51 protein-coding genes and 1 pseudogene (2 of these 52 running past the window's edge) are annotated in these 57047 nt (G+C 63.2%); 26 read left to right on the plus strand and 26 right to left on the minus strand.

What is annotated here, in order from left to right; all coding sequences use genetic code 11:
* From AC6JA3_RS02980 to AC6JA3_RS03000, 5 genes are all read right to left on the minus strand, one after another.
* Positions 1-1966: the 5' portion of an HAD-IC family P-type ATPase gene (locus tag AC6JA3_RS02980; RefSeq protein ID WP_347782543.1), read on the minus strand. 479 nt of this gene lie to the left of the window's left edge; the window shows 1966 of its 2445 coding nt (coding positions 1-1966); it begins with the start codon at positions 1964-1966; the stop codon falls past the left edge of the window.
* Positions 1967-2268: 302 nt separating this feature from the next.
* Entirely contained in the window at positions 2269-3282 is a 1014-nt protein-coding gene (locus AC6JA3_RS02985; RefSeq protein ID WP_223943832.1) for a hydroxyacid dehydrogenase, read from the minus strand.
* Positions 3279-4223, minus strand: coding sequence for a carbohydrate ABC transporter permease (locus tag AC6JA3_RS02990; protein ID WP_223943831.1), 945 nt, complete (start codon positions 4221-4223; stop codon positions 3279-3281). The genes AC6JA3_RS02985 and AC6JA3_RS02990 overlap by 4 nt, the downstream gene beginning before the upstream one ends.
* Positions 4220-5152 (minus strand): carbohydrate ABC transporter permease, encoded by a 933-nt coding sequence (locus AC6JA3_RS02995; RefSeq protein ID WP_497919893.1) that lies wholly within the window; start codon positions 5150-5152, stop codon positions 4220-4222. The genes AC6JA3_RS02990 and AC6JA3_RS02995 overlap by 4 nt, the downstream gene beginning before the upstream one ends.
* 100 nt (positions 5153-5252) lie before the next feature.
* Positions 5253-6566, minus strand: a complete 1314-nt coding sequence (locus tag AC6JA3_RS03000) for an ABC transporter substrate-binding protein (RefSeq protein WP_223943830.1) — start codon at positions 6564-6566, stop codon at positions 5253-5255.
* Between the two features lie 290 nt (positions 6567-6856).
* On the opposite strand from AC6JA3_RS03000, the gene AC6JA3_RS03005 reads away from it, so the two are divergent.
* The 4 genes and pseudogenes from AC6JA3_RS03005 (at position 6857) to AC6JA3_RS03020 (ending at position 11337) form a co-directional block, all read left to right on the plus strand.
* On the plus strand, positions 6857-8878 hold the full coding sequence (locus AC6JA3_RS03005) for an NHL repeat-containing protein (protein ID WP_223943829.1): 2022 nt from the start codon (positions 6857-6859) through the stop codon (positions 8876-8878).
* A 116-nt stretch (positions 8879-8994) separates the two neighbouring features.
* A complete protein-coding gene (locus tag AC6JA3_RS03010; RefSeq protein ID WP_223943828.1) occupies positions 8995-10074 on the plus strand; it encodes a substrate-binding domain-containing protein in 1080 nt (359 codons plus the stop codon).
* Positions 10075-10118: 44 nt separating this feature from the next.
* A pseudogene (locus tag AC6JA3_RS03015) lies at positions 10119-10460 on the plus strand (DUF1016 N-terminal domain-containing protein); the annotation flags it as partial.
* Positions 10461-10728: 268 nt separating this feature from the next.
* On the plus strand, positions 10729-11337 hold the full coding sequence (locus tag AC6JA3_RS03020; protein ID WP_026543408.1) for a dihydrofolate reductase family protein: 609 nt from the start codon (positions 10729-10731) through the stop codon (positions 11335-11337).
* A 96-nt stretch (positions 11338-11433) separates the two neighbouring features.
* On the opposite strand, the gene AC6JA3_RS03025 is transcribed toward AC6JA3_RS03020, so the two are convergent.
* The 8 genes from AC6JA3_RS03025 to AC6JA3_RS03060 are packed head-to-tail and all read right to left on the minus strand — an operon-like array spanning position 11434 to position 19625.
* A complete protein-coding gene (locus AC6JA3_RS03025; RefSeq protein WP_223943826.1) occupies positions 11434-12282 on the minus strand; it encodes a CPBP family intramembrane glutamic endopeptidase in 849 nt (282 codons plus the stop codon).
* A gap of 42 nt (positions 12283-12324) precedes the next feature.
* Entirely contained in the window at positions 12325-13116 is a 792-nt protein-coding gene (locus tag AC6JA3_RS03030; RefSeq protein WP_223943825.1) for a glucosamine-6-phosphate deaminase, read from the minus strand.
* A 34-nt stretch (positions 13117-13150) separates the two neighbouring features.
* Complete coding sequence (locus AC6JA3_RS03035; protein ID WP_223943824.1) at positions 13151-14071, minus strand: Gfo/Idh/MocA family protein; 921 nt, start codon at positions 14069-14071, stop codon at positions 13151-13153.
* Positions 14068-14955 carry a carbohydrate ABC transporter permease gene (locus AC6JA3_RS03040; protein ID WP_223943823.1) on the minus strand — a complete coding sequence of 296 codons (888 nt, stop codon included), beginning with the start codon at positions 14953-14955 and terminating at the stop codon, positions 14068-14070. Before AC6JA3_RS03040 ends, AC6JA3_RS03035 begins: the two co-directional genes overlap by 4 nt.
* On the minus strand, positions 14952-15908 hold the full coding sequence (locus AC6JA3_RS03045) for a carbohydrate ABC transporter permease (RefSeq protein ID WP_026543413.1): 957 nt from the start codon (positions 15906-15908) through the stop codon (positions 14952-14954). The genes AC6JA3_RS03040 and AC6JA3_RS03045 overlap by 4 nt, the downstream gene beginning before the upstream one ends.
* 29 nt (positions 15909-15937) lie before the next feature.
* A complete protein-coding gene (locus AC6JA3_RS03050) occupies positions 15938-17224 on the minus strand; it encodes an extracellular solute-binding protein (RefSeq protein WP_347782544.1) in 1287 nt (428 codons plus the stop codon).
* A gap of 5 nt (positions 17225-17229) precedes the next feature.
* Complete coding sequence (locus AC6JA3_RS03055; RefSeq protein WP_347782545.1) at positions 17230-18576, minus strand: sulfatase family protein; 1347 nt, start codon at positions 18574-18576, stop codon at positions 17230-17232.
* A 2-nt stretch (positions 18577-18578) separates the two neighbouring features.
* Complete coding sequence (locus tag AC6JA3_RS03060; protein ID WP_347782546.1) at positions 18579-19625, minus strand: hydroxyacid dehydrogenase; 1047 nt, start codon at positions 19623-19625, stop codon at positions 18579-18581.
* Between the two features lie 133 nt (positions 19626-19758).
* Here AC6JA3_RS03060 and AC6JA3_RS03065 point away from each other — a divergent pair, with 133 nt between their 5' ends.
* Positions 19759-20895: an ROK family protein gene (locus AC6JA3_RS03065; protein ID WP_026543417.1), complete on the plus strand. Its 1137-nt coding sequence runs from the start codon at positions 19759-19761 to the stop codon at positions 20893-20895.
* 63 nt (positions 20896-20958) lie between these two features.
* Here AC6JA3_RS03065 and AC6JA3_RS03070 read toward each other — a convergent pair whose 3' ends face one another.
* Together AC6JA3_RS03070 and AC6JA3_RS03075 are read right to left on the minus strand one after the other, a co-directional pair.
* Positions 20959-22974, minus strand: coding sequence for an esterase-like activity of phytase family protein (locus AC6JA3_RS03070; protein ID WP_026543418.1), 2016 nt, complete (start codon positions 22972-22974; stop codon positions 20959-20961).
* 169 nt (positions 22975-23143) lie between these two features.
* Complete coding sequence (locus AC6JA3_RS03075) at positions 23144-24076, minus strand: NAD-dependent epimerase/dehydratase family protein (protein WP_026543419.1); 933 nt, start codon at positions 24074-24076, stop codon at positions 23144-23146.
* A 139-nt stretch (positions 24077-24215) separates the two neighbouring features.
* Between AC6JA3_RS03075 and AC6JA3_RS03080 the strand changes: the two genes are divergently transcribed.
* The 9 genes from AC6JA3_RS03080 (at position 24216) to AC6JA3_RS03120 (ending at position 32337) form a co-directional block, all read left to right on the plus strand.
* Positions 24216-24959 (plus strand): TetR/AcrR family transcriptional regulator, encoded by a 744-nt coding sequence (locus AC6JA3_RS03080; RefSeq protein WP_026543420.1) that lies wholly within the window; start codon positions 24216-24218, stop codon positions 24957-24959.
* A 17-nt stretch (positions 24960-24976) separates the two neighbouring features.
* Entirely contained in the window at positions 24977-25768 is a 792-nt protein-coding gene (locus tag AC6JA3_RS03085) for an oxygenase MpaB family protein (RefSeq protein ID WP_026543421.1), read from the plus strand.
* On the plus strand, positions 25761-26654 hold the full coding sequence (locus AC6JA3_RS03090) for a DUF817 domain-containing protein (protein ID WP_026543422.1): 894 nt from the start codon (positions 25761-25763) through the stop codon (positions 26652-26654). Before AC6JA3_RS03085 ends, AC6JA3_RS03090 begins: the two co-directional genes overlap by 8 nt.
* Positions 26655-26792: 138 nt before the next feature.
* Positions 26793-27599, plus strand: coding sequence for a RelA/SpoT-related domain-containing protein (locus AC6JA3_RS03095; protein WP_051421719.1), 807 nt, complete (start codon positions 26793-26795; stop codon positions 27597-27599).
* A gap of 3 nt (positions 27600-27602) precedes the next feature.
* Positions 27603-27833 carry a hypothetical protein gene (locus AC6JA3_RS03100; RefSeq protein WP_026543423.1) on the plus strand — a complete coding sequence of 77 codons (231 nt, stop codon included), beginning with the start codon at positions 27603-27605 and terminating at the stop codon, positions 27831-27833.
* A gap of 339 nt (positions 27834-28172) precedes the next feature.
* A complete protein-coding gene (gene dnaK, locus AC6JA3_RS03105; RefSeq protein WP_026543424.1) occupies positions 28173-30044 on the plus strand; it encodes a molecular chaperone DnaK in 1872 nt (623 codons plus the stop codon).
* 2 nt (positions 30045-30046) lie between these two features.
* Positions 30047-30706, plus strand: a complete 660-nt coding sequence (locus tag AC6JA3_RS03110; protein ID WP_026543425.1) for a nucleotide exchange factor GrpE — start codon at positions 30047-30049, stop codon at positions 30704-30706.
* Between the two features lie 211 nt (positions 30707-30917).
* On the plus strand, positions 30918-31898 hold the full coding sequence (locus tag AC6JA3_RS03115) for a DnaJ C-terminal domain-containing protein (protein WP_026543426.1): 981 nt from the start codon (positions 30918-30920) through the stop codon (positions 31896-31898).
* A 10-nt stretch (positions 31899-31908) separates the two neighbouring features.
* On the plus strand, positions 31909-32337 hold the full coding sequence (locus tag AC6JA3_RS03120) for a heat shock protein transcriptional repressor HspR (RefSeq protein WP_026543427.1): 429 nt from the start codon (positions 31909-31911) through the stop codon (positions 32335-32337).
* An 8-nt stretch (positions 32338-32345) separates the two neighbouring features.
* Here the strand turns inward: AC6JA3_RS03120 and AC6JA3_RS03125 are convergent, their stop codons facing one another.
* From AC6JA3_RS03125 to AC6JA3_RS03135, 3 genes are all read right to left on the minus strand, one after another.
* A complete protein-coding gene (locus AC6JA3_RS03125) occupies positions 32346-32807 on the minus strand; it encodes a hypothetical protein (protein WP_223943809.1) in 462 nt (153 codons plus the stop codon).
* Between the two features lie 181 nt (positions 32808-32988).
* The gene (locus AC6JA3_RS03130; RefSeq protein ID WP_026543429.1) at positions 32989-33690 is read right to left on the minus strand and encodes a hypothetical protein; all 702 of its coding nucleotides are present in this window, start codon (positions 33688-33690) and stop codon (positions 32989-32991) included.
* Positions 33691-33695: 5 nt separating this feature from the next.
* Positions 33696-35369, minus strand: coding sequence for a hypothetical protein (locus AC6JA3_RS03135; protein ID WP_051421721.1), 1674 nt, complete (start codon positions 35367-35369; stop codon positions 33696-33698).
* 192 nt (positions 35370-35561) lie between these two features.
* Here AC6JA3_RS03135 and AC6JA3_RS03140 point away from each other — a divergent pair, with 192 nt between their 5' ends.
* The 7 genes from AC6JA3_RS03140 (at position 35562) to AC6JA3_RS03170 (ending at position 41005) form a co-directional block, all read left to right on the plus strand.
* A complete protein-coding gene (locus AC6JA3_RS03140; RefSeq protein WP_051421722.1) occupies positions 35562-36329 on the plus strand; it encodes an IclR family transcriptional regulator in 768 nt (255 codons plus the stop codon).
* A gap of 25 nt (positions 36330-36354) precedes the next feature.
* Positions 36355-37335 (plus strand): dipeptidase, encoded by a 981-nt coding sequence (locus AC6JA3_RS03145; protein WP_202900216.1) that lies wholly within the window; start codon positions 36355-36357, stop codon positions 37333-37335.
* Entirely contained in the window at positions 37332-38267 is a 936-nt protein-coding gene (locus AC6JA3_RS03150; protein WP_051421723.1) for an amino acid ABC transporter permease, read from the plus strand. The genes AC6JA3_RS03145 and AC6JA3_RS03150 overlap by 4 nt, the downstream gene beginning before the upstream one ends.
* A complete protein-coding gene (locus tag AC6JA3_RS03155; RefSeq protein WP_026543432.1) occupies positions 38264-39031 on the plus strand; it encodes an amino acid ABC transporter ATP-binding protein in 768 nt (255 codons plus the stop codon). The genes AC6JA3_RS03150 and AC6JA3_RS03155 overlap by 4 nt, the downstream gene beginning before the upstream one ends.
* A gap of 41 nt (positions 39032-39072) precedes the next feature.
* Positions 39073-39975, plus strand: coding sequence for an ABC transporter substrate-binding protein (locus AC6JA3_RS03160; RefSeq protein ID WP_347782547.1), 903 nt, complete (start codon positions 39073-39075; stop codon positions 39973-39975).
* Entirely contained in the window at positions 39975-40376 is a 402-nt protein-coding gene (locus AC6JA3_RS03165) for a RidA family protein (protein ID WP_497919894.1), read from the plus strand. The genes AC6JA3_RS03160 and AC6JA3_RS03165 overlap by 1 nt, the downstream gene beginning before the upstream one ends.
* Positions 40377-40702: 326 nt before the next feature.
* The gene (locus tag AC6JA3_RS03170; protein ID WP_026543435.1) at positions 40703-41005 is read left to right on the plus strand and encodes a DUF3040 domain-containing protein; all 303 of its coding nucleotides are present in this window, start codon (positions 40703-40705) and stop codon (positions 41003-41005) included.
* Between the two features lie 46 nt (positions 41006-41051).
* On the opposite strand, the gene AC6JA3_RS03175 is transcribed toward AC6JA3_RS03170, so the two are convergent.
* Complete coding sequence (locus AC6JA3_RS03175) at positions 41052-41477, minus strand: hypothetical protein (protein ID WP_026543436.1); 426 nt, start codon at positions 41475-41477, stop codon at positions 41052-41054.
* An 86-nt stretch (positions 41478-41563) separates the two neighbouring features.
* Positions 41564-42214, minus strand: a complete 651-nt coding sequence (locus AC6JA3_RS03180; protein WP_026543437.1) for a CG0192-related protein — start codon at positions 42212-42214, stop codon at positions 41564-41566.
* 106 nt (positions 42215-42320) lie between these two features.
* On the opposite strand from AC6JA3_RS03180, the gene AC6JA3_RS03185 reads away from it, so the two are divergent.
* Positions 42321-42662 carry a hypothetical protein gene (locus AC6JA3_RS03185; protein ID WP_026543438.1) on the plus strand — a complete coding sequence of 114 codons (342 nt, stop codon included), beginning with the start codon at positions 42321-42323 and terminating at the stop codon, positions 42660-42662.
* A 300-nt stretch (positions 42663-42962) separates the two neighbouring features.
* On the opposite strand, the gene AC6JA3_RS03190 is transcribed toward AC6JA3_RS03185, so the two are convergent.
* From AC6JA3_RS03190 to AC6JA3_RS03215, 6 genes are all read right to left on the minus strand, one after another.
* Positions 42963-44780 (minus strand): glycoside hydrolase family 35 protein, encoded by a 1818-nt coding sequence (locus AC6JA3_RS03190; protein ID WP_026543439.1) that lies wholly within the window; start codon positions 44778-44780, stop codon positions 42963-42965.
* Between the two features lie 17 nt (positions 44781-44797).
* Entirely contained in the window at positions 44798-45496 is a 699-nt protein-coding gene (locus AC6JA3_RS03195) for a DUF624 domain-containing protein (RefSeq protein WP_238325014.1), read from the minus strand.
* A gap of 5 nt (positions 45497-45501) precedes the next feature.
* Positions 45502-46443, minus strand: a complete 942-nt coding sequence (locus AC6JA3_RS03200; protein WP_026543440.1) for a carbohydrate ABC transporter permease — start codon at positions 46441-46443, stop codon at positions 45502-45504.
* Positions 46443-47369, minus strand: coding sequence for a carbohydrate ABC transporter permease (locus tag AC6JA3_RS03205; protein WP_026543441.1), 927 nt, complete (start codon positions 47367-47369; stop codon positions 46443-46445). Before AC6JA3_RS03205 ends, AC6JA3_RS03200 begins: the two co-directional genes overlap by 1 nt.
* A 115-nt stretch (positions 47370-47484) precedes the next feature.
* Positions 47485-48765, minus strand: a complete 1281-nt coding sequence (locus tag AC6JA3_RS03210) for an ABC transporter substrate-binding protein (protein ID WP_026543442.1) — start codon at positions 48763-48765, stop codon at positions 47485-47487.
* A 71-nt stretch (positions 48766-48836) separates the two neighbouring features.
* On the minus strand, positions 48837-49850 hold the full coding sequence (locus tag AC6JA3_RS03215; RefSeq protein ID WP_026543443.1) for a hydroxyacid dehydrogenase: 1014 nt from the start codon (positions 49848-49850) through the stop codon (positions 48837-48839).
* 229 nt (positions 49851-50079) lie between these two features.
* Here AC6JA3_RS03215 and AC6JA3_RS03220 point away from each other — a divergent pair, with 229 nt between their 5' ends.
* The 4 genes from AC6JA3_RS03220 to AC6JA3_RS03235 form a co-directional block, all read left to right on the plus strand.
* Positions 50080-52014 carry a heparinase II/III family protein gene (locus AC6JA3_RS03220; protein WP_347782548.1) on the plus strand — a complete coding sequence of 645 codons (1935 nt, stop codon included), beginning with the start codon at positions 50080-50082 and terminating at the stop codon, positions 52012-52014.
* Positions 52011-53159 (plus strand): LacI family DNA-binding transcriptional regulator, encoded by a 1149-nt coding sequence (locus AC6JA3_RS03225; RefSeq protein WP_026543444.1) that lies wholly within the window; start codon positions 52011-52013, stop codon positions 53157-53159. Before AC6JA3_RS03220 ends, AC6JA3_RS03225 begins: the two co-directional genes overlap by 4 nt.
* Complete coding sequence (locus AC6JA3_RS03230) at positions 53159-55156, plus strand: DUF2264 domain-containing protein (protein WP_347782549.1); 1998 nt, start codon at positions 53159-53161, stop codon at positions 55154-55156. The genes AC6JA3_RS03225 and AC6JA3_RS03230 overlap by 1 nt, the downstream gene beginning before the upstream one ends.
* Positions 55157-56339: 1183 nt before the next feature.
* Positions 56340-57047, plus strand: the 5' portion of a protein-coding gene (locus AC6JA3_RS03235; RefSeq protein WP_497919896.1) for a GNAT family N-acetyltransferase. It continues 93 nt past the right edge of the window; only the first 708 of its 801 coding nucleotides appear in the window; the start codon lies at positions 56340-56342; the stop codon falls past the right edge of the window.

Raw genomic sequence — 57047 nt, forward strand, 5'->3', positions numbered from 1 at the left:
TGCCGATGGTCAAACCGTCAGTGACGGACAGTTGCCGCGGAAGGAAAGGAAATGGCAGCAGGAGGATGCCGAAGGCGATGGCCAGGAACGTGGCATAAGCGGTCTTGGTCAGGAACAGCATGGAGACGCGCTCGATGTTGGCGATGACCTGTCGGCCCTCGGCCACCACTGAGGGCAGGTGGGAGAACTTGCCGTCCAGGAGCACCAGCCGGGCCACGGCCTTGGTGGCTGCCGCCCCGGAGTTCATCGCCACACCTATATCGGCTTCTTTGATGGCCAAGGCATCGTTGACGCCGTCGCCGGTCATGGCCACTGTGCGGCCGGCGGACTTGAGAACCACCACGATCCTCTTCTTCTGGTCCGGGGTGACGCGTCCAAAGACCACGTGGTTGTTGATGACCTCCAGCAGTTCCTGGTCGTCGTCGGGCAGTTCCCGGGCATCGAAGCCATAGGGCGCCTCCAGCCCGACTTCCCGGGCTATTGCGGCAACGGTCTGCGGGTTGTCACCGGAAATGATCCGGACGTCCACGTCCTGCGCCGCGAAGTAGGTGAGTGTTTCGGCGGCGTCGGGGCGGATGTTCTCCTTGAACGTCAGTAGGGCAACCGGGACCGCGTCTGTTGGTACGGTCTCGTCATCGGTGGGCGTGCCGTGGGCCAGCACCAGTGTGCGCCGGCCGGTGGCAGCCAGCTCTACGGCCCGGGCGGCAAGCTGCTGCCGCACAGGATCGGTGGAACTCTGCCCCGGGAACACCATTTCGGGGCCGCCCAGGATCCACATTCCGTCGTCGAAAACAACCGCGCTCCACTTACGCGCCGAAGAAAACGGCACGCGGTCTGCCGGCGGCTCTGCGGGAGGCTCGGTGAAATGACCGGCAAGGCTCCGGGCCGTGGCATTGGCATCGTTCTGCACGCCGTACCAAGAAAGCACAGCCTCCCAGCCCAGGCGGTGCGTCAAAGGATGGGCGGCGTCGAAAACGATGTCGCCCTGGGTGAGGGTGCCGGTCTTATCGAGGCAGATGATATCCACGCGCGCCAGCCCCTCGACCGCCGGAAGCTCCTGCACGAGGACCTGTTGCCGGGCCAGCTTTACCGCCCCGACGGCGAAGGTGATGCTGGTCATCAGTACCAGTCCCAAAGGAACCATGGCGACGACGGCGGCAATGGTCGCCGTCGCAGCGTCCCGCCACGCTCCACTCGCCGAAGCTTCGGCCCACCCGCCCTGGGCAATCATCTGGGCATTCAGGACCAGCAACGCCACCGGACCCACGAACCAAGTGACCCATTTCAGGACCCGGTCGATCGAGGACCGCAGTTCTGAAGCCACCAGGGAGAAGCGCTTGGCCTCCGCCGCCAGGGAGTTCGCGAAGGAGTCTGCGCCTACCCGGTCCACCACGGCTGTTCCTTCACCGGCCACCACCACGGATCCTGACAGGACACGGTCGTCGTCGGCCTTTTCAACGGGGTCGGATTCGCCGGTCAGCATGGATTCATCCACTTGGAGGCCCCGTGATCCGGCTACCAGTCCGTCGGCGGGCACTTGGTCACCGGCACGGAGGACCAGGGTGTCATCCAGCACTACGTCGTCCAGGTCGATTTCGGCCTCGGAGCCGTCGCGCATCACCCTGGCGTGCGGGGCGTTCAGGAGGGCAAGGCGGTCCAAGGCACGCTTGGCCCGGTACTCCTGGACGCTGCCGATCACCGCGTTGGCCACGGCACTGAACCCGAACAAGGCATCCTGCCAGCGGCCGATCGCAAACAGGACAATGAAGCAGGCCAGGATGATGCCGTTGAACAGGGTGAGCACGTTGGCGCGGACAATGCTCCACACGCTGCGGCTGGTGTCCTGGACGAAGGCGTTGGTTTGTCCCGCGGCCACCCGCGCAGCAACTTCGGCAGCGCTCAATCCCTGGGCCGATCCACCCGCTGGACGGACTGCCGCCGGTGATTGGTGCTTGTCCTCTGGCACGCATGCCCCCAGTTGTTGTGCTGATCAGATCACGTGGACTGATCCAATCAGTTGAGTCGATCCGAGGAGCCGGGTCTGTCCAAGGATGGGTGGAGCGATGGGACTGAGTATGCCAGCCGCTGGGCGTTCTGTCGCCGTCGTGGTTGTTGCGCACGGCCGCGCACGGCCGCGCCCGCCCAGGCGTGAGGGTAGGCCGCGCCCGCCTAGGCCGTGCCCGCTCAGGCGTGAGGGTAGGCCGGGCCCGCCTAGGCCATGCCCGCTCACGCGTGAGGGCAGCCCGGGCCCGCCTAGGCCGTGCCTGCTCAGGCCGTAAAGGCGAGGTCTTTCGCATGGAGTCTGTGCAGGAGCGGTTCTCCGCGGGACACCCGGTGGGCTTCCTCGATGGTGCTGGCGGCCATCCGCTCCAGCTCCATCCCCAGCGAGCCGGCCAGATGCGGTGTCAGCAGCACATTGGGGTGTGTGTAGAAGCCCGAGTCCGCTGGGAGCACCCAAGGAGTGGTGACGTCCAGGACAGCGTAAAGGTCGCCTTGCTCGATGCGCCGAAGCAGCGCATCTTGGTCCACCAGTTCGCCGCGCGCGGTGTTGATGAAGGTGGCACCGGGCTTGAAACAGGACACCAGGCCTTGATGGATCAGGTTGCGGGTGGACGGAAGCGACGGCGCGTGGAGGCTGACGACGTCGCAACTGCCCACCAGCTCTTCCAAGGTGACGCGTTCGACGCCGAGGGAGGCTGCCGCGGCATCGTCAAGGAAAGGATCTGCCACTACTACGTGGACGTCGTAGGACTTCAGGAGCCGGATGACGTGCTTGCCGATCCTGGACGCCCCGATGATGCCCACGCGTTTGCCGAAGTTGCCCATGTCCGGGAACACCTGGTCCGGCTCGATACCGGTTTTCTCCGAGTGCAGCTTGCGGGCGATCTGGAGGACGCGCTTGTTGGCCAGCAGGATCATGGCCACCGTGTACTCGGCCACGGGGATGGAGTTGGCATCAGCGGCGGTGCTGATTTCGATGCCCCTTTCCCAGCATTCGTCGCCCACATGGTGTTTGACGGTGCCTCCGGCGTGGAGGACATGGGTCAGGCGCGGAGCTGCGGCCAGGGCCGCGGCATCCAGTCTGGGGCAGCTCCACCCTGTGATGAGGATGTCCGTCTCTGCCAGGAGTTCCAACGAACGTGCGGATGTGAAATCTTCCATGGGATCAGGGCTAAGCAGCCGCAAGCCGGGGGAGAGGGTCTCGAGGCGGCGGCTGGGAAAGACCCGGGATACGACGCCGGGACCCATGGCGAGCGCGACGTTTGGTTTGGTGCTGGTCACTTGACGCTCCCTGCGGTCAGGCCTGACTTCCAGAAGCGCTGGAGCATGATGAAGGCCACCAGCAACGGAAGGATGGAAAGCAGCGAGCCCGTGATGACCATGGGCGTGAATTCGGGCTGCGGTACGGAGTAGCCCTGCCAGATGGAGATGCCCACGCTGACGGGGAGGAGTTGCTGGTCCTGGAGCATCACCAGGGGGAGCATGAAGTTGTTCCACACGCCCACGAACTGGAAGAGCGCGATGGTGATGTAGCCGGGCATCATCATGGGGAGGCCCAGGGAGAAGAAGGACCGGACTGGCCCGGCGCCGTCCATCCGTGCGGCCTCGAGGGTTTCTGCCGGCACGTAGCTGGAGGAGTAGACCCGGGCCAGGTAGACGCCGAACGGGTTGCACAGTACCGGGATGAGGATGGCCCAGATGGTGTTGGTCATACCCACCAGGGAGGCCAGGAGGTACATGGGCAGCACGGTTGCGGTGTTGGGGATCAGGACGCCCACCAGGACGAAGCCGAAGAGCGAGTCCTTCCAACGGAACTGGAATTTGTCGAACGCGTATCCGGCCATGACTGAAATGAGGCTGCCGAGGACCGCGCCAACGCCGGCGTACATCACGGAGTTTCCCAGCCAGCGGAAGAAGAGCCCGCCGTCCTGGTTTGCCACGTTGGCGATGTTCTCGAACAGGGAGAAATTACCCAACGCGTAGGCGCTGGTGCCGTAGAGGTCCGCTGCATTCTTGGTGGAGGCGAACACCAACCACAGGACAGGGACCACCATGTAGGCCGAGCCAATGATCAGGAGCCCGTTGACGGTGAGCTTGCTGGCAAACCCTCCGCTGCGGTTGGAAGTGCCGTTGCTGCCGCGGCCGGAACGGTATCCCGTGCGGCGGGACCGTGGACCTTGCTTGGATGCTGCGGTGTTTCGGGAAAGTGTTGAGGTGCTCATGATTTGTTCATCCTGGAGCTAAGGCGGGTGACGGCCAGGGACAGGATTGCGGCCAGCCCGGCAATGATGATGGAGGCCGCCGCGGCCTGGTTGAGGTTGTGGCGGATGAACGCTGCGTCATAGGCCCACAGGTTGGGAACCCAGGTACTGGTGACCGAGGCCGTGGCCTTGGAGATGATGTTTGGCTCGGTAAACAGCTGCAGGGTGCCGATGATGGTGAAGAGCATGATGACGCTCAGGGCCGGCAGGATCAGGGGGAACTTGATGCTCACCGCGGCCCGGATCTCACCGGCGCCGTCCACCCGTGCCGCTTCCAGGATTTCCCGGGGCACGGCCTGGAGTGCAGTGAACAGGATGATGACGTTGTAGCCCGTCCATTCCCATACTCCGATGTTCACGATGGATGGGAGCACCAGGTGGGCGTCCAGGAAGTTGACCTGGATACCGCCACCCTGGAGTGCCTGGACCGGTGGGCTGATGCCGGGGGTGTAAAGGTAGGCCCAGATCAGGGCAGCAATGACGCCCGGAACTGCGTGCGGAAGGAACACCAGGAGCTGGAAGAGCTTGCGTGCCTTGGCCACTGTCGCATCCAGCAGGAGTGCGAAGACCACTGCACCGCCCACCATGCAGGGAATGTAGATCAGGCAGTAAAGGCCGAGGCGGCCGATGCCCTCCATGAAGGTTTCGGATTGGAAGACCTGCACATAGTTCTCAAGCCCTACGAACACGGTCTTGGCTTCCCCGAAGCCCAAGCCGGACTTCTGCTGCGAGTGGAAACTCAGCACCAGGGAGTAGATCACTGGTGCGATCATGGCGATCGCGAAGACCGCGAAGAAGGGGACCAGGAACAGCGCGGCAGTCCGTCCGCCGGTTCCCGCCAGTGCACGGCCGCGGCGGCGCACTGTGGTGGTGAGGGCCTGGGTGGCCATGGGATTCTCCTAGCTTGGGAGGGGGCCTCCTGTCAGAGGCCCCCTGCCTGTGGGACTACTCGGTGAGCGGCTGTTCCTGACGAATTACTCTTTGACGGAACTACTCTTTGACCGACAGGCCGGCCTGCTTCAGGCTGGCCACTGTGGCGTCCTGGGCGGTATCGACGGAGCCAAGGATGGTGCCGCCGGTGGTGAGCTTGCCGTAGGCATCCTTAAGGGCTGTGTTGGTGATGTCCCAGTTGGGTCCCCACTGCCAGCCCGGGGTGATGGTGCCGTACGCCTTGGTGAAGACCTCGTAGATGTCGTTGCCGAAGTAGCTGGCGTCGTAGGCCTGCTGGGCCACGGGCGTCAGGCCCGGGAAGGCCAGGAACGCGGAGCCGGTGTTGCCGCGGGCCTTGATGGCCTGCTGGTTGGTGGTGAGGAACTCGACGAACTTGGCGGCAGCGGCGGGGTTCTTGCTGCTCTTGGTCACGTTGAAGCTGGAACCGCCGTAGAAAGCGCCGGATTCGTTGCCCCAGTTGGGCAGCTCGGCAGCGATCCACTGGCCCTTCTGGCCGCTGGCCTCGGTGCGCTTCTGGATGCCGGTGGCACTCCAGTTCGCGCCAACTACGCCAACCACAGTGCTGTTGGCGAGGTCCAGGCTCCACTCGTCGCTGTAGGCCTGGGTGACTTTGACGATCTTCTGGTCAATCAGCTTCTGCCAGTAGTTGGCAACCTTCTGTGTTGCTTCGTCGTTGACTCCAACTTTCCAGCTGTCGCCTTCGGTGCCGAACCACTTGGCCCCTGCCTGCCAGGCCAGACCTGCGCTCGCCGCTACCTCGTTGGGGTTGAAGCTGGCCAGGTAGGAGTCAGGCGCTACGGCCTTGAGCTTCTTGCCTGCCTCTTCAAATTCGTCCCAGGTCTTAGGGACCTCGACGCCGGCTTTCGCCAGCATGTCTTTGCGGTACCACATGAGCATCGGGGCGGCGTCGTACGGAAGGGCATAGGTCTTCCCGCCGAACTGGACCAATGCCTTTGTCTCGTCCGTGAGCTTGTCCACAGTTTCGGACTTGTTGATCAGGCCATCGAGCGGAATGACCTGGCTGTTGCTGACGAACTGCGGCAACTGGGGGTATTCGATGGTGGCGACGTCCGGGCCGTTGCCTGCCGTGATGGCGGTGGAGAGCTTGGCGTAACCACCGTTGGCGCCGTTGGGGATGGTTTCGAAGCTGACCTTGATCTTGTCCTGGCTGGCGTTGAACGCTTCAGCCACTTTGTCCATCCCGGCCAGTGAGGACCAGAAAGTAATGGACCCTGAGGGGTCTTCCGTGGGCGTAGGAGCAGCGGAGGTGCTGGGGCCGGTCCCGCAGGCTGCGAGCAGCAAGGTGCTGGCCGCCAGGCCGGCCACCCCCGCGAATAGGTGACGACGCTTCATGGTGTTCTCCTTTGAAGACTTGCGATGCGAAGAGAGGGGACATGTGGTTGGGGCCACATGCGATGAATCCATGTAATCGGCAAGTTCGAACATCTTCAACGTTTCAAACAAATTCAAACATTCAGCAAGGAAGCCTGCGTCTTTGAACCGCATTCCGGCGATGCATCACCGATGCCAATTGTGTTTGAACGAACAAAAATGCTGGACGCTGGTCGTTCGGCGCTGCTATGAATTCTGGACACCCGAATCAGCGACTACTGAAAAGTCACCACCGAAGAACAGGGATTCCAATGGAGAAATCGAACATCAGCAGGCGGGCAGTCCTTCAAGTTGGCGGCGCGGCTTCGCTCGCGGCGGCCATCGGGCTGGCAGCCGGCCAGTCGGCGTCGGCGTCCACTCTTCCCGCGTCCAAAACCAAGGCGACCGAAGTGCTGGACCTTGGCCCCGGCGTCGTCCAGTTCTCCCTGATGAGCGGGCTGCTGGTAGGCGACACGCTGTTCATCGGCTCGCGGAACCTGGATCCCGTGCGCATTGTGGCGTTCCATGTTCCCAGTGGCAAGGTCACCGGGGTGACCGAGTTGGAGAACGGCTACGCCATCCAAACCCTGGCCGCCGACGCCTCGGGCCGGTACCTGTACGCCGGCGTCCTGCAGAACACCACCGGGCCCAAGCCGAACCTGTTCCGCTGGGACCTTTCCAACCCGGGTGTGAAAGCCAAGCCCATTGGGCGGATCGGGGACCGCGACGTCCGAGACCTGAGCGTAGCCCCCAACGGCCGCCTCTACGCTGTGGGCGGCGGCAGCGGGACGGCGCCGGCGTTGTGGGAATACGACCCCGCCACGGGAACGGTTTCCAACCTTGGTGTTCCCGATGCCGGCGCTACCCTGGCCCGTGCGGTTGCGGCCACGGACTCCACCATCTTCTTCGGCGCAGGCAGCACTTTGGGCGGCGGCGGCAGCGCCAGCAGGGCATGCCTCTACGCTTACAACCGCGCTGCCAAGACCTTCACCAACGTCACGCCTGCAGAGATGGTGGCAGATCCCAGCATCCGGGACCTGGCAATTGTTGGCGACAAAGTCCTGGTGGGCTCGGCTGCTTCCACGTCCACTTCCAAGATCGCCGCCGTCAGCATCGCCAACCCGACCTCCTACGCCGCGGCCGCATCCGAAGGCAAGACCGCCAAGAACTTCGCCGCGATCGGGGACAAGGTCTACTTCGCCAACGAGGCCGGTCTCCTGGCGTACTCACTGTCCGGCAACAAGGTTGCAGCTGTGCCATACCAAGGGCCGTTCCTGGGCGAAATCTGGGGCGTTGATGCCTTGGACGGCAAGCTGCTGGTCACCTCCGCTTTCGGTTTCGTGGCGGAAATCGACCCCGTTTCCGGGACGTACAAGACCACGGACCTCGGCGAGGCCGGAGCGCCGTCGGATGCCCAGGAAGCCATGGGGCTGGCAGCCGGGGGTGGCCTGGTGTATGTGGGCGGCAATGGCGTCATCTCGCGTCGGTCGCTGAAGGACGGGCAGGTCACCAACATGACGGTTCCGGGCGAAGCGAAGGACGCCGTGGTGGTGGACAACGTGCTTTACACCGGCCAGTACAGCTCCCAGGGCATCTGGAGCTACGATCCGCGCAGCGGCAAGCCCATCAGCCAGGTGGCCAAGTTCTCCTCCGAACAGAACCGTCCCCTGGACGTCCATTGGGACGAGGTCAACAAGCTCGTCCTGGTGTGCGCCCAGGCTGACACCGAGGGCGGTGGCTCGCTCTGGACCTACGATCCCGCCACGGGCAAGTCCGGATTCTTCCTCAACCCCGTGGACAAGGTGCAGCTGGTTCGTGCAGTAACAGCGCGCGACGGCGTTGCCTACCTTGGCGGCGGACGGCCCGGTACCGAGGGGCCCGGCACTGTTGTGGCGATGAACCCTGTGACGGGCAAGGAACTGTGGCGCCTCGATCCGGGCCTCGGCGCAGGCGTTTCTGCCTTGGCTGTGCAGGGACGGTACTTGTACGGGATCGTCCGGACCGGGCGCATGTTCGTCATCGACCTGCCACGGCGCGTGGTGGTGCACCAGGCCGACATCAGTTCGGTCTGCACCGGATTCGCGGCCTTGGTCACCAACCGTGGTGCTGTTTATGGTGTCTCGGACACGGACGTTTTCCGCTTTGATCCCAAGACCTTCGAGCTCGCCACGGTTGTGGCCGATATCGACGGCGGCTGGTACAGCGGCTCGCACATCACCAACGACGAAGACGGCTACCTCTACACGATGCGTGGCCGGAACGTTGTTCGGATCGACGACTACCCCCGACGGTAGTGGCTGGCGTTGCGGGGCCCGCTTTGCGCTCTCTGGCGAGTATTTAACGCGCAGAGCGGGCCTCACAGCGTTCATTTATGCTTGTTTGACCATTTGGATTCCGGAAGAGGATTGGCATGCTCAGCGGGGAACGCCACGAGAAAATACTCCGCGAGCTGGAGTTGCGCGGGACACTGACCGTGAACGGGTTTGCCGAAAAGAGCGGCCAGTCCACCATGACCATCCGCCGGGACCTCACACAGCTCGCGGCCCAGGGCCTGCTGAGGAGGGTCCATGGGGGAGCGGTGCGGATGGTGGCCGAACGGCCGGGCGAAACAGTCAGCCGGAGATCCCGCCAGCCACTGGCAACCCTTGGCCTCATCGTTCCCACCGCCGGGTACTACTTTCCCGAAATTATCCGGGGCGCAGAAGCTGCAGCCAGGGAACTGAACGCGCGGCTCATCCTGGGGGTCAGCAACTACTCCACCGAGGATGAGCACCGGCAACTCCAGCGCATGGTGGCAAACTCGGTGGACGGCATACTGTTGGCCACCGCCGGACCCTTGGAACCCGGGTCTCCGACGTTCGAATTGCTGTCCGGACTGCGGATTCCCGTGGTACTGGTGGAACGGTCAAGCCGGGTGTTCGAGTCCGTGATGTCCGATCACAGCTACGGGGCCGAACTTGCCATCGAGCACCTGGCATCATTGGGCCACCGCAGGATAGGGCTGGCCATAGCGAGCAGCTCCACGGCACCCTGGCTCCGCGAAAGCCACGAGCGCATGGTGGCCAAGCTTGGCCTCGAAACAGATGCACCCGTCATGGAATATGTCCGTTCAGTGGTGGGGGCAGGCAACAACCAGAAGGAGTTTGCCAAGTTCCTGAAGGACTGCCGGCGCACCGATACCCATGCGGCCCTGGTGCTGCCGGACGAAGAGGCCATCACGCTCATCAACCTGGCTGAGGAGTCCGGCGTCGATGTTCCCGAGGACCTGGCGATTGTGGCCTATGACGACGAAGTTGCGGACCTCGCCCCTGTACCCCTGACCTCCATCGCCCCGCCCAAGCGCGACGTTGGACATGCCGCCGTCGCCATGTGCATGGAACGTCTTGCGGCAAAGACGGGTTCCGCCGTGCAGCCTGCACTGCGCCGCGTAAGCCTGGCCCCGAAGCTGATCATCCGGGAGTCCACGGTGACGGGGGAGGACGCGGAGTAGGGGTCTGCTCTGAGAAATGTCAGTGGCGGTCAATAGTTTGAGGCATGACTGATTCGCGTGCCCTGGCTTTACCCGCAGATTACAAAGATCTCTTGGATGCGCTCAAGAAACGCGTGCGCGATGCGCGTCAGACCGCCCGTCGAACCGTCAACACACAGCTGATCGAGTTGTATTGGTCGATCGGGAAGACTGTGTTGGAGCGTCAGCAGATCGAGCAATGGGGGAGCGGCGTCATGGGGCGCCTGGCCGAGGACCTCCGTGCAGAGTTCCCGGATATGAAGGGTCTGTCTTGACGGAACCTCTTTTATATGCGGGCCTTTGCCGACGCATGGCCGGACCCAATTGTGCAACAAGTTGTTGCACAATTGCCGTGGGGGCACGTCACCTCACCCATGGCAGTGGCCGCCTATACATACGACAAGCTCCCGGCCTCCGAACAGCAAGCCCTGCCCAACGAAAGCCACCTTGTCGCTGCCCTCGAATGGGCAGATCCTGACGAGGAACAGCCGAGCGCCTCCCAGGAGACGCTTGTAAATTAGTCGCATTGCCTTCACCGCGCGACCCTCCCGCCGGCTCTGTGCCAGGACTAGGATGTCCGCGGAAGCGCACTGCACACCGGCAAGACCAGACCCCAACCCTTAACAGGAGAACACCATGGGAATTCTGTCCGTTGACCTCTTCATCACCCTCGACGGCGTGTACCAGGCCCCGGGCGGCCCGGACGAGGACCGCTCGGGCGGCTTCGAGCACGGCGGATGGCAGGCCGCCTACTCAGATGAGGAAGCCGGTGCCGCGATCGTCGATGGGATTAACCGGATGGACGCCCTTCTGCTGGGTCGGCGGACGTACGACATCTTCGCCGCATACTGGCCCAACCAGGACGACCACATTGCCCGGACACTGAACGGCCTGCCCAAATTCGTGGTTTCCAAGACCTTGACCGACCCTCAGTGGGACGGAACGACGACGTTGGGAAACCTTGATCAGCTCGCTGCCCTGAAGGAGCGCTTCAACGATATCCACGTGATCGGCAGCGGCGAACTGGTACGGTCACTCCTCGACGCGGACCTGGTGGACCGGCTCAATTTGTACCTTTACCCGCTCACCTTCGGCACAGGCAAGCGCTTGTGGGCCGACGGAGCCGGGGTACCCGCGGCTTTCCGGTTGGTTCAGCCGCCGCAGGGCTTTCCCAACGGGGCGGTAGCGCTGGCGTACGAGCGTGCCGGGGCGCCGGTTACGGGCATCGATATCGGTCAATCCTGAAGCCGCAGTAAACTGCCGCTGCACTTAACTGGAGCGTTCGACGGCGGGTGCGGCACCCGCCGTCGAACGCTTCAGTTTTCTGCTGTGTCGCCTGGGCTAGCGCAGGACCGGAACGGCGAGGGGTTCACGCTGCACCCGTCCGCGAACGAAAATCAACGCGACTACGGCGATCAGCATGTAGATCATGTTGGCCGGGCCTGCCAACTGTAATAGCGGGCTCTGCGGACCCGCGGCGGCCTGGTCGATGCCGCCAGTTGACAGGAAGAGCGTGGGGTCGTAGAGGGCATGCAGGATCATGGGCCAGATCAGGTTGCCGGTGACCCGGAGAGTCAAGTACATGCAAATGCCGAAGCCGAACGTAAACAGCACGGTCACCAAGACGGTGACGATCGGCATGCCTGACAAGACGTTCGCGGAATGAAGCAACGCAAAGACCAAGGAAGACAGCACCATGACTACCCACTCCGGCTTCCCGGAGTCGCGCAGCATTTTCACCACGATGCCGCGGGTAAGGATTTCCTCGGCAAAACCGATCAGCAAACCCGTGAGCAGCATGATGACCACCACGGATGCCTGATAGCTGCTGTAGTTGATGCCCAGAAAGCGCAGCGCAATGGCAGCCACCAGGAAGAACGGCGCAACCCACATCCACCAGCTACCCTTGATCGGCTGGGGAGCGAACAGCGGTTTAAACCACTTCACCGAATACACGAATGCTGCCAGTGCCGCGCTGCCAATAATCAGCGACAACGTCAGGCCGACAAAGACGCTCTCGGGCGTGCGGAAGAGGTCCTCGGCTACCACCTGGTCTCCCGCAATGGGACCAATCACCAGGCCGGCACCAAGGTAAATCGCCATATAGAGAACGGCCAGCAGGATGGCCCGCCACCAACCACCCTTATCCCAGAACGCTTTCCACGGTGATGAACGGACGGATTGGTCCACGTAATGCCCCCTTGAGTCTGCGGGACGATGGATTGCCCCCACCTAGAAATCTACTGCACGCAGATCTTGTGCCGATTGCCATGCGTGCCGGTAGTACTCCGAGTGCGCCAGCCGGGCGGCGGCGTCCTCGTCGATGATCACCGTCGCCCGCGGATGCTGCTGAATGACGGAGCCCGGAACTGCCGAGGACACTGGGCCTTCCAACGCAGCGGCAACAGCCTTTGCCTTAGAGGAACCGAACGCCAACAGCACCAACTGCCTTGCCCGGAGGATGGTCCCAAGCCCTTGGGTAATGCAATGGGTTGGGACTTCTTCCAAGGAACCAAAGAACCGCGCGTTGTCCCTGCGCGTCTGTTCGGCCAGTGCCTTGATACGCGTGATTGATGCGAGGGAGGACCCGGGCTCGTTGAATCCCACGTGGCCGTTGGAACCGATGCCCAGGATTTGGATGTCGATGCCCCCGGCGTCCGTGATCATGGCTTCGTACTCGGCTCCGGCGCGGGCGATGTCGGGGCCCGTTCCCCGCGGAGTGAACACCTGCTCCGGAGTAAGCCCCAGCGGTTCCACAACCTCGCGGGCAATCACCGAACGGTAGCTTTCCGGGTGCTCAGGCGGGACGCCGAGGTACTCGTCCAAGGCGAAGCCACCCACGCGGGACACATCAATGCTGTGCTCCCGCACTTCCTTGGCCAAGGCCGAATAGGTTGTCAGCGGGGTGGAACCTGTTGCCAGGCCCAGGACGGTGGCGGGGTTTGCGATGATTTGCTGCATAAAGATGGATGCAGCGACGCTTCCGGCCTCGATGGGGTCGCGGACAATGATGACTTCTGCCATGGGCTTCCTTTGGCTAGTAAAAGATAGCTGTTGCTCAGTTGGGTGAGAGGCTGACGGGCGTGCCGGCTTCCAGGCTCTTATTGGCGGCTTCCACGATTGCCACGATGCTGAGGATCTCCCGCAACGGCACATTCGGTGTCCCGGTCCGGATGGAACTCACGATCCCGTCAAGAAGGCCCACCAGCATGGGCGGACCCGCCTCGATGGAGAACTCGGAACAGCCGCGATCGGTGTCGATGCGTCCTGACGTAAAGGCGCTCCATTCCGCTTCGCCCGTCAACGAGACCACGCGGCCGTCTCCCCAGCGGACCGTCACGCTGGTGGCGCTGGCCGGTGACCCCGGCCTAACGGCGTCGACCGTTACCGTCTCCGGTCCGGCCCCCAGGGCGGCCACTGCGAGGTCCACCAGATGCACGCCGTACCAGGAAAGGCCCGGGTGGCCGGGCTGGGTGGGGAGGGGACCTTCCAAAGATACGGATTGCCCGGTCCCGCGGGAAAGGGCCTCCTGGAACTCAGGCGTGAACCGCTTGGGAGAGCCGGCCAGGACCAAAGTTCCGGAAGCCTGCGCCTGGGCGAGCATGGTGCGGGCCTCAGCAAGGGTAGGAGCGAACCGGGTGTCCACGTAAATCGGCTTGCCGAACCGCACCACGCGCTCAAAATAGCGTGGGTGCGTCCTTGCATCGGAGGACACGATCAGCAGGGCATCGCAGGCCTCGGCCACGGCTTCCGGCGAATCGCACATGGTGACGCCCAACCCGCTCACCTCGTCCGCGAAGTCGTCGATCCGGTCGCGGCTCAACGGAAAGTCCGACGCCGGTTCCCCCTTCCAGGCGTGCGTCACCGTGCCGCCGGGGACAACGCCGTCGGAACCGTTGCCGAAGAGGCGGGTAAACGAAGGCGCGTGCGGGGAGTCCACACCGATGAGTCCGAAGCGGATGGGCGCAATAGCGGTCATCCCTTGACCCCGCTGTGCGTGATGCTGGCGACGATGTGCTTCTGCAGGAGGGCGAAAATCACCAGGCACGGGATGAAACTGACCAGTGTTGCAGCCATGACGTTGGACGTGGAGGCCGTCTCGGTGTTCAAGGTTGCCAAGCCCACGGTAAGCGTCCGGGCAGTGTCGGATTGACCCACCACCAGTGGCCAGAGGAGGTCGTTCCAGTGCCACAGGAAGACGAAGATCGCCAGCGTTGCCAGGACCGGACGGATCAGCGGAAGAACGATCTGCCAGAAAGTACGCCACTCACCGGCGCCGTCAATGCGGGCTGCGTCGAAGAGCTCCTCGGGCATGTCCCTGACGAACTGGCGGATGAGGAAGATCGCCTGGGCGTTGGCCAAGGTGGGCAGGATCAGGCCCCACAGGGTGTTCACGCCGCCCATCTTGGAGATGAGGATGAACGTGGGAATCAGGGTGGCCTGAACGGGCACCATCATGGTGGCGATAATGGCCCACAGCAGCGCGTTCCGTCCCGGGAACCTCTTACGGGCCAAGGCGTAAGCGGCCATGGCAGCGGTCAGCAGGACCACCACCACTGACACTGCTGAGTACAAGAAAGAGTTCCAAAGCCAGAGCGGGAATTCGCCTACGTTGAAGATGCGGACAATGTTGTCCAACGTCAACGACGGCGGTAACGCGTAGGGCAGTGTGGGGGCTTCCTCCGGGGAGAGCGCCAGCACGGCAACGGCGATCAGTGGCGCCACGGTGAAGAGTGAGATCACTGCCAATACCCAAGTGAGGGTGCGCTGGCGGCGTTTTTCGGTGCTGCGGCGGGGATTAGCGCCGGTGGAGTGGCCCGGAGTACGCCCGCCTATTGAGGGGCTGGGAACTGTGGCAGTCACTTGGATTCCTTACCTTCGAAGAAGCGCTGCTGGATGAGCGAGAGGATGAGCACGATGACGAACAGCACCACGCCGATGGCTGAGGCGTAGCCGAAGTCGAAGAACTTGAAGCCTTCGTCGAACAGGAAGTAGATGAGGCTGTGGCTGGCCCGGGCGGGTCCGCCGCCGGTCATGACGTAGATGGTGTCGAAGACCTGGAAGCCGACGATGGTTTCGATGACGAGGACGAAAAACACCACGGGCTTCAGCAGCGGCAGCGTGACGTACCAGAACGATTTCCAGGCGCCGGCACCGTCAATACGGGCAGCCTCGTGTACCTCTGCGGGTTGGGCTTTGAGTCCGGCCAGGAAAATCAGCATGGAGTAGCCGAATCCTTTCCAGACGGACACCACGGCCAGGGACAGAAGGACCAGCAGTTGGGGTCCGGAGGTGAAGGGCACGGGGCCCATGCCCAGGCCGCCCAAGGCTGCATTCAGGGGACCGTCCGTGGAGAAGATCCACGTCCAGATGATGCCGGCCATGACGAATGAGCTGAGGTACGGAATGAACAGCAACGCCCGGAAAGTCCCGGTGAATCGGACCAGTTTGTCCAAGAGGACCGCCCCGGCCAAGGAGACTCCGATGATGAACGGCACGAAGATGGCCACGTACAGGAACGTCACCTTGAGGCTTTGCCAGAAGTTTGGATCAGCGGCAAGCCGTGTGTAGTTATCCGCCCCCAGGAATTCGAAGTCGCCGTTGAGGCTGTACTCGGTCAGGCTCATGGCGCCCGCCCCAAAGATAGGGAGGAACTTGAAGAGGCCGAAAATGACCAAGGTGGGAAGCACGAAGAGGATCCCGGCAATGGCCTCGCGGTTACGGGCCGTCTTGGCTCCAAAGGTCTTGAGCGGGGGTGCCGTCAACTCGGGATGTCGACCGGCCAGTGTGTTTCTGGTGCGGGTGTTTACAGACATGGGGTGACCAATCAGTGGTTGGGCTGGACTCAGGATGCCGAGCGCTGCAGGATGCCGCGAGCCTCTTTAGCGGCACGGTCCAGGGCTTCCTTGGCGGTGACATCTCCACGAAGTGCCGCCTGGATGTTCGGCGCGAGGGCGCCCATCACCTGGCGGGCAGCGGGGGAGGGTTCGCCGGGGTTGGCGGACTTCAAAGCCTCTGCCATGGCAAGCGAGTCGGCGTCGGTGCCCAACGCCGCGGCGTCGGTACGGGTGGGCAGGTTGCCCGCAGCGGCGTTGAGGGCCTTCTGGGACTCAGCCGAGCTCAGGTAGCTCATCACCGTGTAGGCAGCGTCGCGGTTTTCCTTCTTGTTGATGGAAGTCAGTGCCAGCAATCCGGGGTTGCCGTAGGTTGCCTGGACCTTGCCCTGCAAGGGAGCTCCGAGGGCAACATTTTCGGCACCGAGCGCGGCGCGCATCTGTTTCAGCTCAGGCAGGGAAGTGGTGGCACGCATCGCTGCTTTGCCGGCGGCGATCGGCGCACCTTCGACTTTGGGGCCATCGGTGGCTGCATCCGCTGGCAGTCCGCCAAGCTTCTTGAGGTCCACCAGCAACTGCAGCGCCGAGACTCCGGCCTCGGAGTCGAAAGCAACGTCCTTGGCATCATCGGTGAATACTGTCCCGCCTGCCTGCCACAGCAGGGGATAGAAGGACAGGTTCAACGTTTGCTCGGGGCTGCCGGCGTAGTCCATCACGGCAATGCCCTTCTTCGCCAGTACCGGCGCGGCACTGCGGAGGTCGTCCCAGGTCTTGGGCAGTGGAATCCCGGCGTCCGCGAAGATCTTGGTGTTGTACGCCGTGGTGTTGATGTTCTGGAACAGCGGAACTCCGAACACCTCTTTGTCGAATGTCGCCGCTTCCAAAGTGCCGGGGTAGAAGCTGTCTTTGTCCTTCTCAACTGCTTTGTCCACGGGCAGCAGTCCACGAACGTTGCGGTAGGTGGCGGCTTGGTCCGGCGTAATGAGTACGACGTCGGGGCCGGAGCCAGCTGCCAGAGCCGCTGAGATCTGGGCGTCCCGCTTGTCGAACGTCTGGAGCTCAATGGTCAGGTCAATCCCGGGATTTGCCTTCTCGAAGCTGGCTTCCGTGTCCTGCCAGAACTTCTTGCTCGCGGTCTCGTCCTTGATGACGGGGTACATCCAGAGCGTCACCTTGCCGCTGGCTTGGCCGCCGTCGGACGTTGTAGAACCGGCGGAACCGCAGGCGGTGAGCGCAATGGCGGCGGTGACGACGGCGGCTGTCGCCAATGCGGTGCGGTGCATCTTTCGAATGAACATGGTGGCTACTTTCGGGTGAGGGTGGCTTCTTGGATCGCGCTGAGCGCGAAATGGTGGCGGCTGGCTGCTACGGGGGCGGTGAGGAGGGGGTCTCCGCATTCGAACATCCAGTCGAAGAGGGCAGCGGAGAGATCCCTGAGGATTTCCGACTGCTCCGGATGGCCGGCGATGTTGTCCAGTTCCTCAGGGTCTGTGGTGAGGTCGTAGAGTTCCGTCGCCGGGCTGGTGCCGATGGTGGGCCCGCCAAGGTCCGCCGGCAGGCTGCGGTGGATCCAGGATTGTGTGGGATCCATGGCGCGTGGTGCGTTGGAAAAGTTGACGATCAGTTTGTGGGTGGGTGTCCGCACTGATCGTTTGGGGTCGTAGTACGTGTGGTAGCTCAGCTGGCTGAAACAGTGGCTGCGGGGAGTGTCTCCCGTTTCGACGGCTGGCCTCAGGCTTGTTCCGGCGAGGCCGTCCGGAGTTGGCAGTCCTGCCAGGTCCAACAGGGTGGGCAGGACATCGACGTGACTGACGATGTCCGACACGCGCCTCCCGGACCACGCCGGGTTGCCGGGATGGCGAAGCATCAGCGCAACGCCGAGTCCGGCGTCGTACAGGGTGCATTTGGCACGGGGCAGCGCAAGCCCGTGGTCGGTGGTGAACAGCACCAGCGTCTGGTCGCGGAGGCCCAGCGAATCGAGTTCCGCCAGGATGCTGCCGACGCCTTCATCCATGTGTTTGACCGCGCCCTGGAGCTCGGCGATTTCCTCGCGGGCACCGGCATCGTCCACCAAATGGGCCGGAACGGAATGCCCCAAGGAGACGTCCGGTTCCACGCCATCGGCAAGGAACCCCATCACTCCTGGGCGGTCCCTTGCGGAGGGCACCCGGTGCGGCTCGGTGAAGCCCACCTGCAGGTAGAAGGGCCGGTCGCTGCCGGACATCCGACGCAGGGCGTCAGTGGCGCGATCTACGACGACGTCCCGCGTACCTCCCGTACGGGCGTGGTCGAAACCGAGCCGACTGGCCACAACGTCGTCGTCAAGGACGCGCGATTCGTGGTGCACGCCGACGAGCTCGGTTTGGTAGCCGACAGACTTCAGCCTGGAGGCGATGTGGTCTTTCGGCTCTTTGAGGTCCCATCCGAACGGCTCGTGCGTCAGCCCAAGGACACCGTTGCTCTGGGGATACGTACCTGTGAACAAGGAGGCCCGGGCCGGGCTGCAGTGGGGAGCTGTGGCGAAGGCCTGCTCGAAGAGCACGGACTCATCGGCCAAGGCGTCCAAGTGCGGGGTTGAGACCGTTTCCACTCCGTAGGTGCCCAGGAAACGGCCAAGGTCGTGGCAGTGGATCAGGAGAATATTGCGCATGGTCAGCCCATCCTTTCGAGGTCGGCCCGGGTCAGGGCGTGTTCCATGGGTTGGCCGCTGATGAAGCGGCGGAGTTCGTCAACCACAATGCCGCCCGCCCTGCGTCTGGAGTCGATGGTGGCTCCGCCGAGGTGGGGAGTAAGGAGCACGTTCGGCAGGGTGCGCCATGGGTCATCTGCGGGAAGGGGCTCGGCGTCGAAGACATCCAACGCAGCGTCTATCCGGCCCGAACGCACCTCTTTATAGAGGGCTTCCATGTCCGCGATGGTGGAGCGGGCCGTGTTCACTAACGCTGCCCCATCCGGAAGCAGGGCGAGTTCGGCAGCACCGATCAGCCCCGCGGTTTCATTGGTGGCGGGGGCGTGGATGGCGACGACATCGCTGTTTGCCATGAGGCCATGCAAGGTGGCGGAGCTGGCTGCAAGGGGATCCCCTTCAAGGAGGTACGGATCATAGACGCGTACCTCTGCGCCGAGTGCCCGGCAGGCGTCGATATAGCGGCGGCCCGTCCGTGAGGCGCCGACTACGCCGATGCGGGCGCCGGAGATTTCACGGGCCCTGGGTACAGCGCGGGCATCGTCCCAGTTGGTGCCGTTGCGGAGGCTGTGATCGAGCTGGTGCACGCGGCGCAGCAGGCTCAGAGTGAAGGTGAGCGAGAGCTCCGCGACGGCCGGGGCCATGGCTGCTCCCGCTTGGGAGATGGGGATACCGGCGGCCCAAAATGCGTCGCTGACAAGGGCGTGCAGCGATGACGCGGCGTGGACGACGCATTTGAGGTTCGGCGCCGCTGCCAAGTGTTCGGCATCGAGGCGGGGGAAGCCCCAGGCTGTGATGAAGATGTCTGTCCCTGCTGCCGCGGCGGCGAAAGCGTCCAATGACTGGAGCTGGGCCGGTGCGATGGCGGTAACCTCGCCCAACTGGTTCAGTGCAGCCTGGGTTTCCGGGGAGATGAAGGCCGCCCGTTCCACGTCCGGGATGCTCAGGAGAATCCTCAGTCCGGCGGCGGTGGGTGGCGGTGGTGTCGATGCAACGCCGTTGTTGATGTTCATGGGTTGAGATTGCCAGTTTCAGTATCTTTTGTCAATGACTAAAGTAAGTATGATGGAGAGTGTGAAAGCAATAGCGCTACGGATGCCAGAATGGGTGGGATCCTTTGCCGCGCAACAACAGGAGCCACCAGCAATGAAGCCACGTGCAGGCAGCAAGGCCCTGATCCGTGAGATCAACGAGGCCCTGGTGCTCGACGTCGTGCGGACCAAATCGCCCGTCTCCCGGGCCACCATCACGGTGCAGACCGGCCTGAGTGCTGCCAGCGTCACCGGAATAACGGGCAAGCTCATCAACTCGGGCCTGCTGGTTGAGACCGAGATCGCGCCCAGTACGGGCGGCAGGCCCGCCCGCCTGCTCGAACTTGGCCGCGAGGGCGTTTTCGCCGCGGGCGTGCGGTTGTCTGCTACGGAAGCGCACGCCGTCGTCGTCGATTTGCGCGGTGAAGTGGTGGCCGCGCACAGCGAGCCGTTGGCATCCACTGAACCTGCCGAAGCCGCGGCAGCCGCGGCGCGGGCAGTGCGCGATGCTGCAGGCGGCAGGGAGCCCAAGCTTATTGGTGTGGGGGTGGCCATCTCCGGCGTTGTGGACCAAGCGAGTGGCCTGGTGCGGCACAGCGGGGCCATGAGTTGGGCTGATATAGCCTTCCAAGAGCTCCTCGAAGAAGTCGCAGCCCACCCCGTCGTCATCGACAGTTACGTCAACGCCTACACGCGCGGGCTGCTTTTCGACGGCGTCTTTGCAGGCCGCGAGATGCTCATCTTCAGCGTCGGCACCAGCCTTGGCGCCGCCGTCGTGGTTGAAGGCCGTATCCAGCGTGGCTTCAACGGTTCTGCAGGGGGTTTCGCTCATTCGCGGGCGATCACCGGTCCCGAGCCGGCCAGACCCTGCCACTGCGGCGCGGAGGACTGTTTCGAAACCCGAGGCAGCCTCTGGGGCATGCAGCGTGAACTGCAGCGGAGCGGCCAGGACCGGGGGATAGACCCCGACGCCGATTCCAGCCTGATTGCCGACGCGGCATGGCACTTGGGCATTGGAATGGCGAACATGGCCAAGGTCCTGGGCCCCGGTCAGGTGGTGGTCGGCTTCGCGCCCGAAGCCGATCTGGGGACGTTTGCCGAGCAGACCAAGGCCGCGTTCGTGCGCCAATACGACCACGCGAATACTCCGCCTCCAATTTTTGATACCGCCATAGCGGATCCCGTAGCGCTGGCCAGGGGTGCTGCATGTTCGGTGCTTGCGCGACTTTTCACCGCCAGCCCGGCTGGATAGCAGCAGATGCCGTTTGCAGGGCTCAACACGGCATCTGCTGCTACTTACATGGGCTAGTGCGGCTTAGCGCCGCATGGTCTGCATTGCCTGCTGATCGTCGATCCTGACGAGGTCGGATCCTTGCAGCGTGTAGAGCAAGCCGTTCTCGTCGGCGGTGATGTGGGGGCCGCTGTACCAGCCGCCGTTGATGCCGGCCACCACAACGGACACCGCGAACGTGATCGGATCAATGCGGAACACGGTGGTGTCGGAGACGCCGTACACGATTCCGCGGCTGACCTGGAGGGCGCCGAAGTCGGTGCAGACGCTGCTCAGGTCGCCCCGGTGAACCACTTGGCGGGTGTCGAGGTCAATGACGAACAGGCCGGAGGCCTTGCGGGACATGCCGTAGAGGAACTTGCCGTGGATGGCCATTGCCGCGATGCCCTGCGGCTGTCCCGGATCCACGCGCCACAACTCCTGGTTTGCTACCGGATCCCAGGCAACCACGGTGCTTCGCGGGCCGGTGGCATAAATATTGTCCCCTCCGAGGTACGCCACGCCATCCTTCGTGGCCACGGCCCGCACCATTTGAAGGGCATCGATGGGGTTGACCTTAGAGATCACCTGCGTGGTCACCGGGTTGTAAGCAGCGAAGCACCCGCCACCACCGGTATCGTTCTGCGCCCCGGCAATGACCAGCCCGTTCACGGCGTCCCAGCAGACATCCAGGGGACGGTTTTGTCCCGGCGGGAGCGCGGCCACTTGGTAGGGGAGTTGCCCGGTAGAGGGATCGTAGGAGTAGATGCCCCGGGAGTTGTACTGGCCGGTGTAGAGGATTCCACCCACGATCACGGCATCCTTGGCTTCGCCCGTCGCCCGAAGGTAGGAAACCTGGTTCGCAGCCAGCTGGTGACGCGCAATGGTTCCGGTGCCACCCACATACACGTCCCCCGCACCCGCGGCGAGGCCCATGCAGAGTTGCGGACCGCCCGGAGCTCCAGCCTGTGTGAGATCACGCTTGACGGCGGTCTTCGCCACAGGATCGACTTCAATGACGTCGTAGGAAGAGACAGTGAGCGCCTTGTTGCCGTAGACGTCCAAGCCCCACATGGCCCCAACATCCTCCGTGAGGATTTGGGTGATCTTTTTGCTGACCATGTTGTAGGACCAGACGCCCGGCTCCTTCACGAAGAAAACGTCGTTGCCCAACTGCCGGAACATCACCCCGGTCTTGGCGATGATCGCGTATTTGGAGTGGTCTGCCAGATTGATGAGTACGGATTTCCCTGGGCCCTTGACGCCCACTCCGAGCTGGCCATTCAGGACGCTGAGCGAGGTAACGGATACGCCGGTGGAGACTTCGGCCGGGAGGATGTTCGTGGATGCTTTGGTTGTTCGATCAAACGCAAACAGGCGTGCCGGGCTGGAACCGTTGCCACCACCCAAGGTGCTGCCGGTGCCAAAGTACACGTGACTGTCAGTGGCGGCCACGGCCTGCGCGATGGTTGCCCCTGGATCCGGCACCCCCCAGCTGGTGGTGGCGTTCGTTCCGGGATCGTATTCCCAGAGAGAAGGAGCCTTGGAGGTCTCACCGCCACCTGCTGCATAGACCTTGCCGTCTGGAGCAACGGCCAGGGCCCTGATGTCCCGGTCCCCGGTTTCACCAACACCCACTGCCGGAGAGCTGGGCGTGCTCAGGTCCCAGCGGTAGATATTCGGTTTCCCATCCACACCGTCGCGGAGCACGCCGGCGTAGAGGTAGCGACCCGTGGAGTCGGCGGCCAGCGCTTGGATGCTGTAGCCGGATCCAAGGTCAGTGCGGGAGGTGACTTTGCCGGTGGGAAGGTGGAAACCGATCACCCGCGCAGGGCTGAGGTTGCGGGACCCGATGTAGACGGTATCGCCCACCAGCAACGAACTCATCAAGGAAAACTGCACGACGGCGGGTCCCAGGTTGGTGATCACGGGACCGCCGGCGGCCTGGTTCCGGGGTGCGGCCTGCGCTGCGCCGGAGGACATTGCCGACAATGCTGCGGCGAGCCCGCCGATGCCCCCGGTCTGCAGCAATTGACGGCGATTGATGGCAAATGTGGACATGGAAGATCTCCTCATTGAGTGTCCCGTGGGGGTGGTTTTGGTGCTTTGCGGGACGTTCCGGATACGTCCCCTGCGCACTCCCTCAAGGGTTTCAGCCCTCAAGTCTGAAATCCATGATTCGAACATTTTCAGACATTGGCTGCGTGCCCTGCCGCCCCTCGGGCTGCGGCTACATGGCCTGCCGCCCGGCGCTCCGCCACCACGCCACGGTGGCTGCTGCTGCCTCGGGCAGGGGAGTGGGTTCAAGCCCGAGCCTCCGCTGGCTGGCGGTCGAGTCCATCACAAAGGGACGCTCGAACTGGTAGAGCATCTCCGCCAGCTCACGCATGTCGGTGGAGAAGACGCCGGCAGCCCGCAGTACCCAACCGGGTACTGCACTCACTTTCGGGACGGAAACCCACGCGGCGTCGGCGTAGGCTGCAGCCACTTCGCGCTGGGTCATCGGCTGGCCGGTCGGTGCGTGCAGCACGCTGTTCCACAGCCGGGGTTCCAGCGCCGCAGCGATCATGGCCGCGGCGAGGTCCGGAACATACGTGAAGGAGTGCGGCTGGTCTGCGCTTCCGATGACCTGGATCCGCTTCCCTGCCAGAACCAAAGGGACCATCCGTTCCCCGGCGTGGGCCATTTTTACCCGCGGCCCAAAAAAGTCCCCGGCTATGACGCTCACCGTATTCGCAGCGTGCAGCTCCCGTGCTTTCAGCAGCTGGACCCGGACGCCGCGCTTTCCGCCGGAAGCTTCCCGCGGGCTCGATTCAGCCATGACCTTGTCCGGCTCGCTGTACGAGTACAGGCTTTCGGGGAATACGACGACGGCGCCCGCGGCCGCCGCTGCATCCATCACCACCTGCTCTGCTTGCGGGAGTTCGGCGGCCCATGCCGCTGTCCGGTAGGCGGATCCGTGGATGCAGTGGAAGACAGCGATGGCACCCTGCACGGCGTCCTTGAGCTGCGCAGGATCAGAGACGTCCGCACGGATCCGGTCAACTAAGGGATGCTCCGGGCCGCTGCCGGATCGCGTCAAAACACGAACCTGGTGACCTTGCCCTGCCAATCGCTCCGCAACACTGTAGCCAACGGGTCCTGCTCCTGTGACGACGTACATGGTGGTCCTTCTTTCGGATCTGCAGGGATTTGAATGTGAGAGCACTGCTCTCTCAATCAGAATGGACTGCGCATTAACGTCTGTCAAGAGCAGTGCTCTCATTTGTTGACACCGCTCTCCATTGTGGCAAGCTGGGGACATGACTCCAGCCGAACCTGCCGCAGCCATGACGAAGGCGAAGGCTCCCACTCCCCGCGAGCGTGCCCGCCGCCAGACCATCGCCGACATCATCCGGCTCGGCCGGGAGCACCTGGCTGTCCATGGTGCGGCGGCCCTGTCCCTGCGCGCTGTGGCGAGGGATCTCGGCGTCGTATCCTCTGCCGTCTATCGCTATGTGGACAACCGCGACGAACTCCTCACGCTCCTGCTGATTGACGGCTACAACGAGCTGGGTGATGAAGTCGACGCAGCAGTGAACGCTGTGCCCGGGGATGACTTCGCCGGGCAGTTCGCTGCGCTCGCCAAGGCTGTCCGCGCCTGGGCCATCCGTGAACCTGCCAGCTATTCGCTGCTTTTCGGCAGTCCCGTGCCCGGATACCAAGCACCTGGCGAACGCACCACGGGACCCGGGACACGAGTCATCGTCCGGCTCGTCGGTATCTTTGACGCCGCCTACCGTGCAGGTGCGCTGAACGCAGAGGTGAGTCCCGCCGTCGTGATTCCCGAAAAGCTGGCAGCGGATCTGGCGACCATCCGTGAGGAGATGCACCTCGAGGCCCCGGACGCAGCTTTGGCGCGCGGTGTACTGGTGTGGACGTCCGTGTTCGGGGCTGTCAGCTTTGAGGTTTTTGGGCAGTACGGCCCGGATACTTTCAAGGCGCGGGACGAACTTTTTGACCACCAACTGCGAGTCCTCCAGGGCCTGGCGGGGCTCCAAGGCTAGGGCGCTACAGTATTCAGATGGTTCGAGGGCTTGCAGACATTGGTGCGGAGGGGGTCCTGCTCGCAGGCGCCGGCCGCGCGATTCTCCTGCAAATCGCAGACCCCAGGGTGGGCCACGGCGTAGCCGAGCACAGCAATTTCGCGGAGCGTCCCATGGAACGGCTTCGGGCCACCATGACCTACGTCTACGCGGTGGTTTACGGTTCTGAACAGCAGCTTACGGCCGTTCGCCGCGCCGTCAACCGCGCCCACGCGCCCGTCCGCCGCGGACCGGCCGGCGCCTCCAAGGGGTACAACGCCTTCGACGTCGAATCCCAGCTGTGGGTAGTCGCCACCCTCTACGACACTGCCGTCACTGTCTACGAACAAGTGCATGGAAAGCTCGACGACGACACCGCCGACCGCATTTACCGCGAGTACGCGCGGATCGGGACAGCCCTGCAGCTTCCGCCGGATATGTGGCCCGCTGATCGTGCTGCGTTCGCCGCATATTGGGATGCTCGCGTGCGCGGACTCCGGCCGGACGACCAGGCGCTGAGGGTTGCCCGGGAGCTGCTCTATCCGGTGGGCGGCCCGCGGGTCCTGCGACTCGCAATGCCGCTGGCGCGCTTCCTCACAGCCGGCCTGTTGCCGGAGCATCTTCGTGAAGGCTTTGGCTTCGAATGGGGCGCCGGCCATGCCCGCCGGTTTGAGCGGACCATGCGGGTACTGGGGCGTATCTATCCGCGGTTGCCGCAACGGATCCGGCACTGGCCACGGGATTACTACCTTGGCGGGCTGGACGTGGGAGTCGAGGTGCCGCATGCGTAACTTCACCTCGGTTGAGGAGTCCATTGACGACGCCGCCCACCGCTACCTGGACCGGTTCCGCGGAGGCCGCCTCCAGGCCGGGCTCACCGAGTTCGTGGTCTTTGGGCTGAAGCAGGCGTGGGCGTGCGTGTTCGGTGCTGCGTTGCTCGCCGTGATTTTCGGGGCGCGGCTCTGGTATCCGGACAACGCCGGCCTCGCCCGGAACGACTTCCTGACCCTTGCCGCCGTCGTTATTCAAGTATTGATGATCGCCTTCAGGCTGGAAACCCTGCGGGAACTGCGGGTGATCGTGCTGTTCCACGTGGTGGGCACGGTGATGGAGCTGTTCAAGACGGACGTCGGTTCCTGGGCGTATGAGGCCGAGGGCGTCCTGCGGATCGGCGCGGTCCCGCTGTTCAGCGGGTTCATGTATGCCGCCGTGGGCTCCTACATGGTGCGGGTTTTCCGGTTGTTCGACCTCCGCTTCGACCGCTACCCGCGCCGCTGGATCACGGCCCTGGTTGCTGGTGCGATCTACGTGAATTTCTTCTCGCACCACTACATCTTCGACCTCCGCTGGGTGCTGCTGGCCGCCGTCGTGGTTGTCTACGGGCGGTGCGTGATGCACTTCCGGGTGTTCCGGCGGCGCTTCCGCATGCCGATCCTGGTGTCGTTCCTGCTCGTGGCGGTGTTCATTTGGTTCGCCGAGAACATTGGAACCTGGTCGCGCGCGTGGCTCTATCCGAACCAGTTGGAGGGCTGGCAGGCAGTTTCCATCGACAAGCTGCTGGCGTGGTTCCTGCTCATGATCATCTCGGTGGTGCTGGTGGCGTGGGTCTACAAACCGGAACCGTTGGACGCTGCCACGGACGCGGGGGTTTCTAGGCTTCGCCGCGTATCTTCTTGAGTGCTGCCCGTTTACCACGAGGTCGTTCGGGGGTACAAGGGGCGAAATGTAGGGGTGCTCTGTCCTTAGGTGCAACTTTCCGCTGGTACTTGCAGTTCACGGGCGGTCGATGGCCAACGAATCACATAAGATCACAGCATGCCGGACTTACCTTGGACCACCAATCAGTTGCGTAAACTGGGCATCTGCATCAGGGACTCCAGGCCAATTCCCGAATCACTCCCCACCTACGATGCCGTGATGGTGTACTACAACGACGTAGCTGCCGACACGCAATCAAAGATCAAAGCGTTGGATTGGACTCCGTTACTTGGTGAGCGCATACCGGAGGTTACCTCCCGCCCCAAGACCATCGATACCCTGCGAGAGAAGCTTCAGCGCGACCACTCGACGCCCTTGCAAAGCGTGCAAGACATAGCTGGCGTGCGGTTTGAAGCAGAAATGACCCTTGATGAGCAGGATGGCGTGGCGAATGCCATCGCTGGTCTGTTTGGTCACGATCTGCAGGTGTGCTGTCGCGACATGCGGGACAGCCCGCATAGTGGATACCGCGCGCTTCACCTCTGGCTAAAACTCCCGGCACGAGTTGAAGTCCAAATCAGAACCCACCTTCAAGGCCGATGGGCGAACACCTATGAAGCAGCAGCAGACGTGCTGGGCAGGGGGATTCGATATGATGAATTGCCCACGGACGATAGGGAGAAAAAGTTCGTCGTTGATCTGCAAGACATCTCCACTAGTGGCCTCTCCACACTTGAGCGGCGCCGTAGCAAAGTCCGCACACTTCGCAGCTTGGAAGAGGCCAAAGAGCAGCCGTCCAAGAGCACGTTGAGAGAATTCACCAAAGCGGAAAGAGACATGGACGAGACGGAGAATGTGGTCCTGGAAGGACTGGCGAATCTCAAAGCTTCGTTTGATACCATGCGGCTTACTAGGAAGGAATGAGACATGCCTGGTTATGTTATCGAGTACAACCGTCTTACCGGCGATCGGCTGGTTACAGCATTTCCTGGAGCCGATGGTCATAAAGCAGCGCTCTTAGAGCGACTGCGTCTGGAGAAGTTGCGCCCCAGCGAGGACTGGGAAGTCGTCTCGCTGAATAGCGACTCTTTGGAGACAGTCCAGAAGACTCATTCGCGTTACTTCACGGGCAAAGAGGTTCACGCTTTAAGCGCCTAAAACGCACCTCGTAGAGGAAGGGCTCGGCAGTCAGCAGACGGCCGGGCCCTTCCTGCGTTCCACTAGTCATCTAGAGCAATTGAACCCGAGTGCAACTGCCAGTTCACCGTGGGCGAAACCAGCCCTCCGGCCCCGTGATTCCGGGATGTTTCCGGAGCTGAAAAGCAAAGTTGAGCGTACTTCACTCAACTTTGGATTGACATCTTTCCGAGGCTGAGTACAGTTGAGTGCAGAACGCTCAACTAGCCGATTGTTGAGCAGGCTTCCGGCACGTAGACCGCCCAGCGGACCGTTGCCAGGGTGCAATCTCCAACATCGGCCATTGAAAGGAAACAAGATATGTCACGTGCAGTAGGTATCGACCTCGGAACAACCAACTCCGTGGTCTCTGTTCTCGAAGGTGGCGAGCCCACCGTTATCGCCAACGCAGAAGGCGGCCGCACCACGCCGTCGGTGGTTGCGTTCTCCAAGTCCGGCGAAGTCCTGGTCGGCGAAATCGCCAAGCGCCAGGCCGTCAACAACATCGACCGCACCATCGCTTCGGTCAAGCGCCACATGGGCACCGACTGGAACGTCGCCATCGATGACAAGAAGTACACGCCGCAGGAAATCTCCGCGCGTATCCTCATGAAGCTCAAGAACGACGCCGAGAGCTACTTGGGCGAAAAGGTCACCGACGCTGTGATCACCGTTCCGGCCTACTTCAACGACGCCGAGCGCCAGTCCACCAAGGAAGCCGGCGAAATCGCAGGCCTCAACGTCCTCCGCATTGTCAACGAGCCCACTGCGGCTGCACTGGCCTACGGCCTGGACAAGGGCAAGGAAGACGAACTCATCCTGGTCTTCGACCTCGGTGGCGGTACTTTCGACGTCTCGCTCCTCGAGGTTGGCAAGGACGAAGACAACTTCTCCACCATCCAGGTCCGCGCAACCGCCGGTGACAACCGCCTCGGCGGCGACGACTGGGACAACCGCGTTGTCGAGTGGCTCCTGAACCAGCTCAAGGTCAAGGGCATCGACCTCTCCAAGGACAAGATCGCCCTCCAGCGTCTCCGCGAAGCTGCAGAGCAGGCCAAGAAGGAACTGTCCTCCTCCACCAGCACCAACATCTCCCTCCAGTACCTCTCCGTCACCCCCGACGGCCCGGTTCACCTGGACGAGCAGCTGACCCGTGCCAAGTTCCAGGACCTCACCAAGGACCTGCTGGACCGCACCAAGAAGCCGTTCAACGACGTCATCGCCGAAGCCGGCATCAAGGTTGCGGACATCGACCACATTGTGCTCGTCGGTGGCTCCACCCGTATGCCTGCTGTCTCCGAGCTCGTCAAGGAACTCGCCGGCGGCAAGGAGCCCAACAAGGGCGTCAACCCGGATGAAGTTGTGGCCGTTGGCGCTGCACTCCAGGCCGGTGTCCTGAAGGGTGAGCGCAAGGACGTCCTCCTCATCGACGTCACCCCGCTTTCCCTCGGCATCGAAACCAAGGGTGGCGTCATGACGCACCTCATCGAGCGCAACACCGCTATCCCCACCAAGCGTTCCGAGACCTTCACCACCGCTGATGACAACCAGCCGTCCGTGGCCATCCAGGTCTTCCAGGGCGAGCGTGAATTCACCCGCGACAACAAGCCGCTGGGCACGTTCGAACTGACCGGCATCGCTCCGGCACCCCGCGGCGTTCCGCAGGTTGAGGTCACCTTCGACATCGACGCCAACGGCATCGTCCACGTGTCCGCAAAGGACAAGGGCACCGGCAAGGAACAGTCCATGACCATCACCGGTGGCACGGCGCTCTCCAAGGACGACATTGACCGCATGGTCCGTGAAGCCGAAGAGCACGCTGCAGAGGACAAGGCCCGCCGCGAAGCTACGGACACCCGTAACTCCGCAGAGCAGCTCGCCTACTCGGTGGACAAGCTGATCGCCGACAACGACGACAAGCTGCCCGAGGAAGTCAAGACCGAGGTCAAGGCCGACGTCGACGCCCTCAAGTCCGCTCTGGAAGGCACCGACGACGCCGCTGTGAAGACTGCGTTCGAGAAGCTCCAGGCTTCCCAGACCAAGCTCGGCGAAGCCATCTACTCGCAGGCCGCTGCAGCTGACGCTCCGGGTGCCGGCGCCGAAGGTGCTCCTGCCGGTGGCGAGTCAGGTTCGGCCGCTGACGAGGACATCGTCGACGCCGAAATCATCGACGAAGACGAAGCGAAGAAGTAGCCATGCCTCACCACGGCAACGAAGCAGAGCACTCAGAAGGCAACGAGCCGCGCAAGCCGGTAATCCGGGACAACCGCAAGGTTGACCCGGAGACCGGGGCAGCACGTCAGCCCGACAGCGAAGCTGCGGCTCCCACCGAAGGCAACGCCGCTCCCACGGACGGCGACGCCCTCTCCCAGGCTGAGGAAATCCTCAACGGGGTAGAGGTGCCGGCAGAGGAATCGGTAGCCTCCGGTGCCGCGGCTGAAGCCCAGGCTGCGGAGCTCCGCAACGACCTCCTCCGCCTTCAGGCTGAGTACGTCAACTACCGCAAGCGCGTCGAACGCGACCGCGCCGTAGCAGGAGAGATGGCCGTCATTGGCGTCCTGAACTCCCTGCTCCCGGTGCTGGACGACGTCGACGCCGCCCGCCAGCACGGTGACCTCGAAGACGGCCCCTTCGCCGCCATCGCCACCAAGCTGGAGAACGCGCTGAAGACGTACGGACTGGAACGCATCGCGGACACTGGAGTCGAATTCGACCCCACCATCCACGAAGCACTCATCCAGCAGCCCGGCGAAGACATCGAGGTTGACACTGTCAGCCAGGTGCTGCGTTCGGGATACCGCTCCGGTGAGCGGGTCCTGCGTGCAGCCCAGGTCATCGTCGCGGTTCCGGCTTAGTCCCACCTTGTCGCTACACCGGATATGGGGCGGTGCCCGTCCCCTGCCACTCCCAAGGCTCGCAAGCTCGCGTCGGGACCCTCGTGGCAGTGGGCCCCCACGGGTGGCCCTCCACACCGCCGCCCCATATCCGGTTGCGCGCCCGCTGTAAGCTCGCCTGAGGTGAGGTGACTGCGGACGTACGCTTAGTTTGTTTTAGAAAGGAACGCTCTTGGCCAGCCAGGACTGGGTTGAAAAGGATTTTTACGCGATCCTTGGTATTGCCAAGGACGCGTCCGACGCGGATATCAAGAAGGCTTACCGCAAGCTAGCCCGCGAGCATCACCCTGATACGAATTCGGGGAATGCTGCTGCGGAGAAGAAGTTCAAAGACATTTCCGAGGCTTACTCGGTGCTGTCCAATCCTGAGGATCGGCAGCAGTATGACGCCATCCGCGCCATGGGCGGTGCCAGGTTCGCGCCGGGTGCTGGAGCCGGGCGTGGTGGTGCAGGAGCCAACGGTGGGTTCGAGGACCTGTTCGGTGGCTTGTTCGGCGGTGGCCCCGGTGCCCGTCAGCCCGCGGGCGGCGGAATCCCTCCGGAATTCGCTGACCTCTTTGGCGGTGGATTCGGCGGTGCCGGCCAGACCGGCTTCCAGCGTGCGCCGCAGAAGGGTTCGGACCGGACCGCGACTACTTCCATCTCGTTTGCCGGTTCCATCAAGGGCACCACGGTGAGCCTGCGCGAGAGCAACGGCAACGTGATCGACGTCAAGATTCCCGCTGGAATCAAGGACGGCCAGAAAGTCCGCCAGCGCGGCAAGGGCAACGTTGGCCCCGCCGGCAATGGCGACCTCATCATCACGGTGAGCGTGAAGCCGCATGACTTCTTCCACCGCGATGGCGACAACATCCGCATCCACGTGCCCGTCACGTTCGCAGAAGCGGCACTCGGCGCCACCATCGAGGTTCCAACGCTCGACGGCGATACCGTCAAGGTCCGCGTACCGGCCGGGACGCCCTCGGGCCGTACCCTCCGGGTCAAGGGCCGTGGCGTGAAAACGTCCAAGGCCACCGGTGACCTGTTGGTGACCATCGACGTCGCCGTCCCGCAGAACCTGAACAAGGAAGCGGAGGAGGCCGTGAAGGCGTTCGCCGCCGCCACCACCGACGCCGACCCGCGTCACGACCTGGCCGCAAAGGCCCGGTTGTAAGGAGGCGGTCATGGCTATCGACGTCAACCAGCCGATCTTTGTCATCTCCGTCGCTGCGGAGCTTGCCGATATGCATCCGCAGACGTTGCGCCAGTACGACCGTTTGGGCATCGTGTCGCCCAGCCGTGCGCCCGGCAAGTCCCGCCGCTACTCGCAGAACGACGTCAACAAACTGCGGGAGGTCCAGCGCCTCTCGCAGTCCGGCGTCTCGCTCGAAGGCATCAGACGCATCCTCGACCTCGAAAACCAGGTTGCTGCACTGCAGTACCGCGTGACTGAGCTGACCGAGGAATTGTCGCGTCGCCGCTCACCCGTGGACGCGCGAATCTTTGCGGCGGGCGCAGCGGGTGACGTCGTCAGCCTCTCCCGCGGTCAGCGCCCGCGGGCGCGGTCCCAGGCAGTTGTGGTGTGGCGGCCACGCCAAGGAGAGAACCTCTAGGCCGGAGGTTACGGCAGGGTCCGGTCCCAACTGACCACTACCCGTGCAGCGCCCTGTTCGGTCCGCTCCACGTCGGTGACGATCTGTGATTCGGGCGCACCCATGTCACGTATCTGCTGCTTATAGTTCTCCACATGCTCCAGCAACGATTCTTCAGTCCATTCGCCTGGACGCATCCTCGTCGAGATTTCGACAGGCTCCTCCGGAACCAGGATTTCCGCTGGACGGGCCACATGCGGCTCTGAAGCGTCGGCCGGCGACTTTTCCAGCCGCGAGGCTCCCTTTGGTTCCTGACGGCGGTCCTTGATGGGTTCGGGTTCTCCCTGCGGCACCAACATACGGAACGCGAAGGCCCCGCCTGCCACACCGGCTACCAGGCCCATGGCAATGAGCCATATGGTCCGGCCCGGTCCGCGCCGCTTGGGAACTGCTCCTGTGGTGTGTGACTTTTTTGGGTTTGGTCGTGCCATGGGGAGTTCAACTTTCCGTCGGCGTTCGGTAGTCCATACATGAGCAGGCTGTAACCCGCACCACCATCGTAAGCATGCTGAGGACTCGTGGTAAGACATTGGGTCCATGACGGCACACAGACGAAACGCTGTGCCCCCGGCCTCCACCCTGGACCGGGGGCTTGGCTTCGTACGATCTACCTCAGCCGGCGAACTGTTGCAGCGCGAACTCCACATCGACGTCGTCGTCCATCTGCTTGACGATCCTCCCGGTCTCGTCAACGTCCTTGTACCCGGCGTGGCTGCGGGTTTCCGCCGATTCACCGAGGAGGGCCGCGTTGGACCGCTGGTACAGCTCAAGCCAAACAACTCCCGGTACTGGGAGGCCCTTCGAATGGGCATCCCGGATTCGCTGTGTACGCGCGGAGCAGCGCGCAGAAGCCTCGGCTTGAGTGGCCGGCAAGGCGCTGACCACCACGCCATCAGATCCTTGAACTGAGAGCCGGACCTGGTACGAGTCGAGTTCGGGAACAGAATCCAAGGCTTGCAAAAGCTCCGGTGAGCTAACATTCCGGACAGAGATTTCCACTGTTCTGCGCTCAAGGATGATGTCCCGCAGCGCCGGAATCAGGAGCGCGGACAGGCGGCCCGAGCCATCGACGACGACGCCCGGCCCGGTTTCGTCGTAACGCACCGCTTCGCTGGGGACAGAGAGGGGATGCGCGTGGATCAGTTGGAGCAGGCCGAGGCCGTGAACTTCGGCAGCCAGTAGCGCGTCCCTGGCGGCAGGTACTTCTCCGGGCAGGGCACCTGATGCCACCAGCAGGCGCTCCAGGATCAGCCTGCATTCGCGCACGGACATTGCGGCTTTGCCCGGCGGGGGCGTCAGTTTGGAATCGCTCATTTGTTTTAGTCCTTCGGTTCTGCGGGGAACAGCCAGTCCTGGCCCGTTCCGTTGGCGATTTCTGCGGGTGTGGGGGCGCCGTGGAACAGGACCCCCACAACGCCGACGGGCCCGTCTTCCTTGGTCTTGTCCAGCCCGTAGAAGGCGCTGTTGAAGAGGCGGATGATGTGGGCGGGGTTGAAGTGTTCGTCCCGGGTGTTTGCCTGGACGGTGTGGTAACTGGTCTCTCGAAGGGCGAGCAGGCGTTCAATCGGGGCGCGGTACTCAGGGAACTGGCGCGAAACGGATCCTGCAGTCCGGGCCGGGTCCATGTCGCGGAGAAGGGGGACCAATTGCTGCAGCTTTTGCGGCAGATCCAGCGTCATGTCGTCGAAAACGGCTGGAAGGTCCTTGAGGGGTCCGCGGCGGGGCTCTTCAGCATTTGCGGATTTGTACCAAGCGAAGTGAAGCGCCGAAGGATGATCCAGATCTACCCTGGTTGCCCAGCCGTAGTCCTTGGCGATGATGTCCAGGAGTTCACTGACCGGGGTGGCAGGTGCTGCAGGGTGGTGCTCTTCCACGGTGATCAGGCTGGACATATCCGCCGGCGCCGGCAGCAGTTCCATGAGCAGCGCGCTGAGAATTTCCTGCGTTTCGGAGGTGAAGTCCGCGCACTCCTGATAGAGGGCGTCCAGCAATGTGCCGGTTTCGCCTGCGGTTTGCCTCAGGCGGGTCAATCGTGAGCGGAGTTGTTCCAGCTCTGAACTGACCAGTTCAGCGGCCGGCTGGTAGGTGTACCGCATCCGGTCTTTGGCTTTGTACCTGACGGCACGTTCCAACAGCGAGTCCAGCCGATCCAGCTCAGGTGCGTCCGCAGCCAGAATCAATTCCCGTGCTTCAGCCAAGCTTGATTCCCGTAGGGTGATCCAGCGGTCCATCATGTGCGGGTGGTTCTTCGCGAACAGCACCAAACCGAGTCCGGAAGCATTGCCAAGGCCAAGGAAGCGGCGGAAATCATGGCTCAGCGTGGTGGCATCGGGACTCTGGGCTTGTGCCATGTGTTCCGCGAGGTCAAGGCTGAATTCGCGCATGAGGTACGACGTCAGCATTTGCGCGTGGTAGGGCGTCCGCAGGGGATGGTCTGACTCGTAGGCGGCGAACGAGCGTGTTCCGAAGGTCCCGTTTCCGTCCAGGCCGGTGTTCCGCATGAGGTAGCAAACAGCACCCAGCACCCTTGCAGGGGGTTGTTCACCGCGCGACAACGACTCGACAGCGAGGTCGAAGGCCCGCATGCTCCGGTTGGCCCGGCACCAGATCAGCGTTCCCGGGGCGGCCCGTCCCCCATAAAGTTTGGGCAGCTCCCGCTTGGTGTGTTCAATGCGTTCGTCGCCGGCTGCACCCTCAATGAGTGCGCCCATCATGTCCCAGTGGCTGCCGATGATCCGGTCGGTCCGTTCAACGCCCTCCTTGGGTGCGTTGGAGAACACCACGAACTCAAAGGACCAGTCGTCATTGACGGCCACGTGATAACGGGCGTTTCCTTCACCGGAAGCATCGATATCGAATTCAGGCCGGGAGATGACCCAGCGCTCCTGGACCATCTTGGCCACCAGCGTTCTGCTGGCGCTAAAGCGGGTGGGCTGCAGCGCGCCCAGCACATCGGGCGTCATGACGACCCCCGGCTCCCTCAATTGCATCATTCCTGCTCCATTCAACGACTCTTGGTGTGCCCGTAAGTGTGGGCGAGATTCTAAGCGTATGTCTACGCATACGTGACAGTGTTCAGCATACACAGACATGAAATCCAGTGATAGAGCGGAAAACAGCGAAATTCCAGATTTAAGAAACCTGAGTCTTGTATCTGTGTCGCAGCGCACGTATGCTCCTGACAAATGGAAAATACATCAGCCCTCGAAGACCAATCCGCTCAGAAGTCCGCAACCCGGACACTTAGCTCAGCCAGCCGGGCCCTCGGCCTCCTGGAAGCAATTGCGGAGCACCGCCGACCCGTCAAGCCACCCACGTTGTCGCGTCAACTGGGCTGGTCGAGGGCTACGTTGCACCAGCACCTGGTTACCTTCGTGAACGCAGGATGGCTGGAACAACTCGAGGATGGCTCCTACCGACTGTCCATGAGGGCAAGCCGCGTGGGCAGGGCAGCGATGGAGCAGTCCAGCATCGGCGAGCGGGTCCTGCCGCTCATGCGCCAACTCACTGAAGCCACCAGGGAATCAACATTCCTTGCGGTTCTCGATGGCGATGCTGCCCATATTGTCGAGCGGATGGAACCGCGCCGACGTATCCGTGCGGACATCAGCGCAGAAATGAGCTGGGCCCTGGATGACAGTGCTTCGGGAAGGGTTTTGATGGCCTTCGCGGATCCCGCCGTCGTCGACGAACTCCGGGCGACCGGTGCAAAACTCCCAACACAAACCGAGCTCGCACGCGTGCGCCGCAACGGCTATGCCGTTTCAGCACGCGAGCCTGACGACGAAGACATGATCACCGCCGTCGCCGTCCCTTTGATGGACGATCGCGGCTACTGTGTTGCCGCACTCGGGGTCCTTGGACCCGAGGATCGCTTGGACATCGAGGACGTTGCCCGCAGGCTCCAGGCCGGCGCCGACAACCTCCATGCGCTGTGGCATCCAGCCAACTAGTACAAGCCAGAGGAACTACCACACCATGAAAACACCCGACAATATCTACGTCGACGGGATGGAAAGCGGCAGCTTCACGTCCGAGACCCTGAGGACCATCCGGTCCGGGGACGTCGACTGCATTACGGTCACGTGCGGTTTTTGGGATGACGCCGTGGAATCCATGGACGCCATCGCACGATGGCGTGAACTCATCGAGGAAAACAGCGACGTTGCGGGGATCGCGAGAAACGCCGATGATATCCGGCGGCTGAGAGCCCAGAACCGTACCGCAGTACTACTGGGTTTCCAGAACACGTCCTCCCTCCAGGGCCGCATCCGTTTTGTACGGTTGTTCGCAGAGCTGGGGGTGCGTGTCTTCCAACTGACATATAACAATCAGAACGACGTCGGATCCAGCTGCTATGAGCCCGGCGACGCAGGACTGACCAGGTTCGGCTACGAAGTAGTTGGCGAACTCAATCAGAATGGCATCCTGGTGGACCTCTCGCATGTGGGGGAGCGGACCTGCAAAGACGCAATTGCCGCTTCCGCCAAGCCTGTGGCCATCACCCACGCGAATGCGGCGAGCCTCTATGCGCATCCCCGCAACGTATCGGACAGCACCATCAAGGAATTGGCGGCACGCGGCGGTGTCATTGGCTGCGCCCTATACCCCAACCTTGCTGGCCCGGATTACAGCAAGTCCTTGGATGCCTGGTGCGAAATGGTCCTCAAAACCGTGGAGATAGCCGGGATCGAGCATGTGGGCATCGGCTCGGATCTGGGTGGCAGCACCACGGATGCGGACCTGGCCTGGATGCGGGAGGGGCGCTGGACCCGGAAAGCGAACTACGGCGCTGCCTCGGCAGCATCCCCTGGCGACGACGATCCACAATGGTTCACCTCCATGGAGTCGTTCGCCGGAATCGCCGAAGGCCTGGCCGGACGCGGACTGAACACTTCGGAAGTCTCGGCCGTGATGGGCGGAAACTGGATGCGTCTTTACAGCGAGGTCATGGCATGAGCGCCTTATCAACCACCAAACCTGCGGGCGCTACGGTGCCGCGCAAGGTCATCCCGCTCCGCCGTCCAGGCAGGATCGTCTCAGCAATCATCATTTTGATCCTGGTTGCTCAAGGCATTCTTGTCTTGTTTACCAACCCCAACTTCGAATGGGAGGTGGTGGCGAGCTACATATTTGCCCCTCCCATCATGCAAGGGCTGTGGCTGACACTCTGGCTCACTGTGGTGGCCATGGTGCTGGGCATCGCCTTGGGTGTGGTGCTTGCGATCATGCGTCTGTCCTCCAATCCCGTTGCGTCCTACACCGCCTGGGCCTTCGTATGGTTCTTCCGCGGGACGCCCCTGCTGGTGCAACTGGTGTTCTGGTACAACCTGGCAGTGCTGTTCCCGGCGATCAACCTTGGCATCCCGTTTGGAGGTCCGGTGTTCGCCAGCCTCGACGCCAACAAGATCATCACTCCGATCGTCGCAAGCCTCCTGGGCCTGGTGCTTAACGAGGCCGCGTACATGGCTGAAATTGTCCGCTCAGGCATCACCGCCGTGGACAAGGGCCAGGTAGAGGCGGCCAGTGCCCTCGGCATGAACCGGGCCAAGACACTGCGCCGGATCATTCTCCCGCAGGCATCACGGGTGATGATCCCGCCTGCAGGCAACGAGACCATCACAATGCTCAAGAGCACATCCTTGGTGAGCGTCGTTGCCGTGGCAGACCTGATGTACCAGGTCAACCTCATCTCTGCCCAAACGTTCCAGACTATTCCGCTGCTCATTGTGGCCAGCCTCTGGTATCTCCTGGCAACTTCGGTGCTGTCTGTTGGACAGTCCCGGCTGGAACGGAAGTTCGGTCGCAGCGATCAGCAGATCTCCGGCCAGGGAAACAAACTCACACAAATGTTCAACGCACGGCGTCTCCTGAAGGCAGGCAACCGATGAACGCCCTACCCATGGTCCAGGTCAGCGATGTCCACAAGCATTACGGGGACTTCCACGTCCTAAATGGCATCGATCTGGCACTCAATGCAGGTGAAGTGATGTGCGTGGTAGGACCATCCGGTTCCGGAAAATCCACCATGCTGCGATGTATCAACCACCTGGAGAAGATCGACGCCGGCACCATCCACGTTGATGGCGAGCTGGTGGGATACAGGGAGCGCAACGGCAACCTCCACGAAATGAAGGACAAGGACGTGTGCCGGCAGCGCGCCGACGTTGGAATGGTCTTCCAAAAGTTCAACTTGTTCGCGCATATGACCGCCCTGGAAAACATCATGGAAGCGCCCATGCAGGTACGGGGCAGGAAGCGTACCGAAGTCCGCGCCGAAGCCTTGGAACTCCTGGAACGCGTTGGGCTTGGCAACAAGAGCGGCAACTACCCGGGCCAGCTCTCCGGTGGCCAGCAGCAGCGAGTCGCGATCGCCCGGGCGTTGGCGATGCGCCCTAAAGTCATGCTCTTTGATGAACCCACGTCCGCGCTGGACCCCGAGCTGGTTGGCGAGGTCCTGGACGTCATGCGTGAATTGGCCGCATCCGGAATGACCATGGCAGTGGTAACCCACGAGATGGCGTTCGCCAAGGAAGTGGGCAACTCACTGGTCTTCATGGACGGCGGCACGGTCATCGAAAGCGGCAGCCCCCGCGAGGTCCTGAACAACCCGCAGCACCCTCGAACACAGGCTTTTCTTTCCAAAGTCCTCTAACAGGACCTCCTGCATTCCCCTCACTAAAAAAGGAATCCCCAATGAAAGTCATGTCCCAGCCCCGTCATGCCCTGAAGAAGCCAATGGCGGCAGCTTCAGCCCTCCTGGCAGTCAGTCTGCTGTCAGCTTGCGGCAACGGCGCCGCAGCTCCAGCAGCCACATCCGACGTCAGGGCAAACGCAGAAGTCCAGGCCCTCCTTCCTGAAGAACTGAGGAAGGGCGGCACTGTGGAGATCGCCGTCGACTCCGCGTACCCTCCCATGGACTTTATGGAAGGCGAGAAGATGGTGGGCATCGAACCGGAAATCTGGGCCGCTGCCGGCGAGCTGATGGGCGTCACCGTCAAGCCGACCACCGTCGCATTCGATGCAATAGTTCCAGCCCTGCAGTCCCAGCGGTACCAGGCGAGTTTCGCTGGTTTCTGGATCACAGAGGAACGCACTAAGGCAGTGGACATGGTGTCCTTCTTCCAAAGTGGCTCTCAGTACTTGGTCAGAGGTGACGACAGCAAGGGAGCTATCGACAGTTTCGCCGACCTTTGTGGCCGTTCGGTGGCCCTTCAAAGCGGCTCCTACGAAATGACCTACGCGGAAGATGCAGGCAAAGAGTGCGAATCCGCCGGCAAGCCCGCGGTGCAGATCCAGGGATACAAAACCCAGGACCAGGCGACGCTGGCCGTAACCAGTGGACGCGCCGATGCCACCGGCATGGGTGCAGAGGTAGCGGGCTACGTCGCCCAGCAGTCCAAGGGAAAGCTCAAGACGGCGGGAAAGGTCTTCCACACTGTTGAAGGCGGCATCGCCTTGCCCAAGGGCAGCAAGCTCTCCGCTGCATTCCAGGCCGCCTTCAACAAGTTGATCGCGGACGGCAAGTACAACGAGATCTTCGCCAAGTGGGGCCTCGAGAGTGCCAAGATCACCGAATCCAAAGCGCACACCAGCTAATGAGTTTGGCACAGGAGACGGCGACATTCATTGCCGAACCCGGGGCGGACCTGGAAACCGCACTGTACTCGGATACCGCCACTTCGGCTGGAGTTGTCTGGACTACCCAGATTCCCACAGGTCCTGATGGCAGCATTCCTGATGGCATTGAGGCGCAGTCCAGGCAGGTGCTGGACAACCTGCGCTCCGCCCTTGAACGGGCCGGAAGCAGCATGGAACACGTCCTCCACATGACCATCTACTTCACAGACATGGCCGAGCGGGCCGCCTTCAACGAGCTCTATCGGGAGTACTTCCCGGCGCCCCGTCCGGTCCGATGCGCCCTCGGGGTCAGCCAACTAGGCATCGCGGGAATGAATGTGGAATTGACCGCGACGGCGGCGGTGGCCGCCGCGAACTAAGGCACCTCAGCGGCCGGTCACTTGGCCGTTGCGGCCGCTAACCGCCGTCGAGCATTCAAGACCGGCGGCGGTCTGCGGCCTTGCTGCTGTTTGTCCCCGCGTCGGGTGCCCGGACGCAGGTTCTGTGGGTGCTTGAGGCCGACTCCACCCTGCTGCCCCATACCCGGATTCCGCTGAACAGCAAGGCTGGTCCCGGTACTTGGACCTGTGGCTTGATCGCCCAAACGGGAACATAATGAAGGCATGGCACGGCAAGCAGAGCCCGTGCTGATTCTGGGCATCGACGCAAGGACGGCGGCGTTGCCCGTGGGGTGAGGAAGTTTCCGGTGTCGTTGTCGGAAGAAGAGCGCAGGAGCTTGGAAGAGCTGGAGCGGGAACTGGCTTCCACTGATCCCGAACTGGCCTCCGAGCTGACTTCGGGCCGGCCGCGGGGCGAGGCAGCCCGCACCATTCTCGGAAGCCTCGCCGTACTGGGTGGCTTTGTCATGGTGATCGCCGGGATCGTGACCCAGATTGTGGTGCTGGGCGTGGTGGGTTTCCTCCTGGCCAGCGCCGGGGCGTATTGGCTGCTCGCCAGGACCTCGCTTCGGCGAAGGTTCGGAAACCACGACGGCGAACCGGCACCTTAGCGGGACCGTGCACCTTTGATGATGCTGCTTGAAGGCCCGGGGGGACCTAGGGAACCGGCGGCACGGGCGGCTGGACCGGAGTTTCGGGCTGCTTCACGGGTTGAGGTTCACCCGGCGGCACCATCATCCGCCAGGCAAGGATGGCACCGGCACCAACGGCGGCCCCCACAATCAGGCCGATCACCCACCCGGACAGGCGCGGAGCGCGCTGCGGACTGGTCCGTTTCAAGGCTTGCGTCGTCCTGTTCACTGCCTTGGCCGCCGCCCGCTGGGCTTCCTTGGCGGATTTCTTGTTGCCGGTCAGCGTGAGCATGACGCCGTGGACCACGGATGGGACGTCTGCATGATTGATGCGGGCCAGTGCCCACTTCACCACCGCGTCGGTCTGGGACGATGTCCCGTCGGCCGCGTGGGAGACCCACTCTCGGGCCAGATCCTGCGCGGCGGGAAGGATGTTCTGAGGTTTGTACATTGATGCGCCCCTAGAGGATTAGACGGCCCCGTGAGCCAGCCTACGCCGGAGCTCCCACGACCAACAGGTGCTCCGGCGTCCAAAGATCAGTCGCGGACAACAGCCGCCAGCTCCACCGGGCTTTCCAGCCCCGCCCATTGACCGTTCAGGGTCAACTCACCATGAAGCTCAGGAGCGGCAGCCGAGTTGGCCGAAGAGTCTGCAGCCACATCAACCACGCGGGCCACCTTCAACCGCAGCTCGCCGGCGTCGATGATGGTCACGCCGCTTCCCGAGACCGGCGCTGAGGCGCTCAGGGCGGGAACGCCGCCGTCGAGCTTTCCGCTGCCTTTTACCGTCACGGAACTCGGACGTGGCTCCGGCTCGCCGTCGACGATCAACTCGGCCTCCTTCTGGCCCGTCAGGATGGCGGTGGCCAAGGCCTTGACGTAGATGGGGTCGGCGCAGGCGTCGTACACATAGCGCTTGCCCAGGACCGAGTGATCCATGGTGCCGATCAGCCACTCTTCGGCCCCGGCGAGCTCATAGCCGCGGTAGCTGAGGGGCACCTGGTAGATGCGCTCGCCTGCAGCGACCACATGCGTCTCCATGCCGACCTCGCCGGCGGGATCATCAAAACGGTAGGCGCCAATGAGCTCCGGCGTGCCGTCCTGGATAAACCAGGGCTGCTTTGGCAGGTAGCCGGCGATGAGGTCGAGCTTGGACGGGGACAGATTTGCCTTGTGAATGATCGCCATGCACCCCAGCCTAGGGCAGGGCACGGCGAGGTTCGAAAGCAGTCCGATGCGCGGCCCGGCCCCTGCACTGATTACAATCAGAGGGACGTCGACCACTGAGGGAATCATGAAGAAACTCACCACTGTCCTGATCGCTGCCGGGCTTATCGCCACGGCATCCGCCTGTTCCGCACAGCAGCAGCTGACCACCAAGGAAACCTGCGACCGCGTTGGCGTGGCCGCAGCCGGCATTCCCCAGAACGCCAGCCAGACCGCCACCATCCGCGTTGCCAACGCCATGCGGCCCATCGAGCCCGTAGCGTCCGACGACATGAAGCCTGTTGTTACCGCCATCCTGGAGTACATGGATGAGCAGGCCAAGGAAACCCCTGATGAAGCCAAGCTGGGCGAGCTCGGCGCCAAGTACCAGGAAGCCGGCACCAAGTACGGCGAGCTCTGCCGCGGCTAATGACGCCCGCGCGCTGAAGGCTCACTCGTTGGAGAGACAGAGCTGAATAAACAGGGCTGAATTAACAGAACTGAATAAGTAGAGCTGAATAAACAGAAAGGGACCGGTTGAAGAACCGGTCCCTTTTGCGTCCCCAACCCTCTATCACGTCCCACCCCCTATTCCACGACGCTCTATCACGTCCCACCCCTTATTTCCCGACGCTCTATCACGTTCCACCCCTAATTTCCCGACGCTCTATCACTCCTCTAAAGAGAGTGAGTGAGGGTTGGTGGGGAGGGTGGGGGATGTGAGTGAGGGTTACTTTTCGTTGGGGCCGAGGTCGGGTTCGACGGCGAACCCCACCTCGCGCGTGGCGCTCCCGTGGAGTTCCAGGATGGCGAGCTCGTTGGCGCCTTCGCGGATCAGCGGGCCGGGAACATACAGGGTGCGTTGCGGCCCACGGCTCCAGTAGCGCCCCAAATTGAAACCGTTGATGAACGCATTGCCCTTGGTCCAGCCGTCCAGCCGCAGGAAGCGGTCGCCCGGGCCGTCCGCTTCAAAAGTGGCAAAGGAGATGGAGGGGCCGGCCACACCGGCGGACGCGGCACCCGGGCCATCGGCTTCAAAAGTGGCAAAGGAGATGGACGGGCCGGCCACACCGGCGGACGCGGCACCGCGAGGAAGAGCAACCGCAGCGGCCCGGAATGCGTCCAGCGAGGCCAGGTCAACAGCGCCGACTTCCCAGTCCAGCACCTCATCACCGTTCAGCAGTGCAGGCCCGATCAGCCCCTTCGCCTCGCCGATCCTCTGCCCGTAGTTCACCCGGCCCTGGTCCTCCAGAAGGACCTGCAGACGACCACCACCGGGAATGACAACAGTGCGTTCGCCAAGTTCCCGGCTCAGAACGCCCACGGGCACGCCGTCCAGGAAGAACTGGGCACGGTCGCGAACTTCAGAGAAGGACAGCACGCCTCCGCCCTGCAGCAACACCTCGTAGAGGTAGAAGCCCCGGTACTGCCCAGTCCTCTCCACGGAAGGAACGGTTCCGGGCACCAGCGAGGTAGACCCGGCAACAGAAAGCAGCGGCACAGACTCAGAAACGGCCGCCACGGTAACCGGAGCAGGTGCCCGGAGAGCCGGCACCTCCGCTGGAACCGGGAAGTGCTTGGCAATGACGTCCCGGAAGGCGAAGTACTTAGCCGTGGGGTGACCGTCTTCGGACAGAGGAGCGTCGTAGTCGTAGGAGGTGATGGTGGGCTCGTAAATGCCTTTGTCGTTCGCCCCGTTGGTGAACCCGAAGTTGGTTCCGCCGTGGAACATGTAGATGTTCACCGAAGCCCCGGCGGTCAGCAGGGCGTCCAGTTCGGCGGCGGAAGCAGCGGCGTCGGTGGTGTGGTGGTGCGTTCCCCAGTTGTCGAACCATCCGTTCCAAAACTCGGCGCACATCAGTGGGCCAGTGGGTTGCCGCTCCCGCAGAAAACCAAGCCGCTCAAGGGAACGCGAGCCAAACGTCCCGGTTTTGTGGAGTTCGGGCAGCGAGCCGTCCTCGATCATGGTCCCGAAAGGCTGATCGCAGGTGAACAAAGGAACGTCCACACCCAGGCGCTTGGACAGGTCCACCAAATGCTGCAAGTAGGCTTTATCGTCCCCGTAGGCGCCGTACTCGTTCTCAATCTGGAACATGATCACAGGGCCGCCCTGCGTAATCTGCCGCGGCACCACCACCGCCAGCACGGCTTCCATATAGGAGGAGACGGCGGCCAGGTAACCGGGCTCGCTGCTGCGGACACCCACCGTGGGGTCGGTGAACAGCCATGCCGGGAGCCCGCCGTTATCCCATTCAGCGCAAATGTAGGGACCCGGCCGGACAATCGCGTGCATCCCGGCGTCGGCCACCAGGTCAAGGAACCGGCCAAGATCCAGCCCGCCGTCGGCAATAAAAGCACCGGGGAAGGGCGAGTGCTCATTCCACGGCACGTACGTTTCGATGGTGTTCAGCCCCATGAGCCGGGCCTTGTGGATCCGGTCCGCCCAGAGATCGGGATGCACCCGGAAATAGTGGATGGCTCCGGAGAGGATGCGGAAAGGCCGATCGTTCAGGAGGAAGTCCTGATCGCCGATTTCGAACGTGTCCAAGGAAAGTCCTAACAGTCTTACGGGGTACGCAGCACGGCGTGGAAAGCGTACGAGGCGTTGCTCCAGATCACGAAGAGCAGCGGCGCCGGCGCCAGCGCGATGCCCAGGACCGGCTGCATCACGGCGGCGGAGACGATGATCCCCAGCAGGATCAGCATGGCCAGGCTGAGGTACCAGCGCTGCGCCACCAGATAAAGCGAAGCCTTGAGGATGCTTTTCAGCTTCGCCTCAGGCAGGAGTACGACGCCGGCAATCGCCGTGACGGAAAGGCTCACCGTCACGGCGGCTGCTACGACAATCAGCGGCACCAATAGTGCGGCACCGGGAAGGGCCGCGGCGTTGTTTTGGATGACGGCCAGGTCCACGCCGAGGAACATCAGCATCGCCGCAGCCCCCACGCCCAGCACTGCGGACTTGGCGAAACTGCGCTTGTATCCCCGAAGGAACGCGGCAACCGGCTTGACCGCGCCGCCGTCGTCGTTCAATGCCTTGAAGGCAGCGAAGATGCCGGCGAGCGACGGAGCGATGGTGACCGAAAGCGCCAGGAAGAACGGCCACGCAGAAGCGGGGTCGGCCACCAGCGAGAGGCTGAGGACCAGCGGAGCGTTGGCCACGGCGAGCAGTGCGTTCCCGGCCAGGAAGGTGTAGATGAACCCGAAAATACTCCCGAAGGTCTCGAATCCCGGCCCGGCCCACCGCCGCGGTTTGGCGCTCACACTACTCATCCTTTCATCCCGCTGGTCGCAATGCCCTGGATGAAGTAGCGCTGGCCGATCAGGAAGATGATGAGGATGGGGATCACGGAGATCACCGAGCCGGTCATGATCATGGCGTACTCGGCGTCGAACTGGCCAACGAAGGACCGGAGGCCCAACTGGACAGTCCAGAGGCGGTTGGACGTGAGGTAGATGAACGGTCCCATGTAGTCGTTCCAGGTGTTCACGAACGTCAGCAACGCCAGGCTGGCGAGGGCAGGCTTGGACAGGGGCAGGATCACGCGGGCCCAGATGCCGTACTCGCTGAGGCCGTCAATGCGGGCGGCTTCGCAGAGCTCGTCCGGGATGGTCATGTAGTACTGGCGCATCAAGAACACACCGAAGGCGCCGAACGCCTGCAGCAGGATGAGGGCGTTGAAGCTGTTGGTCAGGCCAAGGTTCTGCATCATGATGTACTGCGGCACCATGTAGGCCTGCCACGGAACCGCGATGGTGCCGATGTAGGCAAGGAACAGAACGTCGCGGCCCGGGAAGCGGACCTTGGAGAAACCGTAAGCAGCCAGCGAGCCGGTGAGGACCTGCAGGCAGGTGATGATCACGGCCAGGTACAGCGAGTTCTGCAGGTAGCCCATCATGGGAATGCGGGTCCAGATGTCCGTGTAATTGCTCCACACGAACTCCTGCGGAATCCACTGGATGGGAACGGTGAGTACCTGGTTGTTTTCCTTCAACGACGAGGAAAGCATCCAAATGAACGGCACCATCAGCGCCGCCACGAGGACCACCAGGACACCGTAGATCACGATGTTCGCGGTCCGCTTCTTCTGCTCGCGCGGGGAGCGCTTGCGGTCCGTACGACGGCGGTCTTCCGCAGTAGGTGCCCCTGACGGAGACGGAGCTGCATCCGCCAGATGTGTGGCTTTGAGGTCTTCGGCCATGTTGGTCATCAGCGTTCCCTCCGCTGTTGGATCTTGAACTGCAGGACGGTGACCGTCAGCACGATGATGAACAGGACCAGCGAAATGGCTGAGGAGTAACCGAACTTACCTTCGCCGATGCCTTCCTGGTAGATCAGCTGGGACAGCACCGTGGTGGACCGTCCGGGGCCACCGTTGGTCATGACCACAATGAGGTCGAACACTTTGAAGCTGGAGACCGTCAGCATGACCACCACAAAGAATGTGGTGGGACGCAGGGACGGAATGGTGACGTTCCAGAAACGCTGCCAGGCGCTGGCACCGTCAACTTCGGCGGCTTCGTACAGCTCAGTGGGGATCGCCTGGAGGCCGGCCAAGTACAGGACCATGTAGTAGCCCATATCGCGCCACACGCTGGTGATGATGACCGCGGGCATGGCCCAATCAGAACTGGACGTCCAGCCGGGCGGGTTGGCAATGCCGATGGCGCCGAGGAACTGGTTGATGGGCCCGCTGTCCGGGCTGAACAACATGTTCCAAACCACTGCCACAGCCACCAGCGAAGTGATGTAGGGGAAGAAGATGGCAACGCGGAAGAAGCCGATGCCCTTGAGTTTGCGGTTCAGCAGCATGGCCAGGATGAGGGCCAGTGCCATGGTGAGGGGGACGTGGCCCAAAGCGTAGACCAAGGTGTTCCGCAGGGCGATCCAGAAGGAATCGGAGGCGAACATCCGCTCGAAGTTGGCCAAGCCAACCCACTTGGGAGCGCTGAACGAGGTCCATTCCATGAAGGAGAGCGCGAAAGCGGCCACGACTGGAATGAGGGTGAAGGCAAGGAAGCCAAGGAAGTTCGGAAGGATGAACGTCCAGCCGATCAGCGTGTTGCGCCTGGCTTGCTTCCTGTTGCCACGGCTCTGCACTGGGGCAGGAGCCTGGGTAATTGTTTCTGTAGTCATGATGACCGCTCCCCGGGAGTTGGGGGCGTTCCTCCATTTCAGGATCCGGAGAATTCAGGTCCGGCCCGGTGCTGCATCCTGGGACGCAGCACCGGCACCAGTTGCTTGCCTGGCGTTACTTGCCCAGCACTTCGCTCTTGACGCGCTTGCCCATCTCAGCGATGCCGTCCGTGACGGAGCGCTCGCCCACCATGATGAGGTCGTGCTCCTGGTTGAGGATCTTGTCCGTAGCGGCAGACTTGTCGCTGACGGGCATTTCCAGTTCCGTGGTGTCCGGAGTGAAGGCCTTCTTGGACAGTTCGTCCGCGGGCATGCCATCGAGCTTGAAGTACTCGGCGGTGATGGCATCGTTCTGCAGGGCCGGGACGACACCGATCTTGGAGATCGCCTTGGCACCTTCTTCACCGGCAGCCCACTCGATGAACTTCTTGGCTTCATCGGAGTGCGTAGCGTTCTTGTTCACGGCGAAGGCCGTGGGCGAACCGAACGTGGTGACCTTGCCGTCGTCGTTCTTCTGTGGCATTGGAGCCAAGCCCCAGTTGACGTTGGTCTTGCCGTCCTTCTTGGCCTGCAGGATGCCGGCAATGTACCAGGTGCCCATGGGCATCATGGCAGCCTGGCCGGACTCGAACATGGTCCGGTAGCTGGTCTTCTGGCTCTTGGCAGTGCCGAAGTCCAAGGTGGCGCCGGACTTCTGCAGGTCCAGTGCGGTGTTGTACTGGTCCTCCATGAAGCCGTAGTCACCGCTGTTCTGGTCGGCGCCGTTCTGGGCTGCCGCGGTGGCCTGGACTACTGAACGCCAGATGTGGTGGTAGGTGCCGTACGTTTTCTTGCCGCCGGCCTCCGTGGAGAGCTTCTTGGCGATCTCCGTGTACTTCTCCCAGGTCAGGTCCTTGGGATCTTCAATGCCGGCAGCCTTGAAGAGGTCCTTGTTGTAGTACAGCAGCCAGAAGTCCTGGCGGTAGGGAGCAGCGAAGTACTTGCCGTCGATGTTGAAGGCGTCCATGCCGGCGAGGTTGTCCTTGCCCACCTTGTCCACCACGCTGTTGATTTCCTGCAGCTGGCCGTTGTTGGCGTAGCGGGAGTAGTCGATCACGTTCTTCATGGTGAGGACGTCAGTGGTGTCGCCACCGGCCAGCATGGTGGTGACCTTCTGGGGGTAGTCGTCGGCCAGGATGTCCACGGGTTCAATGTCCACGTTGGGATTGGCAGCCTCGTAGCTGTCAAAGAGGGCCTTGAACTCGGGGGTGCCCTCGTAGTTCCAGACCGAGACGGTCAACCGGGTCTTGCCTTCGGCCGCCTGCGGTTCGGCGGGACCGGCAGCGCCGGCACAGCCGGTGAGTCCGAGCCCTGCAGTCACCGCAAGGGCGATTGCGGCGAGGGTTGTGCGCTTCATTGCGTTCTCCTTTAGTACTGGGTTTTAAGTTTGCCGTAGGTGCGGCGTTGGTGTGGCTGGGTGTGCCGGGCCTAGGCGCTGAGGCCGAGGTCCGCGTGGACTACTTGGGCCAGGAGGTCCTTGCCGGCGAGGTACCGTTCAAGGTCATCCAGGGCGGCATCGGACATCCGCCGGGTCTCCGTTCCGAGCGAGCCGGCAATGTGCGGGGTGATGATGACGTTGGGGAGGTCATACAGGGTGGAGCCGGCCGGCAGCGGCTCGGGCTCCGTGACGTCAAGGAGCGCCGTGATCCGTCCGGTGGCGCACTCTTTCTCGAGGGCTTCGGTGTCAACGAGGGAACCGCGGGCTGTGTTGATGAGCGTCGCGTGGTCCTTCATGGCCTGGAGTTCTGCCGTGCTGATCATGTTGCGGGTTTCCGGCAGTGCCGGGGCGTGGATGGTGACTACATCGGAGACGGGCAGGAGTTCCTGGAGCGAGACCAGCTTTCCGCCGGCGGCCGCTACTTCCAAGGGATCCGCGTAGGGATCGCTGACGAGGCACGTGATGTCCTGGAGTTGCTGGACCAGCTGTACTACGCGGCGGCCGATGCGGGAGAACCCGACGACGCCCACCACGCGGCCGATGTTTCCCAGCTCGCCCCGGTCTGCAATGTAGCTCCAGTCGTCCCGGTGTGTGCGGGCGTCGTTGGCGAGGATGTGTGCCTTTTTGCCTGCCAGGACGATCGAGGCGAAAGTGAATTCTGCTACCGGGATCGCATTGGCGTCGGCGCCGTTGGTCACGGTGATGCCGCGGTCCCAGAGTTCTTCGCTGACGAAGCTGCGGACAGTTCCTGCACAGTGGAAAACAGCCCTGAGTTTGGGCATGCGCTCCAAACGCTCAGCATTGAGCTGCGGCACTCCCCAGCTGGTGAGGAGGATTTCCACCTCTTCCAAACGCCCCTGCAACCCGGGTTCGTCCAGGGAATCCGTCCATGGCCGGTCACCAAGGTCCACCAGTCCAGCCAGCCGCTCCAGACGGGTGGAATCGAACTGGTCAGCAAAGGTTCCGCTATTCATGACCAGCAGTGCCTGGGGCTTGAGCGACATTGAGGGGATCCTCCCTTCGAAAATTCAGTGGTCTGTTCGACCGTGATTTATGTGTTGCATCACATCTAATAATCAGTACATACTCATAAACAAGACAGTTCATTCAACTCAATCGAACTTGATCTGAAACGTTCAAACTCGAACAAACGAGAGAAGAATCCCTATGGCAACCGGCACCGCCGCCGTTCAAGCGCCACTTCTTTACCCGTTGAGGAACACGTGGGGCCCTATGGCTGATCGGGACAACCTGTTGGAGACACTCCGAGGCTCCCGTGACCGGCTCACTGTTCGGCCGGCGTCCGACGGCGGATGGCAGCTTGATGATGCCCGCCTCCTTTCCGGGTGGCGCACCCAAGCATCGGCAGAAAAGGGGAGTGCCTGGCCCCAGCCCCTTGTGTCCCACTACGCCCGGTACTTCCGCGACGGCAACCGCACGGCCTACGAGGGACTGGTGGCGAGCCGGCAGCAGCGGCTGACGCGCGCCGTCGTCATGGCTGCCGTTGATGGACCGGCTTCCCGTGAGGAGTGGCTTGATGAGGTGATCGACGGCGCCTACCTCCTGTGCGAGCAAAGCTCCTGGAGCTGGGCCGCGCACGACGACGTATTCACCCGCAGCGGCGACGTGGTTCCGGAACGTTCCCGGCCCTACCTGGATCTCGGCGCAGGGGAAGTGGTAGCGCAGCTCGCGTGGGCTGACCATGTGCTGGGTGCTTCCCTGGACGAACGCGCCCCAGGTCTGCGCCGGCGTATCCGTCTGGAGACGAGCGAGCGTGTCATCCGCCCGTTCCTGGACCGCCTCGATTGGCACTGGCTGGGCTTGGACGGCGATGTCCACAACTGGAACCCCTGGATCCACTCGAACATCATTGTGGCGGCATTGCTGCTGGTTGATGACCCTGATGAGCAGGCGGCGGTGGTTGCCCGGTGCATCGAGGGCCTGGACCGCTTCCTCGCCTCCATCCCGGCCGATGGCGCAATCGACGAGGGCTTCGCGTACTGGTGGAACGGTGCCGGACGTGCGCTGGAAGGCCTGGCCTTGTTGGAGGAAGCCAGCGGCGGCGCACTCAATCCGGACCTGCCAGTCATCCGTGCGCTGGTCGCTTTCCCGCACCGCATGCACCTGGGGCACCGCTGGTTCCTGAACGTTGCTGACGGCCCGGCCCGCGCCCACAAAGGCCTCCCGTGGAGCATGCTGCACCGCTGGGCTGTCCGGCTGAGGGACTCCGACGCCGCCGCGCATGCCGCGACCTTTGCCGCCGTCGCACCTGAACCCAACGCGGCAGCCGGACTGGGCCGCGTCCTCACGTCCCTTACCCACCGCACCCCGCCCACGTCCTGCACCCAACCAGGTAGCGCTCAGCTGCGACCCAGTTGGGGGACGTACCTGCCATCGGTCCAGATCATGGTGGCCCGGCAAACCCCGGGGTCCACCGATGGGCTCACGCTTGCGGCCAAGGGCGGGCACAACGGCGAGCACCACAACCACCGCGACGTCGGTTCCGTGGTGGTGGCCGTAGACGGTGTGCCCTTGCTGGTCGATGCCGGCCAGCCCACGTACACCGCCCAAACGTTCGGGCCTGATCGGTACCGGATCCGGGCCATGCAGAGCGCGTGGCACAGTGTCCCGGCGCCCTTCGGGCTGGAGCAAGGGACGGGGTCTTCGTTCGCGGCGACCGTCCTCCAGGAGCCCACACCGGAGGAGCCCACGCTCGAGCTTGGACTGGGGGCGGCCTATGGTTTGGACCACCCCGAGCAGTGGATCCGCACCTCGCTGATGAACCGGGACCTCGGCTCCGTGGTGATTGATGACCGCTGGAACCTGCCAGCACAGCCGCCGGAGGGAACGCACCCTCCGGAGGGAACACGCCCGCCGGAGGGAACGCGCGACGTCGACATCACCTACCTGGTTGCCGGCACCGTCCGCATCGGTTCAGACGCCACGGCCACCATTACGCCCGAAGGTATCCCGGCTGCCGAAACCACCAAGGGACTGCACCTGCGCTGGAAGCCGGCCACCGCCGTCGTGCTGGTGGACGAGTGGCTCTTGGACGATCCGCTCCTCAGCGATATTTGGGGCGAAAAACTGACCCGTATCCGATTCCGCATGCCCGCCGAAAACCGCGCTTCGGGCGCATTCACCCTCACAGTGGAGGCAACATCTTGAGTTCCGAACAGACCCCGGAAGCGGGCGGCAAGTCCCTCTTTTCCTTGCAGCGGCGGGAGCGGCTCATGGAGGAATTGCGTGCGCACGGTGCCATCACGGTCCGGGATATCGCCGCAAAGCTGGGCGTCAGCGAGTTGACCATCCGGCGTGATGTGAACACCCTCGCCGACGAAGGGCTGGTGTCCAGGGTCCACGGCGGCGCAACCCTGCCCAGCCCGTTGGACCGGTCCGTGGCTGTGGGGAGGCCGTCGGCGCACAGCTACTCGATCGGCATGGTGGTTCCATCGCTGGACTACTACTGGCCGCAGGTGATTTCCGGTGCCCGCGGCGAGGCCGAAGCGCAGAACCTCCGCATCCTGGTCAGGGGTTCCGCCTATGACGCCGCGGATAACCGTCGCCAGGTCCAGGCACTGCTGGATACCCAAAACATCGACGGACTGATCGTGGCACCGGACATGGGCGGCGAGCACGGCAAGGAGCTGCTCCGCTGGCTCAACGCACTGCCCATTCCGGTGATCCTGGCTGAGCGCCGGGCGCCGTTGGAGATTCCCGCCCATCGGCTGGAGTGGGTGGCAACGGACCACTCGTTCGGCGCAGGGATGGCCGTTCGGCACTTGTGGCAGGAGGGGCATCGGATGATCGGCTGCCTCACTGATTCCACGAGCCCCACCAGTCCGCACGTGGTCCGCGGCTGGAAGCAGGCCATGGCAGCGCTGAAGATTCCGCTGGAGAACTCCATCCATGAGGACTCAGCCAAACTGGACAACGGCGACCGGGCCAAGCACTTCGACCACGTCCTTGACTTGTGCCGTTCCTCCGGAACCACGGCCATGCTGGTGCACTCGGATACCCAGGCCGTGGCGTTCGTGCAGCACTGCGTGGACCGCGGAGTGGACGTTCCCGGCAGCATGGCGATCGTGGGATACGACGACGAAGTTGCCTACCTGGCCGAGCCCGCCATCTCCGCGGTCCGGCCACCCAAAAGCTACGTCGGCAAAGTGGCGGTGCAGCTCATGGCTGCGCGCCTGGCCGAAGGAAGGATGCGCCCTGTGCATCGCATTGACCTGAACCCTGAGCTGATCGTCCGGGAGTCGTCCGTCGGGGCGCCGCGTGGACTGGCCGGAGTACTGGAGGATTCCCTCTGATGCTCTTGCCACCGTTGGATCACCAACTCTCACCCTTCACCGGCCTGACCCGCGAGCACTGGTGCGCTTACGCGGACCACCTCCTGCGCTCCGCCCATCACTTTGGGACCGAGGACCATGCCAACATCCACCTGCCGGGAGCCAACAGCCGGTACGGCCCGCGGAGTGACTCGCTGGAGGCCTTCGCACGGACATTCCTGCTGGCCTCCTTCCGGATGGCGGGCGACCCCTCCTCCACAGGTTGGATCGCGGAGTGGTACGCCGCCGGCCTCGATGCCGGAACCAACCCCGCCAACCCCGACCGCTGGCCGACGCCAGGCGAGCTGGGGCAGGCGAAGGTTGAGGCGGCGTCGTTGGCTGTTGGCCTGGCACTGACCCGCGACGTCCTCTGGGACAAGCTCCCCGAACGCGTGCAGGAGCAGCTCATCGCTTGGTTCGAGACCGTGATCGGCGAGGAATATCCGCCCATCAACTGGGTGTGGTTCCAGATTGTGGTGGAGACGTTCCTCGCCTCTGTCGGCGGCCGGTATTCCGACGAGGACATCGACGCCGGACTCGCCATCCACGATTCCCTGTACCAGGGCGGGGGCTGGTTCGCCGACGGCCCCGAGCGCGCCTACGACCACTACGTGGGCTGGGCGTTCCAGGTGTACCCGCAACTGTGGGCGCTGATGGCACCCTCGGATCCCCGGGTTACTGCACGGAAAACGCTCGACGGCGACCGGCTGGCTGACTTCCTGGACGACGCCGCGTTCTTGGTGGGGGCGAACGGAGCCCCGCTCATCCAGGGCCGCAGCTTGATCTACCGGTTCGCGGCCGCGGCGCCCTTCTGGGTAGGGGAGTTGTCCGGGCACACCCGGCTGGCCCCCGGCATGGCGCGGCGGGCAGCCTCCGGAATGCTCGACTACTTTGCCCGGCACGGGTCCATCACTGACGATGGGCTCCTGTCCATCGGCTGGCATGGCGAGTTCGCGGGCATGAAGCAGGCGTACTCCGGTGCGGGCTCTCCGTATTGGGCTGCAAAGGGGATGCTCGGGCTGGCGCTGCCGGCGGACCACCGCGTGTGGATCTCGCTTGAGGAACCCTTGCCCGTTGAGGTTGCGGACACCCAGCGGCTCATCGCGGCACCGGGGTGGCAGGTTGACGGTTCCCGCGCGGACGGCGTGGTCCGGATCCGGAACCATGCCACGGACCACGCAGTTGTTGGCGCTGTGGTGGCTGATTCTCCGCTTTACGCCCGGATCGGGTACTCGACGCACACGTTCCCGGACCTGACGCCGGAGTCGGTTGATAACGCGGTGGCATTCGTTGACTCCTCCGGGCGGCTCACGCATCGGACGGGGTTCGAGCACCTCGGCTCGTTCGCTGAGGGCGGGGTTCAGATAGGTGCTTCCCGGTTCACTGCCCACTGGATCGAACCCGATCCCGACGCCGGGCCGGATCACGGCAGCGGGGTGTCCGGTGTCGCGACGGCCGGTCCTTCGGTCACGGTTGTTTCGGTGACGCGGGGCGCGGTGGAGCTTCGGCTGGTGCGGGTTTCAGGGGCTTCTTCCGGGGGTGCTTCTTCCGGGGGTGCTTCTGGTGCTTCTAGTGAGGGTGCTGTGGGCACTTCCGGCGATGTAGCTGCGGGTGTTCTGGGTTCTGCGGGTCCTGCGCTGCGGATCGGTGGCTGGCCGGTGGATGCTGCATCTTCTGAGATCAGCACTGTCCTGCCCGTGCCTGGGTTTGGCCTGCCCTTGGATGACTCCGGGACATTGGTGCGCTCCGGTGCACACCCCATGGGTTCGGAGCTCACCATTCCTTGGGTGGGTACCGCGGGCACAGCGCACGACGGCGACTACGCCGCCGTCGTCGTCCTCACCGGTGAGGGAGGTGCTTCGCCGGACGGGGGCGTCACGTTTGTGACGAGCCAGGGGGAGGGCGAAGACTGTTTCGTGTTCGCCGACGGTGCATCGATACCCCTTTCCCGGCTGTGGCCTTCCCGATTCGAGGCTTAGCCGCGGGTTAGGTGATTCCTACCATCTAACGCGCAGCGAGCCATCGAACCGGCCGGCCCGTGGAGGTGGGGTTGTGCCCGTCTCGTGGTCTTGCTGCTGAGTGTGCCGTGCGTACGGCATCGGGTGCAGCGAGCCATCGAAGCGGTGAGGCCCCAGGGGTCTTGAGCTTGGCTCGACGCTTGGCCGCCCACTTGCCGACTCGTACCGTCTGGCCTGCAGTGAGCCCGGGAGCGCAGCCCGTTTCGGGGTCTCGCTGCTGAGTGTGCCGTGCGCACGGCATCGGGCGCAGCGAGCCATCGAATCGGCGAGGCCCCGCAGCTTGGCTCGACGCGTAGCTGTCCACTTGCCGACTCCTACCGTCTGGCCTGCAGTGAGCCCCGGGAGCGAAGCCCGTTTCGGGGGTTCGCTGCTGAGTGTGCCGTGCGCACGGCATCGGGTGCAGCGAGCCATCGAATCGGCGAAGCCACGGGGGTTTGGGCCGACGCGTAGTTGCCCACTAGCCGACTCCTACCGTCCAACAACAACGCAGCCATCGAATCGGTCTCCCACGGTACTGGGCGCGTGGCCGTTTCGGGGGTTCGCTGCTGAGTGTGCCGTGCGTACGGCATCGGGTGCAGCGAGCCATCTAATCGGCGAGGCCCCGGGGGTTGGGCCGACGCGTAGTTGCCTACTAGACGACTCCTACCATCTAACGCGCAGCGAGCCATCGAACCGGCGGGCCCACGGAGGTGGGCACGTGCCCGTTTCGGGGGTTCGCTGCTGAGTGTGCCGTGCGCACGGCATCGGGCGCAGCGAGCCATCGAATCGGCGGGCCCACGGGGGTTCGGCCGACGCGTAGTTGCCCACTAACCGACTCCAACCGTCTGACCTGCAGTGAGCCCCGGGCGCTTGCCCGTTTCGTGGTCTTGCTGCTGAGTGTGCCGTGCGCACGGCATCTGGTGCAGCGAGCCATCGAATCGGCGAAGCCACGGGGGTTTGGGCCGACGCGTAGCTGCCCACTAGCCGACTCCTACCGTCCAACAACAACGCAGCCATCGAATCGGCCAGCCCACGGAGGTTGGGTTGTGCCCGTTTCGTGGTCTTGCTGCTGAGTGTGCCGTGCGCACGGCATCGGGTGCAGCGAGCCATCGAATCGGCGGGCGAACTAGGGGCGGCCCGGAATCCCCTGCAGTAGGCTCGCCGGATGAGCAACAGCGAAGACCGCGAACGTTTCCTGGCAGCCTATGACCACAACCTCCGCACCGACGCCGAGACCCCCAGCGCCCTCAAGGTCACCCAACACGGACCCCTGCGCCTGGTGACGTTCATGAAGGGGCGGGGTTTCGTCACCTACAGGGACCTGGGCGATGCGGACTCGCAGACCGTGAAGAGACTCGTCGCCGAGGCGATCGCGCACTTCCGCGCAGATCCTGACATCACCAAGGTGGAATGGAAATCCCGCGGCCACGACCACGCGCCGGGTTTGCATGAAGCCCTCATTGAGAACGGCTTCACCCAGGATGACCCCGAGTCGATCATGATCGGCGAAGCGAAAGCATTGAGCGCGGATGTGCCAATTCCCGGCGGCGTAACCCTGCGGCAAGTCACTGACGAAGCCGATGTCAGGGCCATGAGCGCCATGCAGGATGAGGTCTTCGGGGAGCCGGTTTCAGACGAGATGGCCGAGGCGTTGCTGCGAAGGCTGTCGCTCGGCGATGGCATGCAGCTTTGGGTTGCCGAAGCTGAGGGAAAGATTGTCAGTGCGGGACGCTTGGAGCCAGTGCCGGGGACAGTCTTTGCCGGGATCTGGGGCGGTGCCACCAGGGAAGAATGGCGTGGCCGGGGGATTTACCGGGCGTTGACGGCCCGCCGTGCACAGGCCGCACTCGAGTTGGGCAAGTCACTCATCCAC

It is taken from the genome of Arthrobacter sp. TmtSoilC79 (assembly GCF_059739405.1).

Excerpts from the sequence above, each read along its gene's own strand:
- AC6JA3_RS03050 (WP_347782544.1), bottom strand. The coding sequence starts at position 17,224 with ATGTTCATTCGAAAGATGCACCGCACCGCATTGGCGACAGCCGCCGTC.
- AC6JA3_RS03005 (WP_223943829.1), top strand. The coding sequence starts at position 6,857 with ATGGAGAAATCGAACATCAGCAGGCGGGCAGTCCTTCAAGTTGGCGGC.
- AC6JA3_RS02995 (WP_497919893.1), bottom strand. The coding sequence starts at position 5,152 with ATGGCCACCCAGGCCCTCACCACCACAGTGCGCCGCCGCGGCCGTGCA.
- AC6JA3_RS03090 (WP_026543422.1), top strand. The coding sequence starts at position 25,761 with ATGCGTAACTTCACCTCGGTTGAGGAGTCCATTGACGACGCCGCCCAC.
- AC6JA3_RS03220 (WP_347782548.1), top strand. The coding sequence starts at position 50,080 with ATGGCTGATCGGGACAACCTGTTGGAGACACTCCGAGGCTCCCGTGAC.
- AC6JA3_RS03085 (WP_026543421.1), top strand. The coding sequence starts at position 24,977 with ATGGTTCGAGGGCTTGCAGACATTGGTGCGGAGGGGGTCCTGCTCGCA.
- AC6JA3_RS03210 (WP_026543442.1), bottom strand. The coding sequence starts at position 48,765 with ATGAAGCGCACAACCCTCGCCGCAATCGCCCTTGCGGTGACTGCAGGG.
- AC6JA3_RS03155 (WP_026543432.1), top strand. The coding sequence starts at position 38,264 with ATGAACGCCCTACCCATGGTCCAGGTCAGCGATGTCCACAAGCATTAC.
- AC6JA3_RS03080 (WP_026543420.1), top strand. The coding sequence starts at position 24,216 with ATGACTCCAGCCGAACCTGCCGCAGCCATGACGAAGGCGAAGGCTCCC.
- AC6JA3_RS03095 (WP_051421719.1), top strand. The coding sequence starts at position 26,793 with ATGCCGGACTTACCTTGGACCACCAATCAGTTGCGTAAACTGGGCATC.
- AC6JA3_RS03070 (WP_026543418.1), bottom strand. The coding sequence starts at position 22,974 with ATGTCCACATTTGCCATCAATCGCCGTCAATTGCTGCAGACCGGGGGC.
- AC6JA3_RS03230 (WP_347782549.1), top strand. The coding sequence starts at position 53,159 with ATGCTCTTGCCACCGTTGGATCACCAACTCTCACCCTTCACCGGCCTG.
- AC6JA3_RS03110 (WP_026543425.1), top strand. The coding sequence starts at position 30,047 with ATGCCTCACCACGGCAACGAAGCAGAGCACTCAGAAGGCAACGAGCCG.
- AC6JA3_RS03055 (WP_347782545.1), bottom strand. The coding sequence starts at position 18,576 with ATGCGCAATATTCTCCTGATCCACTGCCACGACCTTGGCCGTTTCCTG.
- AC6JA3_RS03100 (WP_026543423.1), top strand. The coding sequence starts at position 27,603 with ATGCCTGGTTATGTTATCGAGTACAACCGTCTTACCGGCGATCGGCTG.
- AC6JA3_RS03150 (WP_051421723.1), top strand. The coding sequence starts at position 37,332 with ATGAGCGCCTTATCAACCACCAAACCTGCGGGCGCTACGGTGCCGCGC.
- AC6JA3_RS03020 (WP_026543408.1), top strand. The coding sequence starts at position 10,729 with ATGGGAATTCTGTCCGTTGACCTCTTCATCACCCTCGACGGCGTGTAC.
- AC6JA3_RS03180 (WP_026543437.1), bottom strand. The coding sequence starts at position 42,214 with ATGGCGATCATTCACAAGGCAAATCTGTCCCCGTCCAAGCTCGACCTC.
- AC6JA3_RS03160 (WP_347782547.1), top strand. The coding sequence starts at position 39,073 with ATGAAAGTCATGTCCCAGCCCCGTCATGCCCTGAAGAAGCCAATGGCG.
- AC6JA3_RS03130 (WP_026543429.1), bottom strand. The coding sequence starts at position 33,690 with ATGAGCGATTCCAAACTGACGCCCCCGCCGGGCAAAGCCGCAATGTCC.
- AC6JA3_RS03215 (WP_026543443.1), bottom strand. The coding sequence starts at position 49,850 with ATGTCGCTCAAGCCCCAGGCACTGCTGGTCATGAATAGCGGAACCTTT.
- AC6JA3_RS03125 (WP_223943809.1), bottom strand. The coding sequence starts at position 32,807 with ATGGCACGACCAAACCCAAAAAAGTCACACACCACAGGAGCAGTTCCC.
- AC6JA3_RS02990 (WP_223943831.1), bottom strand. The coding sequence starts at position 4,223 with ATGAGCACCTCAACACTTTCCCGAAACACCGCAGCATCCAAGCAAGGT.
- dnaK (WP_026543424.1), top strand. The coding sequence starts at position 28,173 with ATGTCACGTGCAGTAGGTATCGACCTCGGAACAACCAACTCCGTGGTC.
- AC6JA3_RS03185 (WP_026543438.1), top strand. The coding sequence starts at position 42,321 with ATGAAGAAACTCACCACTGTCCTGATCGCTGCCGGGCTTATCGCCACG.
- AC6JA3_RS03200 (WP_026543440.1), bottom strand. The coding sequence starts at position 46,443 with ATGACCAACATGGCCGAAGACCTCAAAGCCACACATCTGGCGGATGCA.
- AC6JA3_RS03000 (WP_223943830.1), bottom strand. The coding sequence starts at position 6,566 with ATGAAGCGTCGTCACCTATTCGCGGGGGTGGCCGGCCTGGCGGCCAGC.
- AC6JA3_RS03060 (WP_347782546.1), bottom strand. The coding sequence starts at position 19,625 with ATGAACATCAACAACGGCGTTGCATCGACACCACCGCCACCCACCGCC.
- AC6JA3_RS03145 (WP_202900216.1), top strand. The coding sequence starts at position 36,355 with ATGAAAACACCCGACAATATCTACGTCGACGGGATGGAAAGCGGCAGC.
- AC6JA3_RS03175 (WP_026543436.1), bottom strand. The coding sequence starts at position 41,477 with ATGTACAAACCTCAGAACATCCTTCCCGCCGCGCAGGATCTGGCCCGA.
- AC6JA3_RS03065 (WP_026543417.1), top strand. The coding sequence starts at position 19,759 with ATGAAGCCACGTGCAGGCAGCAAGGCCCTGATCCGTGAGATCAACGAG.
- AC6JA3_RS03135 (WP_051421721.1), bottom strand. The coding sequence starts at position 35,369 with ATGATGCAATTGAGGGAGCCGGGGGTCGTCATGACGCCCGATGTGCTG.
- AC6JA3_RS03010 (WP_223943828.1), top strand. The coding sequence starts at position 8,995 with ATGCTCAGCGGGGAACGCCACGAGAAAATACTCCGCGAGCTGGAGTTG.
- AC6JA3_RS03030 (WP_223943825.1), bottom strand. The coding sequence starts at position 13,116 with ATGGCAGAAGTCATCATTGTCCGCGACCCCATCGAGGCCGGAAGCGTC.
- AC6JA3_RS03140 (WP_051421722.1), top strand. The coding sequence starts at position 35,562 with ATGGAAAATACATCAGCCCTCGAAGACCAATCCGCTCAGAAGTCCGCA.
- AC6JA3_RS03045 (WP_026543413.1), bottom strand. The coding sequence starts at position 15,908 with ATGTCTGTAAACACCCGCACCAGAAACACACTGGCCGGTCGACATCCC.
- AC6JA3_RS03120 (WP_026543427.1), top strand. The coding sequence starts at position 31,909 with ATGGCTATCGACGTCAACCAGCCGATCTTTGTCATCTCCGTCGCTGCG.
- AC6JA3_RS03035 (WP_223943824.1), bottom strand. The coding sequence starts at position 14,071 with ATGACCGCTATTGCGCCCATCCGCTTCGGACTCATCGGTGTGGACTCC.
- AC6JA3_RS03075 (WP_026543419.1), bottom strand. The coding sequence starts at position 24,076 with ATGTACGTCGTCACAGGAGCAGGACCCGTTGGCTACAGTGTTGCGGAG.
- AC6JA3_RS03165 (WP_497919894.1), top strand. The coding sequence starts at position 39,975 with ATGAGTTTGGCACAGGAGACGGCGACATTCATTGCCGAACCCGGGGCG.
- AC6JA3_RS03205 (WP_026543441.1), bottom strand. The coding sequence starts at position 47,369 with ATGACTACAGAAACAATTACCCAGGCTCCTGCCCCAGTGCAGAGCCGT.